Below are 57671 nucleotides of genomic sequence, written 5' to 3' on the forward strand. Positions count from 1 at the left end.
GATCGTGAATGTATAACACACTAAATGAATAATATCTAAATCTGCGATTTACAGAGAATAAGAGAGATCCACTCAATATTTCGGGGGTTAAGCCGGTTCCAGGATTAGTAGAAGGACATGGACTTGATTATTTTGGGGGTACGTGTGGTACATCAACGCTGGTAGCAGGATTTAGTGCGTATTTAATGTCAATGATGCCTGACCTCACTCCGAATGATATACGCAATGTTTTGATAGAGAAAGCAGATATGGTAGAAGGGTTAACTGCTCCCATATTTAATGCTGGTAAAGCATTAAAAGCTTTGCAAGAAGGTTACCGAAACGGTAATACACCTTCTTTCGAGCCGTTAGTGGAAGTAGTAGATGCGAGTGAGTCCATTCGATCAGAAAATCCTGTAGAGAGAGCGTTAGCATTGACCATTTTAATTAAGGGTAACAAGCTATCAAGAGATGAAATATGGGCATACACAGATGATGAATCTCCAATGGTGAAAAAGGTAGCTGTGCAGGGATTGGGAGATTCATTTGATTGCATCGAGAGAGAAAAGTATTGGAATCGAGTTCACCAAGAATCTAGTGAATACGGCATGAAGGAATGGTGGGCGTATGTGTTATTTTTTACAACAACAAAAGAAGAGTTAGAACAATGGATGTCTCTTGTTGACTATAAATCGATTGATATTTGGATATGTATTAATTTGTTCCTGCGAAAGCACTATCCACATGCACCTGAGATAGATATTCAGCCTGATCCAGATCCTACATTATTACATTCTCTGATGTATCCAGTGTTGATATGGTATAAAGGTTGGAAGGCTGTTCACCATAGGTCATAATAGTTCAGATAAGGGTGATTTTTGTGATTAAAGAGCGTTTCACAGCTCCTGTTACGATTCATTTACTTCTCATGAAGGAAGATGCGATTTTGCTTCTTCGTCGTTACAATACAGGATATGAAGATGGGAATTATAGTGTCGTAGCTGGGCACTTGGATGGTAGAGAGACTGTCAAGCAGGCTGCAATCAGGGAAGCGAAAGAGGAAGCTGGAGTTGATATTCTAGAAGAGGATGTAGAGATGGTTAGTGTAATGCATCGGATAGAAGGTTATGAGCGAGTTGATTTTTTCGCTGTGATAAGGGAGTGGGAAGGAGAAATAGTAAATCTAGGGCCTCATAAATGTGATGATCTACGCTTTTTTCCTCTAGGGGATCTTCCTTCTAATGTGATTCCTTACATCTCGCGTGCGATTGATAATTATAGAGATAAAAGATGGTTTGATAGTTTTGGTTGGAGTGAAGAACAGTTTCATAGGTAATCCCAAATAACACAATCCTCTGGCTTGATGTCAGAGGATTGTGCTATTCTCAAATCGAAATATGAAAATACTTATGCTTCCCAACACGAACCATTCCAGATTCTATCACGTCATCATCAATTGATAGAATTTGTTCTGTTTCGCCGATGGCTCGTACACCTTGTTGTTGAAACATTCTTCTTAACTCACTTTTGCTTGAGAAGCTATTGCTATCAAAAAGGACCTCGAAGTAGGTTGTTCCTTTAGTGGTAGAGAGTTGAATGCAATCACTTGCTGTTACTTCGCGCTTGGAGTACTTTCGTTCAAAATGCTCTCGATGTGTTAATCCGTCGTCAAGGTGTTTTGTTTCTAAAGCAACGAGATAGGTTCCTAATTGCTTTTTTGCCTCGAGTGGGTGAGTGGATATGAACGTCTGCAACTCTTCGATCTCTTTCTCATGAACATCAGCAAAGCTAAGGAAATACTCCATGATTAGATGATCCGGAATGGACATAATCTTGCCGAATTTATCTTCTACTGTAGAGCGGACGGCGATGTAGTTTTCGAAGCTTTTACTCATTTTACGTCCATCTCCAGCAGTTCCTTCTAGGATGGGAGTCGTTAGGATAACTTCTTCCTTCATGCCATAAATCTCCATTACTTTCCGGCATTGTTGGAAGTTGAGAAGTTGATCGATACCACCTAACTCGATATCTGATTCTAGATTAACGGAATCAAGTGCCATTAATACACCGTAACACACTTCAGCAAGAGAAACTCCTTGTTGATTTTCAAGTCGTTTGCGGAAGTCATTTCGTTGAGTAGCTTCGGCTAGACTCATCTGTTGAAAAATCGCAAAGATATCAGGCAATGTGGTGGAGCTTAACCATTGTGAGTTGTAATGCACTTGCATTTTATCAACATCAATATAGGTACTTACTTGATCAGTGTAGGTTTTCGTATTTTCCGCGATGTCTTCTGTACTTAAAGGTTTCCGACTCGTTTCTCGACCAGATGGATCTCCAATCCGAGCGGTGAAGTCGCCGATAATGAAATCAATGTGATGACCGGCTCTTGCAAACTGATTGAGTAAAAGAAGAGGTACGATATGTCCCAAATGAATTTCTGCACCTGTTGGGTCAATCCCTAACTTTACTCGTAATTGTCTATCCTCAGAAAGCAATTCTAGTAGTCGATCCTGAGTTAAAATTTCTTGGCATTTAGTGCGAACAAAAGATAGAAGTTCTTTAGGAGCAATTCCGACCCATGATTCTTGGCTTCTAGTAAAGAAGTGTTGATCATATCGCTTTTCCATCAAACACTTACCTCCAAGATGAATTGTTAGATTTGATTGATACCAGTTTACTTGTTATGGAAGAGGAAAATCAACTTATGAAGGATTAATTTTTTGAATAGTTTTCAAATTATGACGATGGGAGGTTGTTCTAAAAATAATCGGTGGTTGGGAGGCATTTCTATTCGGTAAGTGTATAGAATAACCGCCCAGTTAATGGGCGGTACAAGAGAATCATAGAGACTAAACAAGAAAGCATGATATATCTATTAATCGTACATCCTTCTCGGATGAACTTAGACAAAGGGAAGACGATTTTTGATACCATTACTTGGTAATTGGCCACGTAGATAAAAGGTTGAACTTGCGTCAGCATAAGCAATTGGTGCAGGTAATCTACCTTTGTTCAGCGTATGGATTTGCATAAATGTTAGGTGGTAAGCATCCTGCATGATTTGCTTCATGGAGGTATTGCCCAGTTTTCGTTCGATACGAATCGGTTCCGCCATACCCACTGAGTCATGGGGTGACGTAGCCGTCAAATAACCAATCCCTGTTTCTTCCGAGAAATAAGTAAGTCCGATTTCAGTTCGATAAGTTCCATCTTCTTCAATTGCCATACGTCGATTGGGCTTCTTCACGATCGATAGATAATCAAAGGTAATGCCTCGTTTTCCAAGAATATCTTTAAACACTTGCATCTCAGCAGTGTGCCCTTTTCCATCACGATAAATGGTAATATGACGCAAACGTCGCTTCTGTTCATCATAAAACCGTTTGACCTGGCTAATAATCGTCTCAATCGTCTCTTTACTGATAACTTCCCCTCTTTCACTGGATCCCACTGGTTCACAACTCACAATAGAGCCGTATTGGCTGACTACCTGTACTGATCCTGAGGCATTCTTGCCATCCTCTCGACTGACATCCAAACCAATATAGGCATCAGAGGTAAGAGAGGCATTCAATAGCCATGGTTGTATACCTGCTTTAGCGTACATACCTAAGAGGATATTTCCATGATAATATAAAGGGTTTTTTGGTCTTAATGAATCTGATCGATATTCTTCGATGGAATCCATCGTTGTTACTTGACTGAAGATCGTTTTTTTACCAAGCTCTTTTTTTAAAATCCGATAGATATTAGGTTGATTCATGTAATTTCGTTTCAAATGAAATCCGTGATTCTTACGGCTGTCCGACGGCAATACAACAAGGGGAATAATGGGTGTGTCTTTCTGTTTATTTTCTAATAATTCTTTTGTTGCTATGACTTCCTCATCTGCTAATTTTGTCATATAGTCTAATGTCTTATGATCATTCCACTCAAGGTTTACCGCTTTTCCTTTTTCTTTAATGAGTGTTATGCCCCATTTTTTGGATAGTTCTTCCAGGTGTTTCCTCCATTTATCTATGGTTATGTGTGTTTCCAGAAGTTGATCTTTTGTCGAAGAATTCGTACGACCTTGCACAACCAGTCGATAATGTAACTGTTTATTACTATGTACAACACCACCTGTTCTAAGTCCGTTTGTAATCGACGAACCCACCTTTTTGCTATTGACAAGTATAGTCTTCTTGTTACCAAAAAGTAGAGTAGGAGGCAGTAAGACTTCTTGTTCATATCCCAACTCAGAGGCGAGCAAACCTTTTTGGGAATAGGAAAGTTTCCCTTTTTGCATCACTATCTCGATCAGCCGTAGTGACTTGGTCATCTTATCATGAGCTCCTAGTTTGCTCAGACTGCGAGTACGTTGTTTTGTTTTACGATTAATATCAGCTCGCTCTTTTTCAATTCGAGAGTAATCGATCTCTGGTCGTAAAAGATGTTGGGGGTATACATACTTCTTATTATTAGTCCCTCTTACGAGAATGGCCCGCATCTCCGGATTTTTTCCTTTCATGACATATGACCGGTTATTGTTTTTGTAATATTGAAACAATGTTTGTCCTTGTAACTCTTTTTCAAAAATGTCACGATACGTACGTTTATCAATACGTAAAAATTCATAACGTGTATGTGTATTACGATCGATCACATAGCACTCTTCCTCTAAGTTTGCTCCATTACGTATATAATCTTCTAGCGTTCTAGTCGAAGTATATCGGACTGTATAATCGAACCCAATTTGAATGGTACCACTTCTATCTACGAGACAAGAGAGTTTAAGCCCTTCTCGGCCTTCATATTCACCAATTGTCTCAATCGGGTCCTTCCAGATCAATGTTCGATTATCGAAATAAGTAAAGTCTCTGCATTGATGAGCGAGGTCTGACAGGAGCACTCTTTCTAGAAGCTTCCGTTCATTTTCACGAGTTGGATCAATGACACGATGTTCACTTTGTGTAAAGGAATATGGCTCTTGGTGTTGAATCGATTGCGACGAGGCTATCCAATTTTGATAGAAGTTAATTGGCTGAAAGTCATTGGCCTTTCGTAAATCATATGTAACTTGCCCATTTGCTGACTCTACTTCCTCTTGCCTCACAGGATGATTATAGAGGTATAGAGGAAAATCATGAATCGTTGAGTCTAGTTTCCAATCTGTTAGAATATAGCGCAAAGTCAGTCACATCCTTTTTTCTCATATTATAGAATGAGGTTACAATGTAGACAAGTATATTTTTTATACAATAAACTATTTTTCATGAAAATTGAAAGATTGTCCTCAGTGTATATGCATATTTGTGAAGTACAATGATTGGATATTGGATTACGATAGGGAGAAAATAGACAGTATCTTTTTGAAATAACAAAAGCTTGAGAGCCCACAGTGGATTCTCAAGCTTTTGTTTATTTCAGTCACCGTGTTATTTCAATTGAATCCGTGGATCTTGCCATAAATCTTCACTAGCTGGTTCGAAGTGAGAGGGGGCTAATAAGTGAGCTAAATGCTTGATTCCGACTAATAAGCGGGGAGAGGGTCGACAGAACCAGCCTTCTTCGCAGATATGAATGAGGTTCGGGTTGGTTAGAGGGGTATTTTGCCAGTCAGGCCTTGTTGTAAACATATCTTTCTTGATTCGATGTTTCTCAATACCGGTCCAGATAACCATGACGAGGTCTGGATTGCGGTTTACCACCTCAAGCCAGTTTGTCTGAACACTTTCTTGTGGATGATCGGCAAAGATATTATAGGCTCCTACTAGTTCGCTTACTTCGGTTAACCAATTTCCTTGTCCAGGTGTAAAGATGGGCTTTGGCCACCACTCCCAATAAATGCGAGGAATGGATTGGAATGAGGGCATATGTGAACGGATCATCTCTACGGATTGGGTCAAATGAGCAACTAGCTTTTGAGCTTCTGGTAATCGCTTAGTATAAGACCCTACAAGTAAGACATCTTCTAAAATATCATTCCAAGATTTTGGATTGAGCGTAATATGGGGAATCCCTCTTTCCTCGAGCTGCTTAATATTCTTCTCCATTCCAGGAACGCTCAAGGAAGCGATGACGAGGTCGGGTTGTAATTCTTCGACTAAATCGATATCAATTGATAAATCAGGACCTAAACGTGGTAGATCAGCATAATCAGGGGGGAAATCTGAAAAGTCATCCACTCCGACTAGAAGATCTTTTGCCCCTAGGTAATGGAGAATTTCGGTATTACTAGGACAGATTGATACGATTCTCACGGTTTCTCCTACTTTCTAATGTATTCTGCTTGATATCAGAGGATGGTTAGCTTGAGAATCTACAGTGGATTCTCAAGCTATTTTGTTTTCTATTACAAATCACCGTGGTAAGTAGTCATCCCGAAAGCGCTGGATGTCCTTTATCGGTGGGAGACCAAACATACGGGCATATTCGCGGCTAAAGTGTGAGGGGCTTTCGTAGCCGACTTGAAAAGCAGCGTCTGCGGCTTCTATCGATTCGGTGAGAAGGAGTCGGCGAGCCTCTTGGAGCCTGATCTGTTTTTGGTATTGGTTAGGGCTCATTCCGGTTATTTCTTTGAAGTAGTGATATAAGGAGGAAGCACTCATACGTGCTTCTTTTGCTAGTTCATCGATAGGCAGAGGTAGGGCGAAGTCGGATTTAAGCCGCTCCATTACTTTTGCGATCCGATGCGAGTGACTACCGATTAAGGCAAACTGCTTAAGGGAAGCGTTTTGTTCGTCTTGAAGAACACGATAGATGATCTCGCGAATGGTATACGGTGCTAGTACGGCAATGTCTGCCGGAGTCTCTAATAATTTGACAAGTCGTAGTACCGCATCATAAAGCGTGTCGTTCAGAGGGCTTATCACGAGACCACTTCCGGATTCAGGTTTGGCTTTTACCGTTTGTTCGGATGCTTGAATGACATCGAGAATCTGGTTCATATCAAAGTTTAGTTGAAGACTTAAATAAGGAGTCTCTGGGGAAGCTTCGAGAACTTGCCCTGTGATGGGTAAATGTACAGAGGCTGTTAGAAAACTGCCGGGATCGTATTGATAGCTTTTTGATCCAAGCATGACCACTTTGGACCCTTGCGCGGTGATGCATAGAGACGGTTCGTAGACGGAATAGATGGGTTCGGTTATCTGGGAAGCTCGAATAAAGCGCAAGGCAGGAATCGCTGTATCATGGATCCCATCCTGTTTGGTAAATTGATTGATCACCTGTACCAACTCCCCTCTTGGCTTTACGGATTTTTCATCCATTCTGATAACCTCCCCGATTTCAATTTCATTTTTTTAAAAGAATATAACTTTTTGGAGGATTAGGCAATAGTCGTGTGTCATCCGACTACCGCCTTACATTTGACCAGAGCCATAATGGATTTATATCAAGTATTCCATTTGGCAAGGAGACAACGCTATGAAACTCAAAAATAGACTTCTTGTCACCATAATTAGCATCATGATGCTTCCAGCTTGTTCAGAAGTGTCAATCCAATCGAATAGGAAAGAAGAGGATAGGATGAATAATGGAAACAAAGATCCACATCCATACGTTGGCATGTGGGTGACGAAAGACGGATTCATACGGCACGAATTACTGCCGAACGGTCGATATGATGAAGCGCGCGGGAAACGGAAGAGTGCTTATCAGGGAAGCTATATCATCAAACAAAATCATATCGAATATGTAGATGATACTGGATTCACGGCCGACGGGGATTTTCGAGAGGGGGTCCTCTATCATGCGGGCATGGTGCTGTACCGGGAAAAATAGGGACAATTAGATAGAAAGGGAGATGTAAGATGTCTGATATGCAAGGGAAAGTGGTTGTTATTACGGGGGCAAGTAGTGGAATAGGGGAAGCGACGGCGCGTTTGCTCGCAAGTCAAGGCGCTCATGTTGTCATGGGAGCGAGACGGTTAGAGAGACTAGAGGCTCTGGTAAGTGAGATTCGGGCTGAAGGTGGTTCGGTGGTATATCAAAAGCTGGACGTGACGGTATTAGAAGAAATGAAGAGAATCATCCGTTTAGCTCAGATTAAGTTTGGATGTATCGATGTGGTAATAAACAATGCTGGCGTGATGCCGGTCTCGCTTTTGGAAGTACTCAAGATCGATGAATGGAATCGGATGATCGATGTCAATATTCGTGGTGTTCTACATGGTATTGCGGCGGGGCTTCCGATTATGAAAAAACAGGGATTCGGGCATTTTATCAATGTTGCTTCCACAGGTGCCTATGAGGTAACTCCAACCGCATCTGTGTACTGTGCTACCAAATATGCGGTTCGAGCAATCACCGATGGCTTGCGGCAAGAAGTGGGAAGCGATATCCGCGTGACGCTCGTTTCACCAGGTGTAACGGAGTCGGAGTTAGCTGAAAGCATCACGGATGAGGATGCTAGGCAAATGATGAAAGAGTATCGACGTAATGCGCTTCCTGCATTAGCGATAGCACAAGCGATCTCTTATGCCATTCAACAGCCGGCTAATGTGGATGTGAACGAACTCGTTATCAGACCTACTTCCGCTTGATTTGAGTTGGTTGAACAATGAAAATGGCTTGAGAACCCATAATGGATTCTCAAGCCATTTGTTGATTTAACGAGAATGAAGCAGTGCCTTGTAAGCATTTACTCTTCCAAACTTCCAATATTCGCCTGTTCCAGGGATTTTATCTGCACTTTCTTCGAGTGCGGAGCGAATTTGTGTGTTGGAGAGACCTTTGGAGGCTAGGAGTGCGGCTACACCTGATACGTTAGCGGTAGCCATCGAGGTTCCTTCTTTGGTCGTATAAGGGTCTTCCGGATTCCAACTGGTCGGAATAGTCGACATGATGCCAACTCCTGGTGCTGCTACATCTACTGTCGTTCCATAGTTAGAGCGACTCCATTTTGCATCGTTTGAATCCGTTGCGGCGACGGAGATCGAGTTAGGGTAGGCAGCTGGATAATAAGGCTCCGAAGTAGAAGAGTTTCCTGCTCCTGCTACGACCACGACTCCTTTGTCCCAAGCGTAGTTGACTGCATCTTCTAATACTTGAGCAGGGATTGACATCGCGATGCTGAGATTGATGACTTTCGCGCCATGATCAACAGCATACGTAATTCCATTTGCAATGACCTCACTGTATGAATATCCATTTCGATCGAGTACACGAACGGAGAGTACTTTCACGTTTGGAGCTACTCCAGCCACGCCAATGTTGTTATTGGTTTGGGCAGCGATGGTTCCTGCTATATGCGTACCGTGTCCCAGCTCATCGTTGCTTGGATCATTATCACTTTGTACAAAATCATAGCCTGCGATGACCTTTCCCTTTAGGTCAGGATGATCGCTTTGCACGCCTGAATCAACAACAGCTACTACGGTATCATTGGTTCCGCGGGTAATATCCCATGCTTCTGGAATCTGCATTTTTTGCAGAGGTGCGTTTTGGTTGGAAGAGTAGTAGTGATCATTGGGAGTCCATACTGCTTGTGAAACTTTGCTTGTCTCTGCATATTCCACATTCGGCATTTTACGATATTCTTGTAATGCTTCTTGTACAGATTTTCCTTGTACTTGAATGACTTCAAAGCCAATTTGTGAATTGCGAGAGAGTACTTTCGCATTTTTTTGTTGATAGAGACTGTTTTTTTGTTCTGTAGAAACTTCTTTTTTAAATTTGACAATGATTTTTTCATTTTCAGTTGTATTTGTTTTATTGGGAGCTGCTTGTGCGGTAAGTGAGCTCGCCAATGATAGGGAGGAAATTAGTATTGCAATCATTAACAAAGATAACCCGTGTTTTATACGTTTCATTTTATTCTCTCCTTTTTAAGTTACATACGATAAAAATTGCGATTATTCCTCCTTTGTTATTTATTTTTATAACCATAACATTTTCATTAAGAAAAATGAACGAAATAACATAAATACCATAAATAAAATGAGAATAAAAATATGTAGCTTGTTATTGATTTACTAGACTTGCGTATTCTTTCTATACATCACGCACATCATAATCTTGTGGTGGTGAGTATATGAAAATGAGAAAGTTGCGCTTTCTACGTGATCAGAAACGGAAGAAAATATTGGAGCAACAGAGTAAAAATAAAGTGGAAGAACGATCTGAAAATAAAGGTATTTCTAAGAATCTGGACGAGAATCTGGATTTTCTAAAGAATGTATTTGGAAACTCGACAGATATTATTACGCGAACGTTTGCCATGAAAACACCAGACCATTCAACGGGTGCGGTTATTTATATCGATGAGATGGTGAATAAGGATATTACTCATAACTATATTTTGCGACCGTTGATGCAAGAGGAAATTCAGGATCAAACGGACATATGGAAAAATGTTGTCCAGAAGTTGATCGAAGCAGGAGAGGTCAAGGAAATTACGAAGATGAAGGAGGTCATCAATGGGATTTTAAGTGGTGACACGATCTTCTTATTGGAAGGGACGACCCGAGCTCTCGTGATTGGAACGAAGGGCTGGACAACGAGGAGTGTCGGGGAGCCTCGTGCGGAATCTGTAGTGCGTGGACCTCGTGAGGGTTTGAGTGAAACTTCTACTTTTAGCTTGGCTATGATTCGGCATCGAATGAAAGATCCAGATCTCCGAATCCAATCTTTTGTGATTGGCGAACGGACGCAAACGGCGGTCTCTCTTTTATATGTGGAAGGATTAACGAACGAGCAGATTGTGGAGACGGCCAGAAATAGGTTAAAGGATATCAAGATTGATGGGATTTTAGAAACAGGGTATCTAGAGGAATATTTGCAGGATCAAACATGGACACCGTTTCCGCAAATCCAAAATACAGAGCGTCCTGATTCGGTAGTGGCACATCTACTAGAAGGAAGAGTGGCTATTTTGGTAGATGGATCGCCCCATGCTTTGATTGCTCCTGCTGTTTTTACCCAATTTTACAATAGTCCTGAGGATTATTATGAGCGTTATCTTATCTCTAGTTTCTTAAGGCTGATTCGTCTATTTAGTTTTGCGATTGCCTTGTTATTGCCTGCTTTTTATATCGCCTTTGTCTCGTTTCATCCTGAGTTGATTCCAGACCAATTATCCATCGCAATGGCTGCGGGAAGGGCATCTGTTCCTTTTCCATCTATTGTCGAGGCACTGTTGATGGAAGGAAGTATTGAGGTGCTCAGGGAGGCAAGTATTCGCTTGCCGGGACCGATTGGACCCACGATCGGTATCGTAGGGGGCTTGGTAATCGGTACATCGGCCGTACAAGCAGGCCTAGTATCGCCTGCGATCGTGATTGTGGTTGGGATGACGACGATTAGTTCGTATGCCAATCCTAGTTATAATGCGGCGATTAGTATTCGTTTGCTAAGGTTTCCACTCATGATTGCCGCTTCGATCCTAGGGCTGTTTGGGATCATGATTGCGCTGATGTTGATGATTCTTCATATGGTGCAAATTCGCTCGTTTGGTGTACCTTATATGACCCCGTTTGCTCCGCTTCGTTGGGGGGCGGTGAGGGACGCTATAGTCCGTGTTCCGTGGAAGTATATGAATGCTCGTCCTAGTTTCTTGAAGCCACAGGATCGATATAGACAGAAAAACCTGAGCTCAGAAGAAGCTGTGAAGACAGGGAGGGATGCGTCTAATGACACCAAATAACTCATCACAACCTTCTCAGTCAGCTTCCTCTAAAAAAGTCGATCATCGGGGCAGTCTTTCTTCCTATCAGATTTATGTCTTGGTTGTGCTCTCTATTATTGGAGCGCCTTTGCTTAACTTCCCTCGCTTTGTGGCCACGGAAGCGGGAGCAGATGGAGTCTGGCTAAGTGTGATATCAGGTTTACTCGTTACGGGCTTTGTTTTCATGGTTAGTAAGCTTTGTCAACGTTTTACAGGACAGACATTTGTACAGTTTATCCCGGAGATTTTTGAAACGAAGCGCATGAAATGGTTTGGCAAGGGGATCGCTAGTCTCATTATTATTGGGTTTGCCTTGTACTGGATGAACCAGATTTCGTTTCAAGTGCGATTATTTAGTGAAGCGACGAATACTACCTTGTTACCCAAAACGCCGATTGAGGTTACGATTATAACGCTATTGCTTGCGTCTACCTTAGCTTCTTATTCTCGTCCGGCAGTGATTGGAATGTTAAATGAACTTTTATTTCCGATCATTTTAATTCCCTTTGCACTACAATTATATGTTGTGTTTAAAAAAGGAGATTGGGTTCATATTTTTCCTCTCTTCCAGAGTGATTGGAAGGGGTTGTGTAAAGGGATATTGTCAAATGGTCTAGGCTTTTCTGGATTTGAAGTGTTGTTTTTAATAATGGGTTACAGCCAAAAAGTGGATCATTCTTCCAAGGTGAACACGAGGGCTATGCTGACGGCTGCGATACTACTTTCGAGTACCGTCATTGCGCAATACTTTGTCTTTGGAGTAAATGCACTATCTAAGAATCTATGGTCTGCCCTCGATTTTTACAAAGAGGTACGACCTGAATTGTTAGTCATCGAGCGAATCGAGGCATTTGTACTGGGGATTTGGGTCGTGATTGCTTTTATTGCGATCACGAATTTGCAGTTTGTCTTAGTTCGAACCATCTGTGAAGCGTTTCATGTGAAAGAAGAACAAACAAAATATGTGGCCTGGTCATTATTTCCTTTTTTCTATGGAGGAGCGATGGTTTCAGAAAATATAAGTGATTTCTTCGCCAAGTTTCAGGAGCACAGCTATGTTGGTTTTATCTTCTCCATCGTGATACCGATCTTGCTATTTTTGCTAGCGATCATTCGTCGTAAGAGATCCTCACCTAAGAAAAAAGACCAGAAAGGAGGAGAAAATCATCATGCGACATCTACCTAAGGTACTCATTTTCATGCTGATCTTTCCTCTTCTGTCTGGTTGTTGGGATCGAAGAGAGATAGAAGATCGATCATTTGTGTCGGCTATTGCGATTGATAGTGCGGAAGAGGAAGGACAAGCAGAGATTAGCGTTCAAATTCCGATTCCAAACAAGGTAACGGGAGGCGGAAGCGGCGGAGGTGGGGGTGATTCAGCGGACGGAAAAGGACCGAGTGGACCTTTTGAACTCTTGTCGGGAGTTGGAAAGACGTATACAGAAGCCATGCATCAGATTATTTCTTCTGCCAACGATCCATTATTTTTTGGAAATATGCAGGTAATCATGATTTCGGAAGAGCAGGCGAAGAAAGGAATTGAGCCTTTTATGGATGCACTGAAGCGTACTTCTGAAGTTCGTCGTCAATTGTACCCAGTGGTTGTGAAGGGAAAGGCAAAAGAGGCACTTAATATAAAAGTACCGTCAGAAGAGATTCCGACCAACTACATTCGCGGAATGCTACGCTCCGGAACCAAAAATGGTATTTTTACGGATGTTACATTTGGTCAACTATTGATTGATATGGAGATTCCTAATTGCCAGTTTCCTGTCATGAATTACCTTGAACCCATTGAAGGAGGATATAAGTGGGACGGGGTTGCTGTATTTAATAGAGATAAAATGGTTGGCATGATCCATGGAAGAGAGGACATTGCGGGAGTTCTTCAAGTCAGAACCAATCAAAGAGGGCATGTTGTAATCGCCCCACGCTCGGATGGTGCGATCGCATTTCATCCCTATCGAAGTGGTCGAAAGATTAAGGTGAAGCCAGATGGTTCCATCGAGATCCACATAGAAGTGACTGGATTTATCCAAGAAAAAACATCCAAAGATGACCTATCGAAGGTGGAAGTGATACAAGATGTGAGTAATCAAGTAGCAACGATTTATCAAGATCGGATGAAAAGATTGATTACTCGCTCGCAAAAAGAGTTACAAGCAGATGTTTTAAACTTGGGAAAGTATGTGAGGGCCTATCAACCGAAGTTTTATAATAGCATCAACTGGCAAGAGGAGTATCCGAATATCCGGATTACAACCAAGTACCACGTAACAATTCATCGGTATGGGATTAGCTCAGACTAACTTGTCAAAAATTCGAAACAAGAAGAGCGGAAAAAGGGGGTTATTTCCTTTTCTTTCCCGTTATGGATTGATATAATAGGGAAAGTTTTCTAAAAGGATTGATGAAGAACAAATTAGGAAGAACTGGTGAAAAAAGTTATGAAACCATTTGCATATGATTTAGATTTACCTGAATGGCAAAGTTGGATGAAAGAGCATGGTGAGCCAGAGTTTCGTGCTGGACAAGTCATGGATTGGTTGTATGGAAAACGAGTGAATTCTTTTGAAGAGATGAGTAATCTCTCTAAGAAGCTCCGTGAAAATTTAGCAGATGCTTTTGAGCTACAACCTTTGAAAATTATCACCTCTCAAGAATCACAAGATGGAACGATTAAGTTTTTATTTGGATTGGTCGACGATCATGCGATTGAAACAGTGGTTATGCGTCATAATTACGGAGTAAGTGTTTGTGTAACGACTCAGGTAGGGTGCCGGATTGGATGTACATTTTGTGCCTCTACTCTGGGAGGTTTGAAACGGAACCTAACAGCGGGTGAGATCGTGGCTCAAGTGATGACTGCCCAAAAAGCACTTGATGAATCAGAGGAGCGCGTGAAATCGGTCGTGATTATGGGTTCTGGTGAACCATTTGAAAATTATGATGCCACGATTCAGTTTGTTAAAATTATCAATTCACCAAAAGGGCTTAACATCGGGCAACGTCATATTACGGTATCGACAAGTGGTGTGGTTCCGAATATTTATCGTTTTGCAGATGAGGGTTGGCAGGTTGGGTTGGCGATCTCTCTACATGCACCGAATCAAGACGTACGCTCTAGCTTAATGCCGATTAACCGTAGGCATCCGTTGGCTGAGCTGTTGGATGCTTGTTGGTATTATCTACGGACGACAGGTCGCAGGCTCACATTTGAATATGCGCTTATTGGTGAGAAAAACGATCAATTGGAGCATGCACATGAACTGGGGAAATTGTTACAAGGAATGAACTGTTTAGTAAATTTGATTCCGGTTAACTATGTACCGGAGCGCGACTTTACACGAACCTCTCGGAATCAGATTTTCGAGTTTAAAAAAGTATTGGATTCCTATAAAATCAATACGACCATTCGCCGTGAACAAGGGCACGATATAGACGCTGCCTGCGGACAATTACGTGCCAAGCATAATAAATTAGTCTAACTGAACCCAAATCGTTTACAATATAATATAGAGTTAGAGTACCCTGAACGAAGAAGGAGATATAGCTCCTATCTTCTTCTTCCATTTTCAAGATGACAGAAATGAAAGGTATTTCTTCACATATGGTTCTCACGAATTTTAGGAATGCCGATGGGAAAGGGGTAAAGCCGCAATGGAGATTGCACACCGAACAAATGTCGGTCTCGTGCGTGATTTAAACGAGGATAGTGCTGTTCTCGTCCGCCGTGAAGATGGGTCAGTACTTGCAATTGTGGCAGATGGTATGGGTGGACATCAAGCTGGAGAAATTGCCAGCCAGACAACGGTCAAGGTGATTGAATCCACCTTACAAAGTGAAAATTTTCAAGTCTCCACAGAAGAGCGGACTAATGCCATACTGAGTGCGGTTGGAAAAGCAAATGCAGAAGTGTTTTATCTATCGCAAAATAATGAGCAATATCAAGGGATGGGCACTACAGTAATCGCGGGTATTATGGATTCAAGTGAGGTTGTACTGGGTCACGTAGGGGATAGCCGTGCTTATATGTTACATAAAGGTGGTCTCTATCAGCTCACGGAAGATCATACATACGTGAACTTGCTACATAAATACGGGCAAATCACGACAGAGGAAGCGAAGAACCATCCTCAACGAAATATGGTCGTAAGAGCGATTGGTACTGCTGAGGACGTAGAAGTGGATCTGATTCACACTCCATGGAATCCAGATGACATGTTGCTTCTGTGTTCTGATGGCTTAACCGATATGGTTGCCGAACGCGAGATTGGATTAGTTTTATCAAGTGATATCACGATCGAAGAAAAAGCTGATGAACTAATTCAGCAAGCCATACAAGCAGGTGGCAAAGATAATATTTCCGTAATCCTACTAAAGAATACAGAGATATTTTAAATAGGCTGAGGAGGAGCAAAGTAATTATGCGGATGGAAGGGAAGAGACTGAGTGGTCGTTACGAGATCCTAAACAGGATCGGTGGCGGTGGGATGGCAGTCGTGTATAAGGCAAAAGACATGTCTCTTCATCGTAATGTAGCAGTGAAAGTGCTTAGTGAATCGCTCAGTAATGATTCAGAATTTATTCGTCGTTTTAGTCGCGAAGCTCAAGCAGCAGCTAGTTTGTCTCATCCGAATATTGTAAATGTATATGATGTAGGAGAAGACGACTATACCCAATTTATCGTAATGGAATTAATCGAAGGTCCTACTCTTAAGCAACATATCCAAGAACAAGGACCCCTTTCGGTAGAAGAGGCAGCGGAGATCGCGATTCAAATCTGCGATGGGTTATCCAATGCCCATGATAACGGGATTGTTCACCGGGATATCAAGCCACATAACATCTTACTCGGTGCAAGTGGTCGCGCAAAAGTAACCGACTTTGGGATCGCGCGGGCGGCAAGTTCCTCGACGATTACTCAAACAGGGTCCGTCATGGGATCGGTACATTATTTCTCACCCGAACAAGCACGTGGCGGAGTCATTACCGAGAAGTCGGATATCTACTCCCTCGGTGTTGTGTTTTATGAGATGCTTACAGGCAAACTTCCGTTTGATGGTGATTCAGCCATCGGGATAGCCTTGCAACATTTGCAAGAACCAGTACCCGATCCAAAAGAGCTCAACTCAGACATTCCCGATAATATCGTGAAAATCTTACTCCGTTCGATGGAAAAAGATCCGGAGATGAGATATACGTCCGTAAGAGCGATGATGCAAGATATTCGCTATGCGCTACAAATCGGACATCGCAATGAATTTACTTGGGGTAGTACTAAGGAATCACGTACCAAAGATTTTTATTCAACCGTTCCGTTAACGGGCGATACAAATCTTTCAAAAAAATCATCTGACACAGACTCAATTCCAGCAAAGCCCAATAAATTCCGAAGCGGAAATGAGCTACAGGAAGAAGAGCGGAAATTCGATCGCCCAGCAACCTCTCATACAGGGAAGTTTGGACTAACGAAAAGCCGGATCGAAGGACTCCGTAACATTCCTGTTGGAGAACAGACCGTTCTTCAAAAAACAGTCGTCTGGTTAGACGACGTGCAACAAAAGCTACCATGGTGGAAAAAAGCAATTTTTGGACTCATTAGCGTCGTACTCATCTTTGCCCTCGCTTTATGGCTCTTTAATGCGGCTATCGGATTCCTCGGTCGCGATAATAAAGGTGGTGCTAGTCCAGCATCCGAAAGCAGTTCTCAGGCTCAAGAGAAAGAGCAAAAGACGGCTGCTGATTTTAAAGGAAAGCCAATAGGAGATTTAAAGAAGTGGGCGAAGGAACAAGGGCTTAAAGTGCAGGACACATATAAAGAAAACGACCAAGAGAAAGATACAGTGATTGATGTGACGGAGAAAGGGAAAACGCTAGTGGTCACTGTAAGCGCTGGGCGCAAGGGGGAAACTACTACTGGGAGTAGTGCTAATACTGTCCCTGATTTTGTGGGGCTTCCAGCTACAAGAGCACAAGCAAATGCTGCAGCTGCAGGATTAACTCTTGAATATGATAATAGCCATTGTTGGACGGACACAACAGGTGGCAGGGCAGCACGTGGTGCTATTATTGAAACGGTTCCAAAAGCAGGGGATCCAATCCCAGATGATAAAGTGATTCATGCTTGGCAAAATGTTAATAAACAATGTAGTAAGCCCCCTCCTTCACAAGGCGGATCCTGGTAGTAAAAGCACTAAATAATAAACCCATAACTAATACACCATTACAGGAGGTTGTTTTCGTCTCTTTACAGACAAAGCAACCTCCTGTCTACATAAGATGCGTGACCGAAATAGATTTTTGGTTACTAAAAACTAAAGTAGTAAGGGAAGAATAGCCAGTTTACATTCCACTGACCACCAAGCCTATGGTATTCGAGAATAGACTGGGGCAATGTCTGACCACTGTGATGTTAGTGAAGCTACCTAGCGCAGTTCTTCGTAGCAAGGGCTTTTTGTGGCAATGTTTGAGCGTTCTTTGCGGTTTTGCCACTTGCCCGAAGCGAAGAAGAACGGAGCGGACTTTCTTTTCCACATCCTCTCAGGTTCACTATTTGAGCTGTGGACAGATACATGCCCTGGGCTATGTAACTATCAGTAGCCCCATCAATCCAATAAATGGTTAATAAAAAACTTGAACAGAGGGACTTTACCCAGTAGGAGGCATGTATGCCATCAGGTCAAATTATCAAAGCAATCAGCGGATTTTATTATGTTCGAACCGATCAAGGGGAAACCTATGAATGTAAGGCGCGTGGAGTTTTTAAGTTTGAGAAGAAAAAATGTAAGCCGTTGGTAGGCGATTATGTACAGTTTGACGAAACGGATGCAGGTAAGGGTTATGTAACCGTCATTGAACCACGTCAGACGGAGTTAGTACGCCCAGCGATCGCCAATGTGACACAGGCGATAGTGGTTTGCGCACTCAGGGAGCCCGCGTTTCAGCCGATGCCACTAGATCGGTTTTTAGTCCATGCTGAACATGCAGGACTGGAGATTGTGATCGTGTTGACGAAGCTAGATTTGTTAGAAGACCCAGCTGAACTAGAGGCGATTCGCACCAGTTATGCTCCTACTGGTTACCCTATCGTGGCCACCAGTATCGAAACGGCAGATGGGGTGGATCAGGTTAAGCCATATTTGAAAGATCAGACTTCCGTGTTTGCGGGACAGTCTGGAGTAGGTAAATCATCTTTACTAAACCAAATCTTACCGAATCGGGAGCTAGAGACAGGGGCAGTGAGTCATAAAATTGGCAGAGGGCGACACACTACTCGTTCCGTGGAGATCATTCCGCTCGCTACAGGTGGACTAGTCGCTGACTCGCCTGGATTTAGCCAACTCACCTTTGACGGCATGGAACCTGCGGACCTCGGACATTGCTTCCCTGAGTTTCGCGAGAAGTCAGAAGGGTGCCGTTTTCGTGGATGCCTGCACGTGAATGAACCAAGCTGTATGGTAAGGGACGCGGCACAAACAGGCGAGATTGATCCAAAGCGCTATGATCACTATGTAACATTTTTAGAAGAGATCAAAGAACTTCAACTTCGGAGGTACTAACACATGAAGATTGCACCATCGATTTTATCAGCAGACTTTGCTAATTTAGAGCGAGATATACGATTGATTGACCAAGCAGGAGCAGATTGGATTCACGTCGATGCGATGGATGGTCACTTTGTACCTAATATTACGTTAGGGCCCCTCGTAGTAGAGGCGATTCGTCCTCATACGAAGTTGCCGCTTGATTGTCATCTCATGATTGAAAATCCAGATCAGTATATCCCGGCTTTTGTGAAGGCGGGCGTTGATTTGATTACGGTTCATCAGGAAGCTTGTCCTCATCTCCATCGCACGATTTATCATATTAAAGAATGCGGTGCAAAAGCAGGAGTCGTTTTGAATCCAGCTACGCCCGTATCTACTATCGAATCCATCCTACCTGACGTAGATCTTGTATTATTAATGACCGTCAATCCTGGTTTTGGTGGTCAGAAATTTATCCATTCCGTTCTGCCTAAAATCCGTCAAATACGGGATATGGCAGACCAATTAGGAATAAACTTGGATATCGAAGTAGATGGCGGTGTAAATAGCGAGACGGCCAGGCTGGTAGCAGAAGCAGGGGCAAACGTGCTTGTCGCAGGCTCAGCTGTATTCGGTGCAAAAGATCGTGCTCGTGCTATTGCGGAGATTCGTGATGCTGCTCTATCGGTCTCAAGATAGGAGTGGGGTCGATGAAGCGAGTTGTCGTGATTGCTGGCGGAGAAGTGACCGCAGAGGATTTGCACCTCATCCGTCCAGATGATTTTCTCATTACAGCTGATGCAGGGGTTGAGCATTTACTCGATTTAGGAATACACCCTCATTTAGCTGTGGGTGATTTTGATACGACGAGGCAGGACTACCTTACGAAGCTCCAAGACCTGAAGATTTCGTATCTTACATTGCCGAGTGAAAAGGATCTGACGGATACACACTTTGCATTAGAAGAAGCTATCAAGCTACAACCTAGTGAAATTTTATTGTTGGGAGCATTGGGCGGATCGCGATTTGACCATGCCTTAGCAAATTTATATTTGTTAGAGTGGCTTGCCACCACATCCATTCCTTGTACGCTTGTCTCGGGAAAGAATCAGATTCGTTACCTAACGGGTCCAACGACGGTTTACGTAACGAAGGGAGATGCCCAATATATCTCGCTGTTGCCTTGTAGTTCTCAAGTTACCGGAGTCACTTTAAAGGGCTTTCGCTACCCTCTAAACGATGCTACTTTGACTCGTGGAGGGAGCTTAGGGGTAAGCAATGAAATCGCTCAGGAATCGGGGGCGATTACGATCCGCTTGGGCAAATGTTTTTGTATTCAAAGTGCGGACTTCTAACTTTCCTCAGGGAATTTTCTTTCTTTGTTCTAGGTACATAATAGCGAGGATAGAATATAAATAAGTGATGACACGATGGGGCTCGTCATCGTGCGGATCCAAACGCTAATAGAACAAGGAGGGAATCGGGGTGAAGTTCTATACCATCAAGCTTCCGAAATTCCTCGGTGGGATGGTCAAGGCATTGATCGGGGTATTTAAAAAAAGCTGATAGAAATAATCTGATAGGGAATTATAAAGATAAAAAAAGCACCCGTATAATCGAGTGCTTTTTTAATATGGTTTGGGGTGTTAAAAAACCCACGATTACGTAACGCGGGTCACTTTACCAGATTTTAAAGCTCTGGTGCTTACATAAACGCGTTTTGGTTTACCATCTACCAAGATGCGCACTTTTTGAACGTTCGCGCCCCATTTTTTACGACTTTTACGGTTAGAGTGGCTAACTTTGTTTCCAGTAGAGCCTTGTTTACCAGTAATAAAACAACGACGTGCCATTTTTTTGCACCTCCTACCTTACAACGATCACAATCACGTACGGATCGGTATAAATCACCATGCAATTCTAACACACATGCCAGTTCTCTGCAAGGAAGTTTCGATTATTGAATTTGCGAGATACGAGTATAATAGTAGATAAGGCTTTTTCTCTTTCTTTATCAAGAGGGTTGTTGTAAAATTGTCCTAGTAAAAACGCCTGAGAAACCTCTTCAAGGAGGAGTAGTCATGAGTATTGATGTTTCGACCAACCTAGGTCAAATCGAAGTTTCCAATGATGTTATTGCGACCATTGCAGGGATTTCTGCGATGGATTGCTATGGACTCGTAGGAATGGCTTCCCGTAAACAAATTAAAGATGGAATTGCAGAATTGCTCGGTCGTGAAAATCTCAGTAAAGGCATCGAGGTTCGTGAAGAAGGAAGCGAACTGATCGTCGATATGCATATTATTGTGGGTTATGGCACGAAAATTTCCGTGGTAGCACATAATGTGCAAGCAAAAGTGAAATATACTTTAGACCAATTAGTAGGAATTAAAGTAAACTATGTAAATGTCTTTGTTCAAGGTGTTCGATTGGTGAATGAAGAGTAAGGAGGAGCCCAGTTGGCACAACGCGAAATTGTTGCAAGTTTATTTTTACAAATGATGCGTGCGGGCGCGAACAATCTTAATCGCAACGTTGAGATGGTAAACGCCCTCAACGTTTTCCCTGTTCCAGACGGTGATACTGGAACCAATATGAGCTTAACGATTACATCTGGTGTAAAAGAGATGGAGAAGTTTGCGCATGAGGAAAACATCGGGAAACTAGCGGAAGCGCTTGCAAAGGGATTACTGATGGGTGCGAGAGGAAATTCGGGCGTTATTTTGTCCCAGCTTTTCCGTGGATTTTCAAAAGCATTAGCAGGAAATGAAACGATGAGCCCTCGCCAGTTAGCAGAAGCGTTTCAACGAGGCGTGGAAACGGCTTATAAGGCGGTTCTCAAACCCGTTGAGGGAACGATCCTCACAGTTGCACGAGAGGCGGCAGAGGCTGGTGTGAAGCGCTCTCGGAGTACGAACGATTCGATTGAAGTGTTAGAGGCTGTTGTAAATGAAGCCAAAGCCACTTTAGACCGTACACCGGAGATGCTTCCTGTATTAAAGCAAGCGGGTGTTGTGGATGCAGGTGGAGAAGGATTATTGCTAGTATATAAGGGAATGCTCTCTGTTTTAACAGGTGAAGTGGTGGTAGATCAACCAACGACTCAAGAGAATCTTCCTAGTTTAGAAAGTTTAGCTGAAATGGCTCATGATAATGCACAAGCGAAAATTGATCCAGCTACAATTGAGAATGGCTACTGTACAGAGTTTATGGTGGATTTAAAAACGACTCGCCGCCGCGTAGAGGCATTCTCTGAAGGGGATTTCCGCGAAGAGCTATCTCAATTTGGAGACTCACTCTTAGTGATCTCAGATGAAGAGCTTGTAAAGGTGCATATTCATGCGGAGCATCCAGGTGACGCTCTTAGTTATGCTCAAAAATACGGTGACCTGATTAAAATTAAGATCGAAAATATGCGTGAACAATATGCAACCGCAACCGAAGGGCATACATCTTCCTATTCTCATGGTCATGTAGAGAAACCAGCTATAGAGGTAGAGAAAAAGCCATATGGGATTGTATCGATCGTAGCAGGCTCCGGAGTAGCAGATATTATGCGTAGTTTGGGAGTCGATGTAGTGATCGAGGGCGGTCAAACGATGAATCCAAGCACGGAAGATATCGTGAAAGCGATTGGCCAAATTCATGCAGAGCATATTATCATTTTGCCAAACAACAAGAATATTATTTGGACTGCAGAACAAGTTGGCGAGGTAGTAGATGTACCTGTAACGGTATTAGCTACCAAGACGATTCCGCAGGGATTAGCTTCATTATTGGCATTTGATAAGGATGCTACACCTGAGGCAAACAAAACCAATATGACATCTGCTTATCAGGCTATCCGGTCAGGTGAGCTTACGTATGCCGTACGTGATACACAGATTGATGAGCATCAGATTAAACAAGGTGATTATCTAGGAATTACAGAAGGTAAGATAGAGGTAGTGGGGCAAGACTTGATGGAAACTGCCTTTACATTATTAGGTGAGATGGCGGTTGATGAAGCAGATGTCGTTACCGTTATCTACGGTCAAGATGTATCCTCAGATCAAGCAGATGAGCTCACAAAACGGCTGGGAGATGCATACCCAGATGTAGAAATTGAGGTTCATGATGGTGGACAGCCACTCTATTACTTCTTATTTTCTGTTGAATAGCGAGGTGCCTTATGGATCAAGTAAAAATAATTTGTGATAGTGCAGCAGATTTACCGCAAGAGTTAAGGGAAGAGCTTGGAATCAGCCTTGTTTCGATTCCGTGTCATATTGAAGGAACAACGTATTATGATGGTGTTGACTTCTTTGCTGATGAGTTTTATGTAAAATTAGCAGAGTGCAAAGAGATCCCATTTACTTCTCAACCGTCGCCGATGGATTATGTAAATGCATACCAGAAGGCGATTGATGAAGGTGCGAAGAAAATCCTTCTCGTTTCTCTTTCGTCCGGTCTAAGTGGTTCTTATCAAACAGCCGTTCTCGCTTCTACTATGCTGGAAAATCCAGATGTGGAGATTGAGGTATTTGATACTCGTTCTGCTTCTCTAGGAAGTGGCTTACAAGTGATTGCAGCTGCTCATGCGGCAAAGGCAGGTAAGTCGTTAGATGAGATCAAGGGGCTTTTAGAGTCAAATCGAGAGCATACTTCTATTTTTTTCCTAGTGGATACATTGGAATACCTTCAAAAAGGTGGACGAATTGGAAAAGCATCCGCGGTTGTAGGCTCACTTTTGAACATTAAACCCATTTTGTCTGTAAACCAAGAAGGCGTTGTCTATGCGGTAGATAAAGTGCGAGGGAAAAATAAAGCGTTTGAACGGTTATTTGGACTTGTAAAAGAGCAGGCTGGAGAAGGAGCTGTGTCGATCGGGATTATGCATGCACGTAATCCAGAGGAAGCTGATAAATGGATGCGACGAATCGAGCAGGAGTTTGAAGTGAAAGAGCTAATTGTGACGGAAATAGGTCCAGTTATTGGAACGCATGCAGGACCAGGTACTGTTGCGATCTCAGTAGCACCGTACCTAGAAGTCTAAACTAGGTTCTATGATGAATCCCCTTGTACCTTTTTTCTTGGTCTGATACATTTGTTAATAATTAGGATTTGGTGAATGAGGATTTTTATAGATCTTAGATGGATAGGGTGCGACTGCATATGAAATATCGTACAGTTTTTGATATCATTGGGCCTGTTATGATTGGTCCTTCTAGCTCGCATACGGCAGGCGCGGCGAGGATTGGTAGAGCGGCACGTACCATGTTTGGGAAGATGCCTAAGCGTGTTAGCATCATTTTATATGGTTCTTTCGCAAAAACGTATCGGGGTCATGGAACTGATATCGCTTTAGTTGGAGGATTGCTTGACTTTGATACGTTTGATACTCGTATGGCTGAGTCTTTAGACATCGCGAGTGAAGAGGGTATGAATGTCGAGTTTATCGAATCGGATGAACTTACTGATCATCCGAATACGGCTCGTCTGATCCTTGAGGATGGCGACCATCGTTTAGAAGTGGTAGGCATCTCGATTGGTGGCGGAAAGATGGAGATTACCGAGTTAAATGGCTTCCAGCTGAGTCTGTCGGGAAATGCTCCCGTTTTGTTGGTCTATCATCATGATCAACATGGAGCGGTCGCTGCTGTGGCCACTATCTTGGCTAAACACGAAATTAATATTGGATATATGCAAGTATCTCGTAAAGAAAAAGGGTCTCAAGCATTGATGTCGATCGAGACAGACCAAGTTGTGGACGAATCACTCCAAGAAGAGATTCGCAAACAACATGGCATGCTTTCAGTCACCGTTCTTTCATAAATATCAAACTTGTAACCCAAGTAAGAAGGCCTTTGAAAGTGTCTTTTGCTTGGGTTATTCTACTGTTGGAAAGGGGAGCTAAACATGTTGTTTCGCTCAGTGGCAGAACTAGTCGAATATGCAGAATCAGAACAACTAAAAATCTCGGATGTGATGATGCAACAAGAGTCAGATGTTATGAATCGTCCGATAGAAGAAATTTATCGTGAAATGGAAGAAAACCTTCGAGTGATGGAATTAGCCATTGAACGAGGTACAACCGAAGATCTGAAGTCCAAGAGTGGGCTATCAGGTGGAGATGCAAAGAAGATCATGATGTACCGTGAGAATGCTCCAGTTCTCTTAACAGGGACGACCGTTTTAGAAGCGGTTGCGAGTGCTACAGCGGTATCAGAAGTAAACGCGGCGATGGGGATTGTGGTAGCAACACCAACAGCAGGCGCTTGCGGGATTTTACCTGGCACGATCTCGACTGCATCGAAAAAATTGAATTCCAGTCGTGAGGATATGGTACGAGCTTTGTTCGTAGCAGGTGCGATTGGTTTTTGCATCGCAAATAATGCTTGTATCTCAGGTGCGGCTGGTGGATGTCAAGCGGAAGTAGGTTCTGCGACTGCTATGGCCGCGGCTGCTGTGGTCGAGATGGCTGGGGGTACTCCTTCCCAATCGGCGCAAGCAGTGGCCATTGCGCTGAAAAATATGCTCGGACTTGTCTGTGATCCTGTAGCCGGATTGGTGGAGGCTCCTTGCGTGAAGCGGAATGCCATGGGCGCCGCTATTGCGATGGTAGCCGCTGATTTGGCATTGGCGGGAGTTGAGAGCGTAATTCCGACTGATGAAGTGATCGATGCGATGTATAAGATTGGCCGAGATATGCCGGTATCATTGCGTGAGACAGCGTTGGGCGGTTTAGCAGCTACTCCGACGGGCCGTAGTTTGGAGCGGCAAATTTTTGGAAATGAGTCATCTGAATGAGTTTGGCTCAGTATTCGGTTGATGTGTTGTCTGGCGTCGGACCTCAGCGTAAACAGCATCTTGAGGAACTAGGAATTTACACGATTCAGGATGTTTTGGAGTATTATCCATATCGTTACATCGACTATCGGGTGACAGATCTAGGGGAAGCAGAGCACGAATCCCAAGTAACCGTTCAAGGGAGAGTTTATCAAGCTCCAAGCTTTCGATGGTTTAAAAAGAATAGCTCTCGATTATCCGCTCGTCTGGATGTGGATGGAATCATTGTCCAAGTGGTCTGGTTTAATCAACATTTTTTAAAAGATAAATTGATTCCCGGAAAAACGATTATGGTTTCGGGTCGTTTTGATCGGCATAAGTTGGAGATTTTAGCGAAGCGGACGTTTGTGAGCGAGACTGAGCAAGAGAAGCAGGCGGGTCGTTTGGAGCCTGTCTACTCTGTAAATGCCAACGTACAAATAAGTTGGCTTCGGAAATTAATTGAAGAGGCTTATGGAAGATTTGGCGGGGAGATTGAGGAGATTTTACCTTCTACTTTGATCGAAGAATACCGTTTGCTTCCTCGTGCCACAGCGATGTACTACCTCCATTTCCCTAAGGGACAGCAAGAAGGTCATCAAGCACGCAGACGTATGGCATATGAGGAACTTCTCCTCTACGAAGCGAAATTAATGTATCTACGGAAGCTTCAAAAGACGGAGATAGAGGGAATTTCTCATCGCTTTGACCATGAGAAGGTAGAAGATCTTGTCTCCAGACTAGATTTCCCACTAACAGGTGCTCAGAGGCGCGTCGTGGATGAAATCTTAGATGATTTACAAGCTCCTCATCAGATGAATCGCTTATTACAAGGAGATGTGGGGTCTGGGAAAACCGTTGTTGCGGCGATTGTCTTATATGCCAATTACTTATCTGGTTATCAAGGTGCGCTTATGGTTCCCACGGAGATCTTAGCGGATCAACACGCAGAATCGCTACAAGCCGTTTTAGGTCCACTGGGACTTACCATTGTCTCCCTCACAGGGAATATGAAAGCAAGAGAGCGCCGAGATACGTTGAGTCAGATTCAAATGGGGTTAGCTGATATCGTAGTAGGAACACATGCCCTCATTCAAGAGGGGGTTGTTTACCGCCAATTAGGCCTCGTGATTACGGATGAGCAACATCGTTTTGGCGTCAAACAACGCGCATTGTTACGTGAAAAAGGGAGTAATCCCGATGTCCTATTCATGACCGCGACTCCGATTCCGCGTACGCTAGCTATCTCGGTCTTTGGAGAAATGGATATCTCCACGATCGATGAGATGCCAGCTGGGCGGCAACCGATTGATACATATTGGGTGAAAAAGGATCTATTTCCCCGCATCGTTACCTTTGTTGAAAAAGAATGCCAGACAGATCGCCAAGCATATGTGATTTGTCCACTTATCGAAGAATCTGAGAAGTTAGATTTGCAAAACGCGCATGACTTATATGAACAACTAACCTTGGAGCTTTCTCCTATACGAGTTGGACTTCTCCATGGAAAGATGAATCCAGCGGAGAAAGAAGAAGTGATGCGAGCCTTTTCGGAAAATGAGATTCAAGTGCTGGTCTCTACGACAGTCGTTGAGGTAGGCGTAAACGTTCCCAATGCAACCGTGATGGTTATCTATGATGCGGATCGCTTTGGACTTGCTCAGCTTCACCAGTTGCGTGGACGGGTAGGAAGGGGCGGAGGTGCATCTACTTGTGTTCTAGTTGCGGATCCACGCTCCGAGCAAGGAAATGAGCGGATGAGGGTGATGACGGAAACAACGGATGGATTTGAGATCTCACGACGTGATCTAGAGATGAGGGGACCTGGTGACTTCTTAGGCGTGAAGCAGAGTGGGCTCCCTGCGTTTAAAGTTGCTAATTTGGCAGAGGATCTGAAGATCATGGAGGTAGCCCGAGCAGATGCGGCTTTGATTGTAAATGATCCTGAGTTTGGTTCGAAACCAGAGACGAAGCCAATTTACGAGCGTTTGCAGGCGGAGGGACTGGAAAGTAAGAGTTTTGATTAAGGATATTGTGAAAAAATAGATAGAAATAAAAATGAATCCTAACTGATCGTTTGGTTAGGATTTTATTTTGGAATGGTCATTCTAGATATAGATTAATAATGTAAATATGACTCTTGGTGCTGGCGCTAAGCAGTCATCTATAGGATAAGGTGAACTTTATGCACGATATTATAATTAGAAAAACGAAAGTTGCAGCTATTGTTGGTTTTGTTTGTGCACTTCTATATTCTCTTACCATTGCTATTGATCTTGACGTGTTAGATTTCTTTCTGGGTACAGTTATAACTTTTTTTGCTTGCTTACTTATCTCGGCCTCCTTTGGCACAGCTTCTTCGATTTATATTGATTGGATTTCTCGCAATGTGGAGAATAAAGGTTCAAAGTGGGCTCTAAAAATTGCTTTGTACGGAGTTTTTGGCTACATGGCAGACGCAATGCTATCATTTGATTCTAAGTTTACCATGATATATTTGACTGTGTTTTTCTCTTATATCTACTTTCTTGCAGATATCATTGTGAGTAAATTCCGTGGGGAAAAGATATGGCAGGATAATAATCAAATGCTTAAGATCGTTATGAGTTGCATAGTGATTTCGATTTTTCTAGTTTGTTTCGTGATGCAAAGTCCCTTGGATATTATTCAAAAACTGCCATAAATAACAAAACCTAACCAATGTACGGTTAAACTGTTTTTATCAACGGATCTTACTGGGGAGTAAGAGTTTTGACAACAAACCCTTCTGACAATGCGATCAGAAGGGTTTGTTGTGTGCGTCCGGCATGGAAGTCTATAAGGATGCAAGGACTGAAGATCGTTCTAGATGTATTAATTTACAGCATATATATCTTGTATAGTAGCAGGATAGGAGAGTTTGTATGATAAAAAATGCGACAATTTATTGTGAAGATCCGTATATTGCTTCTTATGAAGAGGTGGTGACGCCAATAGAATGCCAGCAGTTAATTGAGCTATCCAGGAACCAACTCAAAAAATCACAAGTCGCTAGTAACTCAGATGAAGAGCTCGGCATATATTCAAGTATAAGAAAATCGGAACAAGCTTGGTTGCCTCATCATCCTTGGTTACCTCATCATCTCAATCCAATCGTACTGCAAATATGTAAACGAATGGCTGAAACAGTTGGGCTACCCCTACATCATGCAGAGCCATTACAAGTAGCAAAATACTCTATTGATGGAAGATTTGAAGCTCATTGGGATACCTATCGCACTCCTCAAAAAGGTGGGCAACGTCTCATGACTGCTATTTTATATTTAAATGATGTCGAACAAGGAGGCGAAACAGCATTCTCCGATCTTAACCTAGCGATTACACCTACTGTGGGGAAAATACTACAGTTTGAAACTTGTAAAAAAGGAACTATTGAACCTCATCCTCTTTCCAAACACGAAGGATGCCCTGTTCAAAAAGGGGAAAAATGGATCGCAACTTTATGGTTTCGTGAAAGACCACAATATAAAATCTGAGAAAAAGCTATTAAGGTTCCGTGAAATAGAGTAGGAGGGGGCTGGTTTGCCCCCTCCTACTCTATTTCAGTTTCTTATTTCTGCTCTAGCAACATTTCTAACTCATCTAAGTACTCCTTAAACACCACAAATGCCTCGCGAATCGGTTCTGGGGAGTTCATATCAACACCTGCATGTTTCAGGATATCGATCGGACTTTGTGAGCTTCCCGCTTTCAAGAAGTCTAGATAGCGGTCAACTGCTGGCTGTCCTTCTTCGAGAATTTGCTTGGACAGGGCAGTGGCTGCACTAATTCCTGTAGAATACTGGTATACATAGAAATTGTAGTAGAAGTGAGGGATACGAGCCCACTCTAGAGCAATCTCTGGATCGATTACGACACCTTCACCAAAGTATTTCTTGTTAAGATCGTAGTACATCTGAGAAAGTACATCTGCTGTTAACGCCTCGCCAGCCTGATCTTTTTGATGAATCAGTAGCTCGAATTCTGCAAACATGGTTTGACGAACAATGGTGCTCCGGAACTTATCCAAATGATGCGTAATCAGATAGAGACGTTTCTGTGGATCTGTTGTGGTTTTTAATAAGTAGTCGTTCAATAAGTTTTCGTTACAGGTAGAAGCGACTTCCGCTACAAAGATTGAATAATCCCCGTAAACGTGTGGTTGAGTCTTCCGAGTGTAATAACTATGAACCGAATGACCAAACTCATGAGCGAGCGTGAACAGGTTGTCGACGGAGTTTTGCCAGTTCATGAGGATGTATGGATTGGTTCCATAGGTTCCAAAAGAGTAAGCCCCGCTTCGCTTCCCTTGGTTCTCATAAACGTCAACCCAACGGTTATCAAAAGCCGTTTGTAACACTTGTAGGTATTCTTCCCCAAGTGGATGTAGGCCTTTGAGAAGTAGCTCTTTTGCTTCTTCGTAGCTAACTTTCATCTCCAGCTCAGAAGTGAGGGGAACGAAAAGGTCATAAAGATGTAACTCCTCTAGCCCAAGCGCTTTTTTCCGGATATCAAAATAGCGATAGAGAAGCGGTAGGTGTTCATGAACCGTTTCAATGAGTTGATCGTATACCGTTTCCGGAATTTGATTGTCATTTAACGCCTTTTGACGTGCAGATCCGTACTGGCGAATTTTCGCAATGAGGTTTTGTTTTTTTACCTGTCCAGATAGGGTACTTGCAAGTGTGTTACGTAGCTTGCCGTATGTTTCATAGACAGCTTGGAACGCTTCTTTACGTACTCTAGAATCTTTACTTTCGAGAAGCTGAATGTAACGACCATGGGTAATTTCAACTTCTTCTCCCTTTTCATCAAGAATGGAAGGAAATTTAATGTCGGCATTGTTTATGTAACTAAAGGTGCGGCTAGAGGATCCTAGTACTTCACTTGCTTGTGCAAGTAGAGATTCTTCTTTTTCTGATAAAGTGTGGGAACGGAAACGATTTAGTATTTCCAGTTCATATCCATATAAAGAAAGTTTTTCGTGATCTTTTGCAAAAGAGGTGACTTTCTCTTCAGGAATTGCTAAGATTTCAGGGCGATAGTAGGACATAGCATTACTTGCTTCTGTCATTAAGCTAGCAGCGCGGTCGTTGTATGCTTGATAATGAGAGTTAGTGGTGTCTTGATCGTAACGCATACGAGCATAGACAAATACTTTGCCTAATCTCTCTGAAACTTGATCGCGGATATGTAATGCTTGAAAAAGAATATCGGCTGAACTCCCTAGTTTTCCTTGGAATTCGGCGAATTGGGGAAGAGTTGCTTTAATATCTCTATATTCTTGCTCCCATGCATCATCCGTGGCAAATATATCTTCTAATCGCCATGTATCTGGAGTGGCAATTTCAGATCGTTTTGGTAATTTTTTTGCTTTCGATTCCATCTTAGATCCTCCTTATGATATAAAACGATAAAAATGGACATTCTTATCTTTATTATACCTATGTGATGATATGAGGTAAATCGGATTGCAAGTACGCGGAATTTTCCAATGGATTTTTATGCGATATATGCATGGTAATATTCATTTAGAGAAGTGTCATCATTTTGACTGAATGGGTAATTCCTGCTGAAGGACTGGTCAAGCCTAGCAAAAACCATTATGATTAAACCGTTACCTGATTAGAAAGGAGCAAACATAAATGACATTTAAAATGCATGAAATTCGTGAACTTATTCGATTGATAGATGAATCTCAAATCGAAGAATTTGAAATCCAAAATGAAGAAACCACAATTAAGATGAAAAAAAATAATGGGGTTACGGTACCTACTGCAAGTTTCCCTGTTGCTGTGCAACCAGTGGTTCAACATGTGGAACAACCAACTCCAGTTGCAAGTCCTGTAACACCTGTTGCGACAGAGATGACGAGTCCAGCACCGGTAGTAGAAGCAACCCCGGCTGCACCTGAAGTGGAGGATGCTACTTTACATAAAATCGTCTCACCTATGGTGGGTACGTTCTATCGTGCACCTTCCCCAGATTCTCAGCCTTATGCAAAAGAAGGCGATCAAGTTCAAAACGAAACGATCGTATGTATCGTAGAAGCGATGAAGCTGATGAATGAAATTGATGCCGATGTAAAAGGCACGATTGTAAAAGTGTTGGCGGAAAATGGCCAGCTAGTTGAATATGGACAACCATTGTTCTTGGTAAAAACGTCCTGATCGTTCAGGAGGGGAACTGTGAATGTTTAAGAAGGTACTAATTGCAAACCGCGGTGAAATCGCTGTTCGAATCATCCGAGCTTGTCGAGAACTAGGGATTGCCACTGTAGCCGTTTATTCCGAAGCGGATCGAGAGGCATTGCATGTGAGTTTGGCTGATGAGGCTTTTTGCATCGGTCCAGCTCTATCTCGTGAAAGTTATCTAAACATGACAAACTTGCTTAGTGTAGCGACCTTAGTCGGTGTAGATGCGATCCATCCTGGATATGGATTTTTATCGGAAAATGCCGATTTCGCTGAGCTTTGTGCGGCATGTGGCATTACTTTTATCGGTCCATCGCCGGAAGCCATCTTAAAGATGGGGGATAAGACAACGGCTCGTGAAACGATGAAAGAAGCAGGAGTTCCGGTCGTCCCGGGAACGCAAGGTGTGATTGAAGATCTCGATGAAGCGGAAGAGATTGCTACTTCCATTGGCTACCCAGTTATCGTAAAAGCAACAGCTGGTGGCGGCGGAAAAGGAATGCGGATCGTACATAGTTCAGAAGAATTGCGTCATGCGGTTACGCTAGCGCAGAAGGAAGCTGAAGCCAACTTTGGAAATCCAGGTGTGTATTTAGAAAAGTTCCTTGTTGAGCCTCGTCATATTGAAATTCAAGTTTTAGCTGATTCCCATGGAAATGTCGTTCATTTAGGTGAGCGGGATTGCTCGATTCAACGTCGATACCAAAAACTGATTGAAGAAGCCCCATCTCCGGCATTAAATCCAGAGTTGCGTGAGCGAATGGGCCAAGCCGCGATCGCTGCCGCGCGCTCTGTTGACTATCAAGGGGTGGGCACGGTAGAGCTTCTCCTTGATCGGGATCGAAATTTCTACTTTATGGAGATGAATACTCGAATTCAGGTCGAACATCCTGTTACAGAGATGATTACGGGAATTGATCTGGTGAAAGAACAAATTCGGGTAGCCGCAGGAGAACCACTCCTAGTGAGTCAAGAAGATATTAAGATCAACGGCTGGTCGATCGAATGTCGGATTAATGCGGAGCGGCCTGATAAAAACTTTATGCCATCGCCAGGTACGATTAAAACGTACTTAGCTCCTGGTGGTATGGGGGTTCGAGTGGATAGTGCTTGTTATCAGGGCTATCGTATCCCGCCGTTTTATGATTCAATGGTAGCGAAGTTAATTGTCTGGGGAAAAGATCGCGAAGAAGCACTCGACCGCATGAATCGTGCACTACACGAATTTGCGATTGATGGTGTTCATACCACGATTCCTTTCCATCAACTCATGATCCAACATCCAAAATTTCGCTCTGGTGACTTTCATATTCAGTTTTTGGAAACGACTAATATATACGAGGAGGGAACCTAAGCTAATATGGAACATCAACCAACGCAAAATGGCAATCTAGGCAAAGTAGAGATTGCGCCAGAAGTGTTGCAAGTTATTTCTGGGCTAGCAGCGACAGGGGTTAAGGGAGTCATTAGTCTAAGTGGCGGTGTCGTCGAGAATTTTAATCAGTTGATTGGTCGGAAAAACCTTCGTCAGGGAATTACGGTAAACTTAGATGAGTCCACAACGATTGAGGTATCACTTGTTGTGGAATATGGGGTATCGATCCCAGAAGTAGGAAAGCAAGTGCAAGAAAGTATCAAATCGGCTGTTGAAACGATGACAGGCATTCAAGTAGACCAGATTGTGGTTCGTGTCGAAGGCATCAAATTTCCACAACCAGAAAAAACAAAAGATGGGGAATCTACCCCAAGAGTAAGGTAAGATAGGTAGTAGTAAGAAGTTACATCGAAACCGGGCCCAAGCAGGTGGCTCGGGTTTCTTTTTGGAGGATTTTAAATGAGTCGGAGATTATCAAGAGAAATAGCGATTCAATCTTTATATCAACAAGATGTGCATCCTGAGGCAGATCTCCAAATGATTCGTGAATTGGAGAAGAAGGTTCAGGGGGAAGATTTGGATTTTTATCGCTTTCTCGTGCAAGGTGTGAAAGAACATCACCCTCAGATTGACCCTATTTTAGAACGATATGTAAAAGAAGGCTGGAAGCTGAGTCGTCTTTCTGCTGTGGATCGAGCGGTGCTACGTGTAGCTACGTTAGAATTACTCTATCAACCAGAAACGCCATCTGGTGCGGTGCTAAACGAAGCAGTAGAGCTTTCCAAAGCATTTAGTGGTATGGAAACAAGCCGCTTTATCAACGGGATTCTAGGTAAATTAGCGAAAAATCTCGATCAATTACGGGAAGAAATACAATAGTAAGGGAGTAGAAGCGAATATTGCTTCGCTCTCTTTTTGTATTGTTCGGATTATCCTTTACAGCTTTAGTAGAAACGAATAAACTGGATGATAATATGTGAAACCATACATATCTAAAAACTACGGTCTATAAGGGTGATGACAAATGGCACAATTAATCGATGGAAAAAAAATCGCAAGTGATATTCGTCAAGAGTTAAAAGGGGAAGTTGTACAATTACAGGAGCAAGGAATTCGTCCGGGCTTGATGGTGATATTTGTTGGTCATAATCCAGCTTCCGAGTCTTATATACGCGGGAAAGTTCGTGCTGCCACGGAAATTGGAATTGCATCAGAAGTGCTTCGGATGGGTGAAGAAATAACGGAAAAGCAGCTTCTTGATAGAATTGAAGAATTGAACCAAGATGAAGCGGTTCATGGAATTCTAGTACAATTACCTCTACCGAAGCATATTGACGAGTTAAAAGTAATTGAAGCGATTTCGCCGGAGAAAGACGTAGATGGATTTACCCCGATTAATGTAGGGAAAATGATGACTGGATTGGAATGTTATCTACCTTGTACGCCATTTGGAATTATGCAACTTTTAGAGCGTTCTAATGTTACAATAGCTGGAAAGCATGTGGTTGTGATTGGAAGAAGTAATATTGTGGGGAAGCCGGTGTCGATGTTACTGCAACGCGCGAATGCTACGGTAACGATGTGCCATTCTCGTACTCCGGATTTAGCCACCTTTACCAAGCAGGCTGATATTATTGTGAGTGCTGTGGGGAGGATTGGATTGATTACGGCTGATCATTTGAAAGAGGGTGCGGTTGTGATTGATGTGGCGATGAATCGGAATGAGGACGGCAAGTTGGTTGGTGATGTGTTGTTTGATGAGGTATTTGATAAGGCATCGGCTATTACTCCTGTGCCGGGTGGAGTAGGACCTATGACGATTGCGATGTTGATGCATAATACGATTGAGGCGGCGAAACGTGCGAGTGAGGATAGTGCGGAGTAGGTAATAGGTTTGATTGATAAACTGTGGAATGAATAATTAGGAAGAGCTTGTTAAGAGTTGGCTTATTTGGCTTATTGAGGTCGGGATAGTTGTTTGAGTACTTTGTTGATTATCTAGATAGGATGTCCCGGGGCAATGTGTCTGACCACAGCTCAAATAGTGAGCCTGCGAGGATGTGAAAAAGCAAGTCCGCTCCGTCCTTCTCCACTTCGGGCAAGTGGCAAAACTCGCAAAGAACGCTCAAACATTGCCACAAAACGCCCAAGCTACGAAGAACTGCGCTGGGTAGGCTCACTAACATCGCAGTGGTCAGACACATTGCCCCTATTCCATCTCCATTGTCTAGGTAATTAACAGGCGTGTTGGGTGGCTAGATGACTGTAGACAGAGATTGCGACGAGTTAAGGATTGTTTTTTCTTCTTAGCCATTTTTTCTTAGGCATTTATTCTTTATCTATTCTACAAAAAAGCACACACCATACCACATCACTCAAAACGGACTATCGACGAAATCGATCGGAAGAAGCTTTGGGGGTGAATGTGCCTTTGAATGCCGCTTACAGAGCGGAGGCGGTTGGCGTAGGGATGAAGCGAGCAACATGTTTGAGCGAATGCGAGTTTTGCTCGCGCCCGTAGCAAATTGCCGTAGCGGTCTTTTCTACATCTGCGCAAGGCTTCAAGAGCACTGAACCCCCAAAGCTTCTTCTGGTCGTTCTGTCAAAAGCCCACAAGCCCAATCCCAGCCCAATTCAAGCCCCACCCAACTCAAAAACTTATACATATAGAGATAGCGAGGAACTAACATGCCCCATCGCAAAGAACGCGAAATCTGGAGTGTATCGGAGCTCGTTTCTCACCTCTCAGGACTAGTAGACCGAGACGAGCGTAGTAAAGCGGTCTGGATCCAAGGTGAGATTACGAACTTTATTCATCACACTTCTAGTGGACACATGTATTTCTCCATCAAAGATCAAACTGCTAAGATGAAAGCTGTTATGTTTAAATGGTCTAGTCGCTTTATACTCTTTAAGCCCAAGAATGGAGATCAAGTAACGATCCGTGGTGAGCTATATGTCTATGAAAAAGATGGCCAAGTTCAGCTAAAAGTCTTAGAGATGAAAAACAGCGGACAAGGGGATCTATATAGCAAATATCTTCAGCTAAAAGAACGTTTAGAGATAGAAGGGTTATTTACACGCCCTAAGAAACAAATTCCAACCTTTCCACGCCGTGTGGGGGTAATTACCTCTGCGCAAGGGGCAGTGGTTCGGGATATTATTACGACGATGAAGAGGCGTTACCCGCTTACCCAAATTGTGTTGCTTCCTGTAGCGGTCCAAGGGATGCATGCGGTACGAGAGATATCAGAGGCGATTCTGGAGATGAATCGATTAGCGGATGTCGATGTATTAATCGTCGGGCGAGGTGGTGGTTCGTTAGAGGAGTTATGGGCTTTTAACGAGGAAGTGGTGGTTCGTGCGATTGCCGAGTCCATCATCCCGATTGTTTCAGCTGTGGGACATGAGACAGATAATACGCTGAGCGATTATGTAGCAGATCTCCGAGCGGCTACCCCGACGGCAGCGGCAGAGATGGTGGTCCCTGACTTTCAAGAGATCGCGCAACGGTTTGAATCTCTTCAAACACGACTTCATCATACTTCTATCAAGTTGATAGAGGGACAACGGAGTAAATTAAACTCCATCCTGGAACGACCTATTTTCCAAAAACCAGGTGAACGGTTGGAACAGTATTCGCAACGTCTTGACTATCTCGAACGGGATCTGTGCAATCATGCTAAATCTAAGACAGCTAAAGGTGCTCTAAAAGTAGAACAGTTATCTTCACGACTATACAGGCTTCGGCCACATCAGTCTATTGCCTTATATCAAGAGCAATTATCTCGATTATGTCAGAACCAACTTCGAGCAATGAAGGCTACGATGGAGCGAGAAGAAAATCGTTTGGATCGTAATTTAGAAAAATTAGATGCCCTTAGCCCATTAAAAGTATTGAAACGAGGCTATTCGGTAGTGTATCGTTTTCATCAACCAGATGTAATCGCGTCTACTTCTCAAGTCAAACTAGGTGATTTATTAAAAATACGCATGCAGGACGGAATTGTAAAATGCCAAGTATTTGGAACGGAGGAACAGGGCGATGAGTAATAGTCAAAGTGTACAACCTTCTGAGCCCACTTCATTTGAAGAAGCAATGGAGCGTTTAGAAGAAGTTGTGAAACAATTGGAGCAAGGGGAAGCTCCGCTGGATCAAGCGATTCGTTTGTTTGCTGAAGGAAACCAATTAGCTTATTTTTGCCGCGAAAAGTTGAATTGGGCAGAGCAACAAGTGGAGATGTTGGTTCAAGAAAATGGAGAGTGGAAAAAGAAACCTTTCCAAAATGAGGAGGAGCTATAGACTGTGCCGACTATTCGAGATTACATACAGCAAAAAGCACAGCTCGTGCACGAAGAGCTAGATACATATACAAGCCAGCTTACGGATATTCCGCAACCGCTGTTGGATTCGATGCGCTATTCGTTATTAGCAGGGGGAAAACGGATCAGACCGGTTCTCGCAATTGCGACGGCCGAAGCGTTCGGGGCTGAGGCAGATCGAGTACTTCCATTTGCATGTGCTGTGGAAATGATTCACACCTATTCACTGATTCATGATGATTTGCCTAGTATGGATGATGATGATTATCGCCGTGGTAAATTAACTAACCATAAAGTTTATGGTGAAGCAATGGCGATCCTTGCAGGAGATGCTTTGCTAACGGAAGCATTTGGCTTGTTAGCTGATGGAGCTACTCAGGCTCATCTGCCCATGCATACTGCGATGTCTATTGTGAGAGAAGGAGCTACCTTAGCTGGTGCAAAAGGAATGGTTGGAGGGCAGGTAAGCGATCTATTAGCAGAAGATCGGCGAATTGATTTAGAAGATCTCCAGTCCATTCATAAACGGAAGACAGGCGACTTGATTGCATACTCGGTCCGCATGGGAGCTCGTGTTGCTGGAGTATCTCCAGGATCGATGCACTTTTTGAGCCAATTTGCTTATGGGATTGGATTAGCCTTTCAGATTCAAGATGATATCTTAGATGTGATCGGCGACCAAGAGAAGATTGGGAAACGTGTGGGGAGTGATGAAGCGAACCACAAGTCAACGTACCCGTCATTACTAGGACTTGAAGAATCAAAGAAGAAATTACATCACTGTATCGCACAAGCAAAGGTAGCACTCATGAATATTCCAGATTGCAACCCGGGGAGACTAATGGAGATAGCCGATTACCTAATGTCGCGTGATCGCTAGATTATGGTATAATAATAATTACGTTTAAAAAGAATGATATGAACATACATAGGGAATTGAGATCGTACCGGTTCGAACAAAGATTCGTGACCGGCGTTTTTCTGATATGATCATCTCAACCAATAAAAATCAATTTAAACATGCTACACTTTGTGTATAAAGAAACTAGAAAGAGAGGCGATCGCGATGCTCTTGGAGCAGATGCAATCACCAGACGACCTAAAAAAACTACCCGTAGAAGAATTACCTAAGTTAGCGGAAGAGATTCGTCAGTTTTTAATTGAAAGTTTATCAAAAACCGGTGGACATCTTGCCTCTAACCTAGGTGTAGTAGAGCTGACCATTGCTCTACACTATTTATTTGATAGCCCGAAGGACAAGTTTTTATGGGATGTGGGTCACCAAGCCTATGTTCACAAATTATTGACAGGACGAATGGATCTTTTCCCAACGCTTCGTCAATACAAAGGCTTATGCGGCTTTCCTAAGATGAGCGAAAGTGAACATGATGTATGGGAAACGGGACACAGTAGTACATCGTTGTCAGGTGCGATGGGGATGGCGGCTGCACGTGATTTAAAAGGTGAAGATAATAAAGTGGTTGCCATCATCGGGGACGGAGCTTTGACCGGCGGTATGGCTCTCGAGGCGCTTAATCATATTGGGGAAGAGAAAAAAGACCTCATTGTGGTGCTAAATGATAATGAAATGTCAATTAGTCCGAATGTGGGGGCGCTTCATAATTATTTAGGACGTTTACGTACCAACAAAACGTACTCGAAAACCAAGCATGATGTGGAAGCACTGATTAAAAAAATCCCTTCTGTGGGTACTCCATTTGCCCATCTAATTGAACGTGTCAAAGATAGTTTGAAATTCTTAGTTGTAGATGGAGTTTTATTTGAAACGTTGGGCTTTACGTATCTAGGTCCGATCGATGGTCATAATTTAACGGACCTAATGGAGTGTCTACGTCAAGCGGCGCATACTAAAGGTCCTGTACTAGTACACATCGTGACTCGTAAAGGGAATGGATATCAGCCTGCGGAAGCTGATCAAGTAAACTACCACGGGGTAGGAACCTATAAGATTGAATCAGGAGCATTTGCCAAGAAATCAGGTGGACCAGTAGCCTATCCAGCTGTTTTTGGCGAGACGATGATCGAACTAGCGGAGAAGAATCCGAAAATCGTAGCGATTTCTCCAGCTATGTTAACAGGATCGAAGCTGGAGAAGTTCCAGCAACGGTTCCCGGATCGCACATTTGATGTCGGGATTGCTGAGCAACATGCAGGTACTTTTGCAGCGGGTATCGCTACACAGGGGATCGTCCCAGTCTTTTCGATCTATTCGACATTTTTACAACGTGCGTATGATCAAGTCGTTCATGATATTTGTCGGCAAAACCTGCACGTCGTGTTTGCGATTGACCGTGCTGGATTTGTGGGAGAAGATGGCGAGACTCATCAAGGGATCTATGATATTGGCTTTATGCGTTCCCAACCAAACATGGTTATGATGATGCCAAAAGATGAAAATGAGCTGAGACATATGCTCTATACAGCTACCGAATATGGAAAAGGACCGATTGCGGTTCGCTATTCGAAAGCAAACGGTACTGGGGTGCAGATGGACGAAGAGTTTAAGCTCATTCCAATCGGAAAGTCAGAAATCGTGCAAGATGGAGAAGACGTAGCCTTAGTAGCGTTTGGATCAATGGTTCAACCAGCTATTCAGACAGCAGAATTACTTCAAAAGCAGGGAATTAGTGCGAAAGTGGTTAATGCGCGATTCGTGAAGCCATTGGATGAAGAAATGCTCTTATCTCTTTATCAAGATAACCTGCCGATCGTTACGCTTGAAGAAGGGGCTTTGCAAGGTGGCTTTGGGAGTGCAGTGTTAGAGTTTTTTGCTCAAAATGAGATTTATGATGCAAAGGTAAAGTTACTTGCGATTCCAGACTACTTTGTGGAACATGGAAGTATGGCTCAGCAGATGGAGGAAGTAGGACTAACGCCTCCTCAAATAGCTGATCAAGTAACTCGATTTGTAAAGAAAAAACAGGAAGCATAAGAGGATACGCAGTGAAAGAACGAATTGATGTGTTACTCGTACAACAAGGCTTTTATGAAAGTCGTCAGCAAGCCCAACGTGCCATTATGGCTGGGCTTGTCTTGGTTGAACAAGAGCGAATCGACAAACCTGGGACAAAAGTGCCAGTAGATAAGACGATTACAATTAAGGGACAAGTTTCTCCTTATGTGAGCAGAGGTGGATTGAAACTAGAGAAAGCGTTGCACGTTTTTCCTACCTCTGTTCAAGATCAAGTCGTGTTGGATATCGGCGCTTCCACGGGTGGATTTACAGATTGTGCTCTACAGAATGGTGCGAAACAGGTGTATGCGATCGATGTGGGATATGGACAGCTGGCTTGGAAGATTCGTGAAGATGCCCGAGTGATCGTCATGGAACGGACCAATTTTCGATATTTAGAAAAAAAGCAACTGACAGGTGAGCTGCCTACCTATGCTACGATTGATGTATCATTTATCTCTCTTTCTCATATTTTGCCCGTTTTAGGACAGCTTTTGCCAGTCGGTGGTCAAACGATCGCTTTAGTGAAGCCACAATTCGAAGCTGGGAAAGAGCAGATTGGGAAAAAGGGGATTGTAAAAGATCCCAAGATTCATGAGCAGGTATTGTTGAAATTTGTGTTTACAGCTAACTCCAATGGTTTTTCTGTAAAAGGAATTTCGGGTTCTCCTATCACAGGTGGCGAAGGAAATATTGAATTTATCAGCTTACTTGAAAAGCAAGAGACACCTGTTCAAGAAGATTGGACAGCCTCGATTTCAAAAATCGTTCAGGAAGTACATCAACGTTTTTCCTAAAAATAAAGAGGTTTCTTTTTCATGACTCCGAATTAGTAGGGGAAGGAGGAGGTGCGTATGACACGTTCCGGAGATCCGATCGTCTTATTCCTATTAGTTGGAGTCATCTTCTACATTTTCCTAAGAAAATGGTTTTCGTTTGCTTCGATGAAAGACTGGATTTTCAATACTCGTCCTGATCCTGAACCGCTCAGGGGTGATATCCCTGCGATCTTACAGGAGTATGGATATGAGGCATATGCGGAAAAACAGAAGATCCCCCTCCAAATTAAGGTGGGAGAAGAAAGCTTTGATAGTCGGATGTTTATCGATGTATTTGCTACAGATGAGTACGGCAACCGCTATGCCGTTATCACTTCAAGGCGAAGAAGACCGCTAAAAAAAGTGGGAGCATCCCTGCGAGATTCTTTTTTTGCTTCTTACTTGTTAGCGAAACCGATGGGTTTGCTTTATGTGGATATAGAGGCACGTAGTGTGAAGGAAATTACGTTTCAATATGAATTTCCTTCACATAAACGGTCCCCTTTTCCGTGGAGCTACATCGTTGTATTTATATTAGGAATGCTTGTAGCATGGTCGATAACCAAATAGAGAAATGGGGTAGGAGTTGTGAAGCGAATCGGCATTATGATGAATGCCAGCAAGCCACATGCTTTGCAGGTTGCGAAGGAATTAATGCAACTCCTCTGCGAAAAAAATGCGTTTGTGTTATTAGAGCAGGATTTAGCAAGTGTGTTGGGACGAGATGATTGTGGCATTCCGCTGAAAGATTTTCCCAGTCGTGTGGAAATCGTATTTGTTCTAGGGGGAGATGGCACACTTTTAGGAGTGGGTCGTGAGTTAGCTGGGGCGAAGTTGCCAATACTAGGGATAAATACGGGAAACTTAGGCTTTTTGTCTGAGGCGGAGCCAGATAATCTAGGAAGTGCTGTAGATCGAGTCTTAAATAATGATTTTTGTATTGAAGAACGGATGATGATTGACGCAGAATGCATTCGGAATGGGGAAATTGTTCACCGAGGAACTGCCTTTAATGATGTTGGAATTGCTAAAGGTTCATTTGGGAGAATCGTGAACTGCTCTGTTAGTATGGATGGAATGTTCTTAGGTAGTTACTCAGGGGATGGAATTATTGTCTCAACTCCTACTGGCTCTACAGCGTACTCATTATCTTGTGGTGGTCCGATTGTATGGCCCGGATTTCAAGCAATCTTATTAACCCCGATCTGCCCACACACCCTTACTTCTCGTCCGATGGTGTTACCAGCAGAGAGTGAATTAGAAGTAAGAGTCTCCGCTGCGCATCATGAGATGGGGATGACCATTGATGGACAAATTGGCTTTGAGATCCATGAGGGTGACTTAATTCGGATTAGAAGATCTCAAAATCAAACCTATTTAGTAAAGTGGAGAGAACGCTCTTTCTTTGAAGTAGTACGTAAAAAGCTTCATGGCGATGAGAAGGGTTAACTACAGGAGGTAACAACTGTGAAGGCGCAAAGGCACATAAAGATCCGGGATATTATCACTCACTGTGACATCGAAACACAGGACGAGCTGGTGGAAGAATTAAAAAAAGCTGGTTATAATGTAACTCAAGCAACCGTATCTCGTGATATTAAAGAATTACATCTAGTGAAAGTTCCCACCAATAGTGGTACGTATAAATATTCTCTTCCTTTGGATAATCGCTTTAATCCCAACCAAAAATTGAAGAGAATGCTACAGGAAACATTTGTCGGGATCGATCATGCAGAAAATTTAATTGTCATGAAGACCTTACCAGGAAACGCTCAGGCTATTGGAGCTTTGATGGATAATTTAGAATGGGATGAGGTTATTGGCACCATTGCAGGTGATGATACCATCATGTTGATTATACGCAATAAAGAACTAGTACCCGTTATTGTTCAACGATTTTTAGACATGCTGTAGGAGACGATGAAAATGATTCGGCAGTTATCAATTCGTCACTTTGCCATCATCGAAGAATTACATATTGATTTCTCTCATGGCTTTCATGCGTTGACAGGGGAGACAGGCGCTGGAAAGTCCATCTTAATCGATGCTCTTGGGCTAGTGATGGGGGGGCGGGCTTCTGCTGATTTCGTCCGTCATGGAAAAGAAAAAGCCGAGATTGAAGCCGTATTTGACTGTGAACCGAGTGAGCAACTTTCTGCCCTGTTTGAAGAGCAAGGCTTAGAGTTAGAAGAGGGCAGTTTATGGATTCGCCGAGAAATGATGGCGAATGGAAAAAGTAGTTGCAGGGTGAACGGCAGATTGGTAACGTTGGGGACCTTAAAACAAATTGGCTCTCATCTGATCGATATTCACGGTCAGCACGAATACCAAAAATTAAATCAGATCGATATGCACCTTGAGTGGATTGACCAATATGGAGGCAATGAGCTTCTTACCACACGAACAGAGTACCAAGAAAATTATGAAAAATATATTCAAATAGAGCGCAAATTGGCAAAGTTAAATCAAGATGAACGAGAATGGGTACAGCGCATTGACCTTTTAGAGTACCAATTACGAGAGATACAAGATACTCAGCTCATTTTAGGTGAAGATGATGAACTAGAGACCGAGTGTCGAAAGCTAGCCAATACGGAGAAATTAATGACTCATGTAAGTCGTTCCTATCGCTGTTTATACGGGGAGCAACGAGGATTGGATTTCCTGTACCAAGCATCATCAGAGCTTGCTAGTGTGGCGGATATTGATCCTAAGCTCCAAGTGTTGCATGAGCAATTGCTTAGTGTGACGGACCAGTTGGATGAAATGATCCGAGAGATGAGCCATTATCAAGACGTGTTAGATTTCGACCCGAAGCGGTTAGCAGAAGCCCAAGAGCGAGCTCACCATATTGGGCAACTAAAGCGTAAATATGGTGAAACGATTCCTGATATCTTTACTTATCAGGAAATGATTTCATCGGAGCTATCAGAACTATTGAACCGTGACGAGTACAGAGATGATTTGGAGAAAAATCGAGATGAGTATAAGGAGAAATTACTTGTACTCGCTTCGCACATCACACAGCTTCGAAAGAAGGCTGCTGGTAAGTTAGAAGTAGAAATGGAACGTGAATTGGGAGATCTGCACATGAGATCGACCTTATTCCGTGTTCATTTTAACGAGGATGAAAATTCGCAAACACGACTTACTGGTACAGGACAGGATGTAGTCGAATTTCAAATCGCTCCCAACCTTGGAGAACCACTTCGTCCATTAGCAAAAATCGCTTCGGGCGGTGAAATGTCTCGAATTATGCTAGCTCTTACCTGTATCTTTGCCGATGTGTCACAAGTTGATACGCTGATTTTTGATGAAGTGGATACAGGAGTAAGCGGGCGAGCTGCTCAAGCGATCGCAGAAAAAATTGCCTACATAGCAAGACGTTGCCAAGTGTTATGTGTAACGCACCTACCTCAAGTAGCTTGTATGGCTGATCATCATTATGGTATCTCCAAACAGAGCTCAGAGACTTCTACACGGACAAAAATCAATCGTTTAGATCATTCAGATCGGGTTTTAGAGCTGGCGAGAATGTTAGGCGGAGTAGAGGTTACAGATAAAACCAAAGATCACGCCATGGAGATGATTCGTTTGGCGAATGTGGTAAAAGAGAAGATTTGAAGTGTGTCGGTTAGTTTACCAAAAACTGGGCGCTCCCAAACTAGGCGGTTTTGATTCAATGGAAGCTTTTGAGTAACATAAACACCATTTGTTGAGGTTACTTTAAACGTATGGTACAAGATGTAATTGCTTGGGCTGGTGGTTTGGTGGGAAGCTCAGGAGAGTGATTCATACGTGCGTAAAGACAGACAACGAATCAAATTTTGGGGTGTTCTCCTGGCGCTTCTTTTCATAATAGGAAGTACATCTTCTCTTTTTCAACAGTATTTCTCCTTCCCTCGAAATCATAACTTGATGCAAGGAAGGGAGGATCTTGTATTCCTGTCGATTTCGATCACAGATGCAGTAAGTCCTGCTACTCCAAATGTACTACAAAGGGGTCAGGAACACTCTGTGCAAACAATGGCAGGTCTCCAGAATGCGGATTCGAAGGAGCAACCAAAGCTACAGGTGATCCCTGGAGGGCAATCAATCGGAGTAAAGCTACAATCGTCGGGCATCTTGGTTGTCGGGCATCACTTGGTTTCAACGAAAGACGGTGACAAATCTCCTGGTGAGCAAGCAGACATTCATGTAGGAGACTACTTAGTTGAAATGAATGGTCAACAAGTGAGAAGTACGCAAGATGTAGCCAAGATTGTCAAAGATGCAGGAAATACAACGAAGTCGCTCCGAATTGTGCTTAGAAGGGATGACAAGCAGTACAAAGTAGTCCTTCCACTAGCTCTTGATGAGAAGGATCAACAGTACCGAATGGGCTTATTCATTCGTGATTCTGCTGCGGGTGTAGGAACGCTTACGTTTTATGATCCGCAAAAGAAAGTGTATGGTGCACTTGGCCATGTCATTTCTGATTTGGATACAGGACAGCCGATTCAAGTTGGAGATGGAAAAATCGTTCACTCCAATGTGACTTCGATTCAAAAGGGTGCTTCTGGTAAGCCTGGAGAAAAGAGAGCGATCTTTTTTAACGAAGACCAGGTGCTCGGAAACATAAAAAGAAATACGCCTTTTGGCATCTTTGGGAGTATGGGTGAGAAGCTTCATAATCAAGGTGATGCGATTCCAGTCGGTTTCTCCGATGAAGTAAAGGAAGGTCCTGCGAAGATCTATACTGTTGTAGAAGGACAGAAGGTGGAGGAATTTGATATTCAAATTACTCATGCCATGAAACAGAAATTTGCTGCTACCAAAGGACTTATCATTAAAGTGACGGATCCTCGTCTCCTTGCCAAAACGGGGGGTATTGTCCAAGGGATGAGTGGAAGTCCGATTATCCAAGGCGGAAAATTAGTGGGGGCTGTTACTCACGTCTTTGTAAATGATCCAAGCTCTGGATATGGAACTTATATCGAATGGATGTTAAAAGATGCAGGGGCGTTAGAAAATCAATCAGCGGAAACCTTAACAGGTAACCGCTTTTTGTTTCGTGATCAAAAAATGGAAAAGTTAGGGAATTAAATATAAATAGAAGGAATGATTTGGTAAGTTGTCGAAAATGTACTCTATCCAGTTCTCGGGACAGGACCAATGAGGGGAGAAAGTTTATGAATCAAATACGAGTTGTATTAGCAGATGATAATCGAGAATTTACTGAGCTTGTAAAAGAGCATCTATCTTCACAACCTGATTTGGAAGTGGTTGGGGTAGCTTATAATGGCGGAGAGGTCATTGAAATTTTAAAAAAAGAAGTACCGGATGTATTAGTGCTGGATATTATCATGCCTCACTTGGATGGATTAGGCGTATTAGAACAAATCCAAGAATTACAACTTCAACCGATGCCAAAGATTATTATGTTAACTGCATTTGGACAAGAAGAAGTTACGCAGAGGGCTGTTTCGTTGGGAGCGTCTTACTATATCTTGAAGCCATTTGATATGGATGTACTTACCGAGCGGATCAGGCAAATGAAAGGGGTAAGCAGTGTGATCAGACCGCGTACGAATGCGATGACTACTTCGCTTGCATCCCGTCCAAATCACCTTGATGCCAGTATCACAAGTGTTATCCACGAAATTGGCGTACCAGCTCATATCAAAGGATATCTCTATTTACGAGAAGCGATTACGATGGTATACAATGAAGTAGACCTTCTAGGGGCGATTACGAAAACCTTATATCCTCGAATTGCGGAGAAATTTAAAACGACCCCAAGCCGGGTAGAACGCGCTATTCGTCACGCGATTGAAGTAGCTTGGAGCAGAGGAAACATGGATTCAATTCGGACTCTGTTTGGTTATACGATCAATGTAAGCAAAGCAAAACCGACTAATAGCGAATTTATCGCCATGGTTGCGGATAAATTACGAATTGAACATAAAGTTGGATAGGTAGAAGGTGAGTTTCTCGTCCAATTTAAAAACACACTTGAGCCCAAAGTGATTGGTTCAAGTGTGTTTCTATTTGAAAAAATATTATTTTGTTAATTATTTTTTATATGTTATATTTACGTATCTCATTATATCTCATAAGGTGTGATAGCGAATGATTTATACGAGTGAGAAGCATGAGCGTGATTTTATTGAAAAAAGGCTTGATGAATATAATCATTTGCATGTTCCTATTACAGCATCTCCTATTGGATTTCACATCAAGGATTCTATTGGAAGTGTGATAGGAGGGATTAACGGGATTATTTACTGGAAGAAACGTTGTTTGTTTATTACTGTGTTTTGGATTGATGAGAAAGATAGAGGGCTTGGATGGGGTTCAAGATTATTACGTCATATGGAGGACGAAGCACGAGAAAAGGGTTGCCAAATGGCTCATCTAGACACTTTTGACTTTCAAGCGAAAGATTTTTACCTGAAATATGGATATGAGATTTTTGGAATTTTAGATTATCCAGATCAGCATACACGTTATTATTTAAAAAAATGGCTTACGTAAGATATGAATACATAGTATAAATAAATTCATAAATTAAATGTATTGCTAACCGAAAAAGAGTATGATACATTCAAAATAACAACTTTATACGATCAAATGGGAGCCTGGAGATAGCCAAGCTGAGAGGGTGGAGTACTCTGCCACCGACCAATAACCTGATCTGGATAATGCCAGCGTAGGGATGGATAAAGGATTCGCTTTTTATTTTTAGCGGAACTTTTCTGATCTTGTAGACTTCTAATACTCGAAATTAGAAAGTCGTGCGCTACTGGCGTACGACTTTTTTTATGCCTATTGAATTGGAATCCTAGGCCCTAGCTTGCGTATAAGAGTTGATTTGGCTTGATGAGAGGAGAAATGGACGTGAACGCATACCCATTTCCAGCTAGCAAGAAAGTTTATATGCAAGGATCCCGATCAGATCTTCGTGTTCCAATGCGCCAAATCGCACTTTCACCTACTAACGATTGGCGCGGTGAAACGGAGAATGAGCCTGTTGAAGTTTATGATACGAGCGGTCCTTATACGGATCCGGAAGTAATCATTGATATTAATAAAGGCTTATTCCCATTGCGACGTAATTGGATTTTAGAACGTGAGGATGTCGAAGAGTACGAAGGACGAGAGATACAACCGATCGACAACGGTTATCGTTCTGAAGAAAAAGTGAATCAAGCTATTTTTCCCTCTAACCATATTAAGCCATTACGTGCTCGAGCAGGCCAAAATGTAACGCAGATGCATTATGCCAGACAAGGAATCATTACGCCTGAAATGGAGTTTATCGCGATACGTGAAAAAATAAGTCCTGAGTTTGTACGCGAAGAAGTGGCGGCTGGACGAGCTATTATTCCGGCTAATATCAATCATCCTGAGCTAGAGCCCATGATTATCGGCAAAAACTTCCACGTTAAGATTAATGCCAATATTGGGAACTCAGCAGTTAGCTCCTCCATTGAAGAAGAAGTGGAGAAAATGACATGGGCCACTCACTGGGGAGCAGATACCATTATGGATCTTTCTACCGGTAAAAACATCCATACCACTCGCGAATGGATCATCCGAAATTCGCCTGTACCTGTAGGAACAGTTCCTATCTATCAAGCGCTGGAGAAAGTAAACGGAAAACCAGAAGACCTCACTTGGGAAGTTTATCGGGATACATTGATTGAACAAGCAGAGCAAGGAGTGGATTATTTCACCATTCATGCTGGAGTAAAAATTGCTTATATTCCACTCACTGCGAAGCGAGTAACAGGGATCGTTTCCCGTGGTGGTTCGATCATGGCAGCGTGGTGCTTGGCTCATCATCGGGAGAGCTTCCTCTATACACATTTCCGTGAAATCTGCGAAATTCTAAAAGAGTACGATATTTCGATTTCACTTGGAGACGGATTGCGCCCTGGTTCTATCGCAGACGCGAATGACGAAGCCCAATTTGCCGAACTCGATACACTTGGCGAACTAACAAAAATTGCTTGGGAATACGATGTGCAAGTGCTCATTGAAGGTCCAGGGCATGTTCCGATGCATAAGATCAAGGAAAATGTAGATATACAGCAGGAAGTTTGTCAGGAAGCGCCATTTTATACACTTGGACCTCTTACGACCGATATCGCTCCTGGCTATGATCATATTACTTCCGCGATCGGTGCTGCGATGATTGGATGGTTTGGGACAGCAATGCTTTGCTACGTAACACCGAAAGAACATTTGGGGCTTCCTAATAAAAACGATGTAAAAGAAGGGGTCATCGCTTATAAAATCGCGGCTCATGCTGCCGATCTTGCGAAAGGACATCCTGGCGCACAAGTAAGAGATGATGCTTTATCTAAGGCTCGATTTGAGTTTCGTTGGGTAGATCAATTTAATCTTTCATTAGACCCAGAGCGAGCTCATCAATTTCACGATGAAACACTACCTGCTGAACCAGCGAAAACGGCTCATTTCTGTTCGATGTGTGGTCCGAAGTTTTGTAGCATGAGGATTACACAAGACATTCGGCAGTATGCAGAGCAGAAAGGCCTCAGCTTAGAGGATGCGATGCAAGAAGGGATGAAAGAGAAGGCAGAAGATTTTCAAGAGAGTGGCGGCAAAATTTACAGTTAACAAGGTTAGGAGTGATCGGGATGAGGCTGCATTTGATTACACCTGAGAACAGTTCATTTCAAACTTTGCTAACAACGATACCGCTGTTACAACAAGATTTTGATATGCTTCATCTGCGTCTCCACTATTTTTCTGATCAGAAACTACTTTCACTTGTCAAAGAGCTGCGAAATCAATCCTTTCCGGACTCCAAGCTACTTCTGCATGATCGTCCGCATCTGGTTGCAGAGCTTGGACTCTCTCATGTACAAATTGGATTTCGAAGTCCCCGATTTGAAGTGGTGAAGAAGCGTTATCCTTTTTTGAAAATAGGTGTCTCTGTTCATTCGCTTAGGGAAATGGAGCAGGCAAAAGAAGCAGATTTCTTCATGCTGGGTCACATTTATCAAACTGCCTCTAAGCCAAATAAACAACCACTCGGCGAAAAAGAAGCGGAACAAATCATTGAAACTATCAATCAACCCGTCATCGCGATTGGTGGGATACAGCCTGCTCATATCACACCTTTACATCAGATTGGCTTCCACGGAGTTGCAGTGATGGGTGGAGTTCTAAATATGGACAAGCCTGTGGAAGCACTCGCTTCTTATAATCGAGCAAGGAGGGAACTGAATGTATGATGTGATTATCGTGGGTGGTGGGGTCATCGGAGCTTCGATTGCGTACCATCTGTCTTCATTTCAGAAACGAATCCTTGTGATCGAACGAGATAAAATCGGTTCCCATGCTTCATCCGCAGCCGCAGGCATGCTAGGTGCACAAGTGGAGTTGAAGCCTGATAATCCGCTGTTTCATCTAGCAAGAGCGAGTCAACATCGTTTTGGGGATTTGGTCGGGCAATTAGAGAATGAGACCCATGAAAAGCTTCATTTAAACCAAAATGGCATATTGCGCCTTGCTCGTACAGAAGAAGAGCTGATGGAGTTAGCTGAACTACATCAAGCGCAGTCTGCAATCGGACTTTCAAGCCAGTTTCTCACCTATGATCAAATTTGTGATCGGGTACGTGGTGTCTCTCCGGCGGTTAGAGGGGGAGTCCATGTTTCAGATGGACAACTAGAAGCATCTCGCCTTGCGCCATCATTAATGAAAGCAGCAGTGGAGCGAGGGGTTGATGTTTATGAAGATACAACCGTTCTATCGCTAGAAATTCATCAACATGAGATTCGGGGTGTCCATACGACGAATGGGAAGTATTTCGCGGAAACAGTTGTACTAGCAGGGGGAGCTTGGACGAATGATCTATTACCTGAGGATTATCACGTTCCACTCTATCCTGTAAAAGGAGATGCCTTTTCTCTGCGACTCCCTGGAACGGATCTTACGCATACCCTTTACACTAGCGATTGCTACATCGTTCCTAAATCAGGAAATCGTTTGTTAGTAGGTGCAACAGAATCCCCTTATGAGTGGGAGCCTATTGTAAAGATGGAGGGGTTATTTCAACTCTTTCTAAAAGCGGCTAAGATGTATCCAGCTGTTCTGGATGGAGAGCTTGAGAGGACTTGGTCAGGAATTCGGCCGCAAACAAAAGATGGACTTCCTTATTTAGGTTTAGACCCAGACCTCTCTGGACTCATTTATGCAACCGGACACTATCGAAATGGAATTTTACTCAGTGCCATTACGGGTGAAATCGTAACCGAACTCATTGTGCATGGAAAGAGTTCATTTGACTTACAACCATTTGCACCAGAGAGATGGAGGAAGAAATATGCTATATCTGAATGACTCTTTACGGGAATTTACTCCTATGCCAGAAACAATTGAACAGCTTCTTATCCAGCTCAGCCTAGAAAAAAAGCGACTCATCATTGAACATAATGGCACGGTTATTTTACCTGATCAATATGATGCTACTTTGCTTACAGATCGAGATCGAATTGAAATTATTCATTTTGTGGGAGGTGGCTAACATGCTACAAATTGGACCTTATTCCTTTCAATCACGTTTATTACTAGGTACGGGTAAATTTCCCGATGCCCAAACACAAAACCAAGCGATTGAGATATCCGAATCGGAAATTTTAACCTTTGCTGTTCGTAAGTTACCTTTAGATAATCCAGATATGCCTAACTTCTTGGAATCCATTGATTTAGAGAACTTTCACTTGCTTCCTAATACAGCTGGAGCCAAAACAGCCGAGGAAGCGGTACGGATCGCTAGATTGGCTTATCAATCAGGTTTATGCCATATGATCAAAGTAGAAGTAATTGGTGATGATCGTACCCTGTTGCCCGACCCAATTGAAACCCTACGAGCCTGCGAACAATTGTTGGAGGATGGAATGATTGTGCTGCCATATACTTCAGATGATGTGGTTCTAGCTCGCAGACTTCAAGAACTTGGTGTACATGCCATCATGCCCGCAGGAAGCCCGATTGGATCTGGGATGGGGCTACTTAATCCACTTCATCTGTCCTTCATCATCGAACAAGCTACCGTTCCTGTCATCATTGATGCGGGGATTGGAAGTCCAGCAGATGCTACTTTAGCGATGGAACTCGGTGCGGACGGAGTGTTATTAAATACAGCCGTATCAGGTGCACAAGATCCTGTCAAAATGGCACTTGCGATGAAATATGCAGTCATGTCTGGGAGACTTGGCTATGAAGCTGGCAGGATTCCTAAGCGTCCCTATGCAACAGCAAGCAGCCCTGAGAGTGGCGTCCCTGTATGATAACCGAAAGGTATTCGAGGCAGGAGCGGTTCGGACCAATCGGTATTCAGGGACAAGCCATATTGAAAAAAAAGCATGTTCTCATCATCGGGATGGGGGCATTAGGAAGCTCTCTTTCTGAGATGCTTACTCGTTCAGGGATTGGGACGATTACGATTGTGGATCGGGACTACGTGGACCTAAGCAATTTACAACGCCAAACGTTGTATACAGAACAGGATGTAAGAGAAACGTTACCCAAAGTGATTGCTGCTAAAAATCGTTTGGAGCAGATCAATTCAGAAGTGACGATTCATGCTCAAGTTAGCGATGTTACAGCTGATAATATCTTCTCCTTTGTGGAGCAAGTGGATCTTATCTTCGATGCGACTGATAACTTCGAAACCCGCTTTTTAATCAATGATATATCGCAAAAGCATCACATTCCATGGATTTATGGAGCTTGTGTTGGGAGTTATGGGGTTACGTACAGCATTTTACCTACAATCACCCCTTGTTTACGGTGCCTGTTAGGGGACGAGCCAATCTCAAGTGAAACATGTGATACAGCGGGTATTATCGCCCCAGCAGTACAGGTGGTTGTATCCGAGCAAGTCACAGAAGCATTTAAAATATTACTCGACCAGACCGAACATTTACGCCAAAAGCTTTATTCTTTCGATGTATGGAAGAACGAAGTCTCCTCGATAGGAGTCAGGCATCTGAAGAAGGAAGATTGTCCATCATGTGGCCCAGATGCAACCTATCCAACTCTTCAAACAGACGATGGAGCGAAGATAACGGTTCTCTGCGGGAGGGATACCGTTCAAATCCGCACACGCCCTCATCAAGAATTTGATCTTACTCGCTTACAGCAATTGCTTAAGAAAGAAACAAAGCATATGCACGCTAATGATTACTTGCTGACTTTTAAATTAAATCCATACCGTTTTGTCGTATTCCGAGATGGTCGCGTGCTCATTCACGGTACCCATGATAAAGAAGTAGCAAAAGATTTATATCATAAATATATTGCGATTTATAACTAAAAAACAAAGAAGGACAGCCTTATGAGGAGGTTGTTCCTTCTTTGTTTAATAGATGTAACTGCCCAACAGGGCTCTTTAAGTTTGGGGATGTTGATATAAATTTGCATAATTGTAATCCAATATCTTTACGACGAGCTACTATGGAAATGGACCTATCTCGTCCGAAATCGATAATCGGTAGGGAGATCTAGTAAAGAGCTTCAGGATTAACAATAGGTGGATGAGGTAGAACTATGCCTAAAAAATTTTCTTTTTCCCTCGCTCATCTTTCAGGATATCAACCGCTTCTCGAAAGCGTTGAGAGTGGACGATTTCCCTCTCTCTTAAAAACTTCAGGGAGTCATTTAAATCAGGATCATCTGATTGATCGATAATCCACTGATAAGTCGCCCGTGCCTTCTCCTCCGCAGCGATATCCTCATACAAATCAGCAATCGGATCGCCCTTTGCTTGTATATAGGCTGCTGTAAAGGGAACGCCAGCAGAATTATTGTAAAATAGGGCACTGTCATGGGCTACATAATGTGCATCAAGACCTGCGGCTTTTAACTGCTCCGGAGTAGCATCTTTTGTGAGCTTATAAACAGTTTATTTTACGCAATCATTTTGTTATAATTATCTTGCAATTAAACTATTAAGCAACAAGGAGTTAGAGCATGGAAGCAAAGAAAACAGTTGCCGTATATGTCCGTAAGTCTAGAGAAGAAGAAACCGAAGACACTTTGCAACGACAACAGTCTGTTCTCATTGATTTATGCGAACGTAACCATTGGAACTACGATGTTTATAAAGAGGTCGGAAGTTCTCAAGAACTCGATCGACCAGAACTCCAAAAGATGATTTCAAGAATCAAACTCTTTCATTATGATGCTGTTGTTTCCGCCGATCAAGACCGTTTAAGTCGTAGTGTGGGTCATTTAGATCAAATCAAGCAAACTCTAGTGAATGCAGGCTGTTTATTTGTTACCCCTTCGAGAGTTTACGATTTTAGAAAAGACGATGATGATTTCATTTCCGATATTCAAAGTGTCCTTTCTAAGCAAGAGTACCAAAAAATCAAAGCTCGTCTGATTAGAGGTTCTAGGCAATCAGCCCGTGACGGTAACTGGCTGGGGAAAAAATCCCCGATTGGATACAAATACAATCGAGATACCAAGCGTCTAGAAATCTCAGAAGATGCCCCTGTTGTTAGGGAGATGTTTAACTTGTACATAGCTGGACTCTCCACTAAGGATATAGCGTATAAGTTCACACAAGAAGCAGTCAAAACTACCATGAATATGCTTTGGTCTTCTGCTAGTGTGTCAAGATTGCTTTCGAATGTTGCGTATGTTGGACACTCTCTATATGGTAAGACAATCCAAAAGACCGTCGATGGAAAGCGTACCGTAACATATGCAGATAAATCCGAGCAGATCCTAGTTGAGAATACGCACGAACCTATTGTATCTCAAGATCTATTCGACCAAGTTCAACAGCTAAAAAAAGATCGCAATAGTAGGCCACCAGCATTGAAACTAGGAAAACACAAATTTAGTGGACTGATCCGTTGCGGTCTATGTGGAGCCATTCATTCCTTCCAAGGGAGTAGATACGGGGGCAAGCGGATTTCATCTTGTCAAACGAGGACATATAGTAGTGGAGATGATTACACCGTTTGTAAAAATAGTGGAGCAAAACTTTCCGAGTTTGAAGAACTATTCTACACCTATTTCTCTCAACATGTAAAACAGCTAGAACAGTACGTTGATCTGATAAGAGAGCATGGTTCGAGCGATGTACCAGATTACACCCAAGAGCTAGAATCGAAGCAAAAACAGATTACAAAGTTGAACAACGATATTAAACGAATCCAACAAGGGTTCATGATGGAGATTTTCACACAGGGTGAGGCGAGGGAGCAAATTCACCAAGTAAAACAGCAGATCAAGACATTAGAGGGACAAGTTGACGAACTCAAAGAGCAAGGGAATATCACAGAGCTGGATAGAGTGGAATTGACACTTGCGACAATGCGTCGATTCCTTACACATGGAGACAAGTTTCCTGAACGTGAAGTGAACACGATTTTAAGGGAATTAGTTGAAGTTATCGTCTATACGAAGATGGGCAAAGAATTTGATATCAAAATTGTTATGAAGTGATGTCAGAGTGAAGGCGTGATTGTAGAGCAGTCACGCTTTTAAAACACAAGGAGCTAATGAAAAGGGTAAAGACTGACCAAATCATCTAGAGACAAGGTGTCGTAGGGCAGTGTTCAAAGAAAGGAAGACATTAATTAATGAAGACGAATAAATTAGAAGTTAAATGGATGAAGAGCGAGCATTGTACGGAAAAACATTTAAATATTGTGGTAGATGGGATTCCTTTAGATGTATTGCTTCACCAACTTTATCCTACAGATTATCTAAACGGTCTCATTCCAACAATCTTAGAATGGGTGGATAATCAAGAAGAAATGGAATTCGTTAAGGGAAGATATACTTCAACTAACAAAGAGGAAATACTGCCAATTTTAATGTGTCCAGATGACTGTGACTTATGGTGTACAGTAGTTGTTGCAAAAGTTATTAAAGAAGGCGATTATGTAACGTGGGACCAAATTGGCATTGATCGAAGTGTCAGAGAAGATTTGATATTGGGTTATGAATGTATAGGTTCCAAAGTTCAATGGCTGGAAAAAGTACCACGAATGTTTTTTAATAAAGCAGAGTATGACTGTCAACTCAACAAAATTTACTCCTAAGCATTTTTTTCGTTTTCTGGACATAAGAAGTAGGTCTCCTAGTGTGGAGCTTCGCTGTGATAATCACGAAAACATATCAGAAGGTATATTTTAGTCATCTTGGTTTTAATCAGGTTAAGCAGTACTACTAAGCAAGTATGTAAACAATGAACGGAAGCACCGTAGATCTATCGTACATCTTAACCGAACTGATCTAGACGGTAATTGATATCCATCGTATACATATACATATGCTTACTAAAAGTAAGTTTTCACATTCACTCCCTTAGAGATATGGAAGGCGCTCTCCAAACTCAAGGGGGGTAGTTTTGATGTCGAATATGTTTGGTAAGGACGTTAAACTGACTCCCCAAAGTTGAGTACATTGAATCGACCTACTATCGCAGGCAAGTCGATACATCCACAGTTGGATATGCCAGATAAGAAGAGATATGAACGGTAATGAACGGATTCTTTCATCTAGCATCCATATCGCTCTTTTTATCTGAACATTAAGTAGTGGACCTATGCTGTTTCATTCAACTAATAAGATTAAGTGTATAACCCAATATTAACGATATTGTTCTTTGACATCGTAATCTTGTAGGTCTTGTTATTTATTATTTGTTAGTAAGTTAGTCCATGTCAGGTTTGCTTTACATGGTTTTTTAGATTCGATATGAAGCCTTAAACAAGAGATGAAGTGATTACCGTCGCCTAAAAGACAGGCTCCGGTTATATTTGGTTGTCTAGTTCCATGTTGATGTGAAAAATGATTAGCAATATATTCACTTAGTCATTGCAACACCGAATAGGTTTGCAGGCGATAGCCTAGTACTTAATGTTCTTATAGGTAGTGGACGTAACCTTAATAGTAATAGAAGATAAAGAGTCTTTTTCTCCACCAAAACCCCATAGGTCAATGATACCAAGGGATATAGGCAT

At 42.7% G+C, this 57671-nt stretch carries 54 protein-coding genes, 1 pseudogene and 1 riboswitch; of the genes and pseudogenes, 47 read left to right on the top strand and 8 right to left on the bottom strand.

Annotated features, from left to right (window positions below; all coding sequences use genetic code 11):
- Positions 1–185: 185 nt before the first annotated feature.
- Both J2Z48_RS13835 and J2Z48_RS13840 read left to right on the top strand, forming a co-directional pair.
- Entirely contained in the window at positions 186–836 is a 651-nt protein-coding gene (locus tag J2Z48_RS13835) for a hypothetical protein (RefSeq protein ID WP_307254476.1), read from the top strand.
- Positions 837–859: 23 nt separating this feature from the next.
- Positions 860–1315, top strand: a complete 456-nt coding sequence (locus J2Z48_RS13840; protein ID WP_307254478.1) for an NUDIX hydrolase — start codon at positions 860–862, stop codon at positions 1313–1315.
- A gap of 49 nt (positions 1316–1364) precedes the next feature.
- Here the strand turns inward: J2Z48_RS13840 and tyrS are convergent, their stop codons facing one another.
- From tyrS to J2Z48_RS13860, 4 genes are all read right to left on the bottom strand, one after another.
- Positions 1365–2609 carry a tyrosine--tRNA ligase gene (gene tyrS, locus J2Z48_RS13845; RefSeq protein ID WP_307254480.1) on the bottom strand — a complete coding sequence of 415 codons (1245 nt, stop codon included), beginning with the start codon at positions 2607–2609 and terminating at the stop codon, positions 1365–1367.
- A gap of 275 nt (positions 2610–2884) precedes the next feature.
- Positions 2885–5152, bottom strand: coding sequence for a Piwi domain-containing protein (locus J2Z48_RS13850; RefSeq protein WP_307254482.1), 2268 nt, complete (start codon positions 5150–5152; stop codon positions 2885–2887).
- A gap of 247 nt (positions 5153–5399) precedes the next feature.
- Positions 5400–6224, bottom strand: a complete 825-nt coding sequence (locus J2Z48_RS13855) for a cobalamin-binding protein (RefSeq protein ID WP_307254484.1) — start codon at positions 6222–6224, stop codon at positions 5400–5402.
- A 99-nt stretch (positions 6225–6323) separates the two neighbouring features.
- Positions 6324–7232, bottom strand: coding sequence for an AraC family transcriptional regulator (locus tag J2Z48_RS13860; protein ID WP_307254486.1), 909 nt, complete (start codon positions 7230–7232; stop codon positions 6324–6326).
- A 259-nt stretch (positions 7233–7491) separates the two neighbouring features.
- Here J2Z48_RS13860 and J2Z48_RS13865 point away from each other — a divergent pair, with 259 nt between their 5' ends.
- Both J2Z48_RS13865 and J2Z48_RS13870 read left to right on the top strand, forming a co-directional pair.
- Positions 7492–7746 carry an Atu4866 domain-containing protein gene (locus J2Z48_RS13865; protein ID WP_307254563.1) on the top strand — a complete coding sequence of 85 codons (255 nt, stop codon included), beginning with the start codon at positions 7492–7494 and terminating at the stop codon, positions 7744–7746.
- 29 nt (positions 7747–7775) lie between these two features.
- The gene (locus J2Z48_RS13870; protein ID WP_307254487.1) at positions 7776–8507 is read left to right on the top strand and encodes an SDR family oxidoreductase; all 732 of its coding nucleotides are present in this window, start codon (positions 7776–7778) and stop codon (positions 8505–8507) included.
- A 66-nt stretch (positions 8508–8573) separates the two neighbouring features.
- Here J2Z48_RS13870 and J2Z48_RS13875 read toward each other — a convergent pair whose 3' ends face one another.
- Positions 8574–9776 carry a S8 family peptidase gene (locus J2Z48_RS13875; RefSeq protein WP_307254489.1) on the bottom strand — a complete coding sequence of 401 codons (1203 nt, stop codon included), beginning with the start codon at positions 9774–9776 and terminating at the stop codon, positions 8574–8576.
- A gap of 221 nt (positions 9777–9997) precedes the next feature.
- Here J2Z48_RS13875 and J2Z48_RS13880 point away from each other — a divergent pair, with 221 nt between their 5' ends.
- From J2Z48_RS13880 to spoVM, 10 genes are all read left to right on the top strand, one after another.
- Positions 9998–11608, top strand: a complete 1611-nt coding sequence (locus tag J2Z48_RS13880) for a spore germination protein (RefSeq protein WP_307254490.1) — start codon at positions 9998–10000, stop codon at positions 11606–11608.
- Positions 11595–12815 carry a GerAB/ArcD/ProY family transporter gene (locus J2Z48_RS13885; RefSeq protein WP_307254491.1) on the top strand — a complete coding sequence of 407 codons (1221 nt, stop codon included), beginning with the start codon at positions 11595–11597 and terminating at the stop codon, positions 12813–12815. The genes J2Z48_RS13880 and J2Z48_RS13885 overlap by 14 nt, the downstream gene beginning before the upstream one ends.
- Positions 12799–13938, top strand: a complete 1140-nt coding sequence (locus J2Z48_RS13890) for a Ger(x)C family spore germination protein (protein WP_307254493.1) — start codon at positions 12799–12801, stop codon at positions 13936–13938. The genes J2Z48_RS13885 and J2Z48_RS13890 overlap by 17 nt, the downstream gene beginning before the upstream one ends.
- Positions 13939–14076: 138 nt before the next feature.
- A complete protein-coding gene (gene rlmN, locus J2Z48_RS13895; RefSeq protein ID WP_307254565.1) occupies positions 14077–15117 on the top strand; it encodes a dual-specificity RNA methyltransferase RlmN in 1041 nt (346 codons plus the stop codon).
- Positions 15118–15289: 172 nt separating this feature from the next.
- On the top strand, positions 15290–16030 hold the full coding sequence (locus tag J2Z48_RS13900; RefSeq protein WP_307254494.1) for a Stp1/IreP family PP2C-type Ser/Thr phosphatase: 741 nt from the start codon (positions 15290–15292) through the stop codon (positions 16028–16030).
- 32 nt (positions 16031–16062) lie between these two features.
- Positions 16063–17817: a Stk1 family PASTA domain-containing Ser/Thr kinase gene (gene pknB, locus J2Z48_RS13905; RefSeq protein ID WP_307254569.1), complete on the top strand. Its 1755-nt coding sequence runs from the start codon at positions 16063–16065 to the stop codon at positions 17815–17817.
- 483 nt (positions 17818–18300) lie between these two features.
- On the top strand, positions 18301–19191 hold the full coding sequence (rsgA, locus tag J2Z48_RS13910; protein ID WP_307254495.1) for a ribosome small subunit-dependent GTPase A: 891 nt from the start codon (positions 18301–18303) through the stop codon (positions 19189–19191).
- A 3-nt stretch (positions 19192–19194) separates the two neighbouring features.
- Positions 19195–19857: a ribulose-phosphate 3-epimerase gene (gene rpe, locus J2Z48_RS13915; RefSeq protein ID WP_307254496.1), complete on the top strand. Its 663-nt coding sequence runs from the start codon at positions 19195–19197 to the stop codon at positions 19855–19857.
- Between the two features lie 11 nt (positions 19858–19868).
- Positions 19869–20513 carry a thiamine diphosphokinase gene (locus tag J2Z48_RS13920; protein WP_307254497.1) on the top strand — a complete coding sequence of 215 codons (645 nt, stop codon included), beginning with the start codon at positions 19869–19871 and terminating at the stop codon, positions 20511–20513.
- Between the two features lie 130 nt (positions 20514–20643).
- Entirely contained in the window at positions 20644–20724 is an 81-nt protein-coding gene (spoVM, locus tag J2Z48_RS13925) for a stage V sporulation protein SpoVM (RefSeq protein ID WP_131848127.1), read from the top strand.
- 95 nt (positions 20725–20819) lie between these two features.
- Here spoVM and rpmB read toward each other — a convergent pair whose 3' ends face one another.
- The gene (gene rpmB, locus J2Z48_RS13930) at positions 20820–21011 is read right to left on the bottom strand and encodes a 50S ribosomal protein L28 (protein ID WP_307254498.1); all 192 of its coding nucleotides are present in this window, start codon (positions 21009–21011) and stop codon (positions 20820–20822) included.
- Positions 21012–21239: 228 nt separating this feature from the next.
- On the opposite strand from rpmB, the gene J2Z48_RS13935 reads away from it, so the two are divergent.
- The 8 genes from J2Z48_RS13935 to J2Z48_RS13970 all read left to right on the top strand — a co-directional run bounded on the left by J2Z48_RS13935 (position 21240) and on the right by J2Z48_RS13970 (position 29480).
- Positions 21240–21605 (top strand): Asp23/Gls24 family envelope stress response protein, encoded by a 366-nt coding sequence (locus J2Z48_RS13935; protein ID WP_307254500.1) that lies wholly within the window; start codon positions 21240–21242, stop codon positions 21603–21605.
- Between the two features lie 12 nt (positions 21606–21617).
- The gene (locus J2Z48_RS13940; protein WP_307254502.1) at positions 21618–23318 is read left to right on the top strand and encodes a DAK2 domain-containing protein; all 1701 of its coding nucleotides are present in this window, start codon (positions 21618–21620) and stop codon (positions 23316–23318) included.
- 11 nt (positions 23319–23329) lie between these two features.
- Positions 23330–24193 carry a DegV family protein gene (locus J2Z48_RS13945; RefSeq protein WP_307254504.1) on the top strand — a complete coding sequence of 288 codons (864 nt, stop codon included), beginning with the start codon at positions 23330–23332 and terminating at the stop codon, positions 24191–24193.
- 119 nt (positions 24194–24312) lie between these two features.
- Positions 24313–24972, top strand: a complete 660-nt coding sequence (gene sdaAB, locus J2Z48_RS13950) for an L-serine ammonia-lyase, iron-sulfur-dependent subunit beta (RefSeq protein WP_307254505.1) — start codon at positions 24313–24315, stop codon at positions 24970–24972.
- An 87-nt stretch (positions 24973–25059) separates the two neighbouring features.
- The gene (gene sdaAA / locus J2Z48_RS13955; RefSeq protein ID WP_307254573.1) at positions 25060–25947 is read left to right on the top strand and encodes an L-serine ammonia-lyase, iron-sulfur-dependent, subunit alpha; all 888 of its coding nucleotides are present in this window, start codon (positions 25060–25062) and stop codon (positions 25945–25947) included.
- On the top strand, positions 25944–27992 hold the full coding sequence (recG, locus tag J2Z48_RS13960) for an ATP-dependent DNA helicase RecG (RefSeq protein WP_307254507.1): 2049 nt from the start codon (positions 25944–25946) through the stop codon (positions 27990–27992). Before sdaAA ends, recG begins: the two co-directional genes overlap by 4 nt.
- 158 nt (positions 27993–28150) lie before the next feature.
- Entirely contained in the window at positions 28151–28648 is a 498-nt protein-coding gene (locus tag J2Z48_RS13965; protein WP_307254509.1) for a hypothetical protein, read from the top strand.
- 220 nt (positions 28649–28868) lie between these two features.
- Positions 28869–29480 (top strand): prolyl hydroxylase family protein, encoded by a 612-nt coding sequence (locus tag J2Z48_RS13970; RefSeq protein WP_307254511.1) that lies wholly within the window; start codon positions 28869–28871, stop codon positions 29478–29480.
- Between the two features lie 74 nt (positions 29481–29554).
- Here J2Z48_RS13970 and pepF read toward each other — a convergent pair whose 3' ends face one another.
- Positions 29555–31369 (bottom strand): oligoendopeptidase F, encoded by a 1815-nt coding sequence (gene pepF, locus J2Z48_RS13975; protein WP_307254512.1) that lies wholly within the window; start codon positions 31367–31369, stop codon positions 29555–29557.
- A 259-nt stretch (positions 31370–31628) separates the two neighbouring features.
- On the opposite strand from pepF, the gene accB reads away from it, so the two are divergent.
- From accB to J2Z48_RS14090, 23 genes are all read left to right on the top strand, one after another.
- Positions 31629–32153, top strand: coding sequence for an acetyl-CoA carboxylase biotin carboxyl carrier protein (accB, locus tag J2Z48_RS13980; RefSeq protein ID WP_307254513.1), 525 nt, complete (start codon positions 31629–31631; stop codon positions 32151–32153).
- A gap of 22 nt (positions 32154–32175) precedes the next feature.
- Positions 32176–33531 (top strand): acetyl-CoA carboxylase biotin carboxylase subunit, encoded by a 1356-nt coding sequence (gene accC / locus J2Z48_RS13985; RefSeq protein WP_307254515.1) that lies wholly within the window; start codon positions 32176–32178, stop codon positions 33529–33531.
- Positions 33532–33537: 6 nt separating this feature from the next.
- Positions 33538–33936, top strand: coding sequence for an Asp23/Gls24 family envelope stress response protein (locus J2Z48_RS13990; protein ID WP_307254517.1), 399 nt, complete (start codon positions 33538–33540; stop codon positions 33934–33936).
- Positions 33937–34011: 75 nt separating this feature from the next.
- Entirely contained in the window at positions 34012–34431 is a 420-nt protein-coding gene (gene nusB, locus J2Z48_RS13995; protein WP_307254519.1) for a transcription antitermination factor NusB, read from the top strand.
- A gap of 145 nt (positions 34432–34576) precedes the next feature.
- Positions 34577–35437: a bifunctional methylenetetrahydrofolate dehydrogenase/methenyltetrahydrofolate cyclohydrolase FolD gene (gene folD, locus J2Z48_RS14000; protein WP_307254521.1), complete on the top strand. Its 861-nt coding sequence runs from the start codon at positions 34577–34579 to the stop codon at positions 35435–35437.
- Between the two features lie 803 nt (positions 35438–36240).
- A complete protein-coding gene (gene xseA, locus J2Z48_RS14005; RefSeq protein WP_307254523.1) occupies positions 36241–37605 on the top strand; it encodes an exodeoxyribonuclease VII large subunit in 1365 nt (454 codons plus the stop codon).
- A complete protein-coding gene (gene xseB / locus J2Z48_RS14010; protein WP_307254525.1) occupies positions 37598–37855 on the top strand; it encodes an exodeoxyribonuclease VII small subunit in 258 nt (85 codons plus the stop codon). Before xseA ends, xseB begins: the two co-directional genes overlap by 8 nt.
- Before the next feature lie 3 nt (positions 37856–37858).
- Positions 37859–38755 (top strand): polyprenyl synthetase family protein, encoded by an 897-nt coding sequence (locus J2Z48_RS14015; RefSeq protein WP_307254527.1) that lies wholly within the window; start codon positions 37859–37861, stop codon positions 38753–38755.
- Positions 38756–38941: 186 nt separating this feature from the next.
- Positions 38942–40828, top strand: a complete 1887-nt coding sequence (gene dxs, locus J2Z48_RS14020) for a 1-deoxy-D-xylulose-5-phosphate synthase (RefSeq protein ID WP_307254529.1) — start codon at positions 38942–38944, stop codon at positions 40826–40828.
- Positions 40829–40839: 11 nt separating this feature from the next.
- Positions 40840–41646: a TlyA family RNA methyltransferase gene (locus J2Z48_RS14025; RefSeq protein WP_307254531.1), complete on the top strand. Its 807-nt coding sequence runs from the start codon at positions 40840–40842 to the stop codon at positions 41644–41646.
- Between the two features lie 57 nt (positions 41647–41703).
- Complete coding sequence (locus J2Z48_RS14030) at positions 41704–42237, top strand: hypothetical protein (protein ID WP_307254533.1); 534 nt, start codon at positions 41704–41706, stop codon at positions 42235–42237.
- Between the two features lie 18 nt (positions 42238–42255).
- The gene (locus J2Z48_RS14035) at positions 42256–43116 is read left to right on the top strand and encodes an NAD(+)/NADH kinase (RefSeq protein WP_307254536.1); all 861 of its coding nucleotides are present in this window, start codon (positions 42256–42258) and stop codon (positions 43114–43116) included.
- Positions 43117–43134: 18 nt separating this feature from the next.
- Positions 43135–43581: a transcriptional regulator AhrC/ArgR gene (gene ahrC / locus J2Z48_RS14040; RefSeq protein ID WP_307254538.1), complete on the top strand. Its 447-nt coding sequence runs from the start codon at positions 43135–43137 to the stop codon at positions 43579–43581.
- Between the two features lie 12 nt (positions 43582–43593).
- A complete protein-coding gene (gene recN / locus J2Z48_RS14045) occupies positions 43594–45291 on the top strand; it encodes a DNA repair protein RecN (protein ID WP_307254539.1) in 1698 nt (565 codons plus the stop codon).
- 174 nt (positions 45292–45465) lie between these two features.
- The gene (gene spoIVB / locus J2Z48_RS14050) at positions 45466–46752 is read left to right on the top strand and encodes a SpoIVB peptidase (RefSeq protein ID WP_307254541.1); all 1287 of its coding nucleotides are present in this window, start codon (positions 45466–45468) and stop codon (positions 46750–46752) included.
- An 86-nt stretch (positions 46753–46838) separates the two neighbouring features.
- Positions 46839–47624: a sporulation transcription factor Spo0A gene (gene spo0A, locus J2Z48_RS14055; protein ID WP_307254542.1), complete on the top strand. Its 786-nt coding sequence runs from the start codon at positions 46839–46841 to the stop codon at positions 47622–47624.
- Positions 47625–47778: 154 nt separating this feature from the next.
- Positions 47779–48183: a GNAT family N-acetyltransferase gene (locus tag J2Z48_RS14060; protein ID WP_307254543.1), complete on the top strand. Its 405-nt coding sequence runs from the start codon at positions 47779–47781 to the stop codon at positions 48181–48183.
- Positions 48184–48269: 86 nt separating this feature from the next.
- Positions 48270–48382: riboswitch (TPP riboswitch) on the top strand.
- A 164-nt stretch (positions 48383–48546) separates the two neighbouring features.
- Positions 48547–50292, top strand: a complete 1746-nt coding sequence (thiC, locus tag J2Z48_RS14065; RefSeq protein ID WP_370872935.1) for a phosphomethylpyrimidine synthase ThiC — start codon at positions 48547–48549, stop codon at positions 50290–50292.
- 20 nt (positions 50293–50312) lie between these two features.
- Complete coding sequence (locus J2Z48_RS14070) at positions 50313–50912, top strand: thiamine phosphate synthase (RefSeq protein ID WP_307254545.1); 600 nt, start codon at positions 50313–50315, stop codon at positions 50910–50912.
- Positions 50905–52023 (top strand): glycine oxidase ThiO, encoded by a 1119-nt coding sequence (thiO, locus tag J2Z48_RS14075; protein ID WP_307254547.1) that lies wholly within the window; start codon positions 50905–50907, stop codon positions 52021–52023. The genes J2Z48_RS14070 and thiO overlap by 8 nt, the downstream gene beginning before the upstream one ends.
- Positions 52007–52207 (top strand): sulfur carrier protein ThiS, encoded by a 201-nt coding sequence (gene thiS / locus J2Z48_RS14080; RefSeq protein ID WP_307254548.1) that lies wholly within the window; start codon positions 52007–52009, stop codon positions 52205–52207. The genes thiO and thiS overlap by 17 nt, the downstream gene beginning before the upstream one ends.
- Position 52208: 1 nt before the next feature.
- Positions 52209–52973: a thiazole synthase gene (locus J2Z48_RS14085; protein WP_307254551.1), complete on the top strand. Its 765-nt coding sequence runs from the start codon at positions 52209–52211 to the stop codon at positions 52971–52973.
- Positions 52973–54001, top strand: a complete 1029-nt coding sequence (locus J2Z48_RS14090; protein WP_307254576.1) for a ThiF family adenylyltransferase — start codon at positions 52973–52975, stop codon at positions 53999–54001. The genes J2Z48_RS14085 and J2Z48_RS14090 overlap by 1 nt, the downstream gene beginning before the upstream one ends.
- Before the next feature lie 237 nt (positions 54002–54238).
- On the opposite strand, the pseudogene J2Z48_RS14095 reads toward J2Z48_RS14090, so the two are convergent.
- Positions 54239–54586: pseudogene (locus tag J2Z48_RS14095) on the bottom strand (manganese catalase family protein); the annotation flags it as partial.
- A 71-nt stretch (positions 54587–54657) separates the two neighbouring features.
- On the opposite strand from J2Z48_RS14095, the gene J2Z48_RS14100 reads away from it, so the two are divergent.
- Entirely contained in the window at positions 54658–56145 is a 1488-nt protein-coding gene (locus tag J2Z48_RS14100) for a recombinase family protein (protein ID WP_307254553.1), read from the top strand.
- Between the two features lie 137 nt (positions 56146–56282).
- Complete coding sequence (locus J2Z48_RS14105) at positions 56283–56747, top strand: hypothetical protein (RefSeq protein ID WP_307254555.1); 465 nt, start codon at positions 56283–56285, stop codon at positions 56745–56747.
- Positions 56748–57671 lie beyond the last annotated feature (924 nt).

This window comes from Croceifilum oryzae, from assembly GCF_030814315.1.
Classification (GTDB): Bacteria; Bacillota; Bacilli; order Thermoactinomycetales; family Thermoactinomycetaceae; genus Baia; species Baia oryzae.

What these genes read in the sequence shown, in the direction of transcription:
- J2Z48_RS13835 (WP_307254476.1), top strand. Translation starts at nt 186, where the DNA reads ATGTCAATGATGCCTGACCTCACTCCGAATGATATACGCAATGTTTTG.
- tyrS (WP_307254480.1), bottom strand. Translation starts at nt 2,609, where the DNA reads ATGGAAAAGCGATATGATCAACACTTCTTTACTAGAAGCCAAGAATCA.
- J2Z48_RS13860 (WP_307254486.1), bottom strand. Translation starts at nt 7,232, where the DNA reads ATGGATGAAAAATCCGTAAAGCCAAGAGGGGAGTTGGTACAGGTGATC.
- J2Z48_RS13865 (WP_307254563.1), top strand. Translation starts at nt 7,492, where the DNA reads ATGAATAATGGAAACAAAGATCCACATCCATACGTTGGCATGTGGGTG.
- J2Z48_RS13870 (WP_307254487.1), top strand. Translation starts at nt 7,776, where the DNA reads ATGTCTGATATGCAAGGGAAAGTGGTTGTTATTACGGGGGCAAGTAGT.
- J2Z48_RS13875 (WP_307254489.1), bottom strand. Translation starts at nt 9,776, where the DNA reads ATGAAACGTATAAAACACGGGTTATCTTTGTTAATGATTGCAATACTA.
- J2Z48_RS13880 (WP_307254490.1), top strand. Translation starts at nt 9,998, where the DNA reads ATGAAAATGAGAAAGTTGCGCTTTCTACGTGATCAGAAACGGAAGAAA.
- J2Z48_RS13885 (WP_307254491.1), top strand. Translation starts at nt 11,595, where the DNA reads ATGACACCAAATAACTCATCACAACCTTCTCAGTCAGCTTCCTCTAAA.
- J2Z48_RS13890 (WP_307254493.1), top strand. Translation starts at nt 12,799, where the DNA reads ATGCGACATCTACCTAAGGTACTCATTTTCATGCTGATCTTTCCTCTT.
- rlmN (WP_307254565.1), top strand. Translation starts at nt 14,077, where the DNA reads ATGAAACCATTTGCATATGATTTAGATTTACCTGAATGGCAAAGTTGG.
- J2Z48_RS13900 (WP_307254494.1), top strand. Translation starts at nt 15,290, where the DNA reads ATGGAGATTGCACACCGAACAAATGTCGGTCTCGTGCGTGATTTAAAC.
- pknB (WP_307254569.1), top strand. Translation starts at nt 16,063, where the DNA reads ATGGAAGGGAAGAGACTGAGTGGTCGTTACGAGATCCTAAACAGGATC.
- rsgA (WP_307254495.1), top strand. Translation starts at nt 18,301, where the DNA reads ATGCCATCAGGTCAAATTATCAAAGCAATCAGCGGATTTTATTATGTT.
- rpe (WP_307254496.1), top strand. Translation starts at nt 19,195, where the DNA reads ATGAAGATTGCACCATCGATTTTATCAGCAGACTTTGCTAATTTAGAG.
- J2Z48_RS13920 (WP_307254497.1), top strand. Translation starts at nt 19,869, where the DNA reads ATGAAGCGAGTTGTCGTGATTGCTGGCGGAGAAGTGACCGCAGAGGAT.
- rpmB (WP_307254498.1), bottom strand. Translation starts at nt 21,011, where the DNA reads ATGGCACGTCGTTGTTTTATTACTGGTAAACAAGGCTCTACTGGAAAC.
- J2Z48_RS13935 (WP_307254500.1), top strand. Translation starts at nt 21,240, where the DNA reads ATGAGTATTGATGTTTCGACCAACCTAGGTCAAATCGAAGTTTCCAAT.
- J2Z48_RS13945 (WP_307254504.1), top strand. Translation starts at nt 23,330, where the DNA reads ATGGATCAAGTAAAAATAATTTGTGATAGTGCAGCAGATTTACCGCAA.
- sdaAB (WP_307254505.1), top strand. Translation starts at nt 24,313, where the DNA reads ATGAAATATCGTACAGTTTTTGATATCATTGGGCCTGTTATGATTGGT.
- recG (WP_307254507.1), top strand. Translation starts at nt 25,944, where the DNA reads ATGAGTTTGGCTCAGTATTCGGTTGATGTGTTGTCTGGCGTCGGACCT.
- J2Z48_RS13965 (WP_307254509.1), top strand. Translation starts at nt 28,151, where the DNA reads ATGCACGATATTATAATTAGAAAAACGAAAGTTGCAGCTATTGTTGGT.
- J2Z48_RS13970 (WP_307254511.1), top strand. Translation starts at nt 28,869, where the DNA reads ATGATAAAAAATGCGACAATTTATTGTGAAGATCCGTATATTGCTTCT.
- pepF (WP_307254512.1), bottom strand. Translation starts at nt 31,369, where the DNA reads ATGGAATCGAAAGCAAAAAAATTACCAAAACGATCTGAAATTGCCACT.
- accB (WP_307254513.1), top strand. Translation starts at nt 31,629, where the DNA reads ATGACATTTAAAATGCATGAAATTCGTGAACTTATTCGATTGATAGAT.
- accC (WP_307254515.1), top strand. Translation starts at nt 32,176, where the DNA reads ATGTTTAAGAAGGTACTAATTGCAAACCGCGGTGAAATCGCTGTTCGA.
- J2Z48_RS13990 (WP_307254517.1), top strand. Translation starts at nt 33,538, where the DNA reads ATGGAACATCAACCAACGCAAAATGGCAATCTAGGCAAAGTAGAGATT.
- nusB (WP_307254519.1), top strand. Translation starts at nt 34,012, where the DNA reads ATGAGTCGGAGATTATCAAGAGAAATAGCGATTCAATCTTTATATCAA.
- folD (WP_307254521.1), top strand. Translation starts at nt 34,577, where the DNA reads ATGGCACAATTAATCGATGGAAAAAAAATCGCAAGTGATATTCGTCAA.
- xseA (WP_307254523.1), top strand. Translation starts at nt 36,241, where the DNA reads ATGCCCCATCGCAAAGAACGCGAAATCTGGAGTGTATCGGAGCTCGTT.
- xseB (WP_307254525.1), top strand. Translation starts at nt 37,598, where the DNA reads ATGAGTAATAGTCAAAGTGTACAACCTTCTGAGCCCACTTCATTTGAA.
- dxs (WP_307254529.1), top strand. Translation starts at nt 38,942, where the DNA reads ATGCTCTTGGAGCAGATGCAATCACCAGACGACCTAAAAAAACTACCC.
- J2Z48_RS14030 (WP_307254533.1), top strand. Translation starts at nt 41,704, where the DNA reads ATGACACGTTCCGGAGATCCGATCGTCTTATTCCTATTAGTTGGAGTC.
- recN (WP_307254539.1), top strand. Translation starts at nt 43,594, where the DNA reads ATGATTCGGCAGTTATCAATTCGTCACTTTGCCATCATCGAAGAATTA.
- spo0A (WP_307254542.1), top strand. Translation starts at nt 46,839, where the DNA reads ATGAATCAAATACGAGTTGTATTAGCAGATGATAATCGAGAATTTACT.
- J2Z48_RS14060 (WP_307254543.1), top strand. Translation starts at nt 47,779, where the DNA reads ATGATTTATACGAGTGAGAAGCATGAGCGTGATTTTATTGAAAAAAGG.
- J2Z48_RS14070 (WP_307254545.1), top strand. Translation starts at nt 50,313, where the DNA reads ATGAGGCTGCATTTGATTACACCTGAGAACAGTTCATTTCAAACTTTG.
- thiO (WP_307254547.1), top strand. Translation starts at nt 50,905, where the DNA reads ATGTATGATGTGATTATCGTGGGTGGTGGGGTCATCGGAGCTTCGATT.
- thiS (WP_307254548.1), top strand. Translation starts at nt 52,007, where the DNA reads ATGCTATATCTGAATGACTCTTTACGGGAATTTACTCCTATGCCAGAA.
- J2Z48_RS14085 (WP_307254551.1), top strand. Translation starts at nt 52,209, where the DNA reads ATGCTACAAATTGGACCTTATTCCTTTCAATCACGTTTATTACTAGGT.
- J2Z48_RS14100 (WP_307254553.1), top strand. Translation starts at nt 54,658, where the DNA reads ATGGAAGCAAAGAAAACAGTTGCCGTATATGTCCGTAAGTCTAGAGAA.
- J2Z48_RS14105 (WP_307254555.1), top strand. Translation starts at nt 56,283, where the DNA reads ATGAAGACGAATAAATTAGAAGTTAAATGGATGAAGAGCGAGCATTGT.